Source organism: Streptomyces sp. NPDC004752 (assembly GCF_053601275.1).
Map to the genome: position 1 here is coordinate 1 of NZ_JBSGBN010000026.1, position 56475 is coordinate 56475.

General features: G+C 71.2%; 52 protein-coding genes and 2 pseudogenes (1 of these 54 only partly in view). 37 read left to right on the top strand and 17 right to left on the bottom strand.

From position 1 onward, the window contains the following. Positions 1 to 760: 760 nt before the first annotated feature. Positions 761 to 1417 carry a bifunctional DNA primase/polymerase gene (locus tag ACWEKM_RS13525; RefSeq protein WP_451621333.1) on the bottom strand — a complete coding sequence of 219 codons (657 nt, stop codon included), beginning with the start codon at positions 1415 to 1417 and terminating at the stop codon, positions 761 to 763. 458 nt (positions 1418 to 1875) lie between these two features. On the opposite strand from ACWEKM_RS13525, the gene nsdA reads away from it, so the two are divergent. From nsdA to ffh, 5 genes are all read left to right on the top strand, one after another. After that, positions 1876 to 3348 carry a transcriptional repressor NsdA gene (gene nsdA, locus ACWEKM_RS13530; protein ID WP_451621334.1) on the top strand — a complete coding sequence of 491 codons (1473 nt, stop codon included), beginning with the start codon at positions 1876 to 1878 and terminating at the stop codon, positions 3346 to 3348. Between the two features lie 321 nt (positions 3349 to 3669). Continuing rightward, positions 3670 to 5025 carry an ammonium transporter gene (locus ACWEKM_RS13535; protein ID WP_451621335.1) on the top strand — a complete coding sequence of 452 codons (1356 nt, stop codon included), beginning with the start codon at positions 3670 to 3672 and terminating at the stop codon, positions 5023 to 5025. Further along, entirely contained in the window at positions 5022 to 5360 is a 339-nt protein-coding gene (locus tag ACWEKM_RS13540; protein ID WP_003997576.1) for a P-II family nitrogen regulator, read from the top strand. Before ACWEKM_RS13535 ends, ACWEKM_RS13540 begins: the two co-directional genes overlap by 4 nt. 119 nt (positions 5361 to 5479) lie before the next feature. Further along, on the top strand, positions 5480 to 7981 hold the full coding sequence (locus tag ACWEKM_RS13545; RefSeq protein WP_451621336.1) for a [protein-PII] uridylyltransferase: 2502 nt from the start codon (positions 5480 to 5482) through the stop codon (positions 7979 to 7981). 274 nt (positions 7982 to 8255) lie between these two features. Beyond that, complete coding sequence (gene ffh / locus ACWEKM_RS13550; RefSeq protein WP_451621337.1) at positions 8256 to 9803, top strand: signal recognition particle protein; 1548 nt, start codon at positions 8256 to 8258, stop codon at positions 9801 to 9803. A 407-nt stretch (positions 9804 to 10210) separates the two neighbouring features. Here the strand turns inward: ffh and ACWEKM_RS13555 are convergent, their stop codons facing one another. Beyond that, positions 10211 to 11068 carry an SAM-dependent methyltransferase gene (locus ACWEKM_RS13555; protein ID WP_451621338.1) on the bottom strand — a complete coding sequence of 286 codons (858 nt, stop codon included), beginning with the start codon at positions 11066 to 11068 and terminating at the stop codon, positions 10211 to 10213. A 201-nt stretch (positions 11069 to 11269) separates the two neighbouring features. On the opposite strand from ACWEKM_RS13555, the gene proS reads away from it, so the two are divergent. The 18 genes and pseudogenes from proS (at position 11270) to ACWEKM_RS13645 (ending at position 26160) form a co-directional block, all read left to right on the top strand. After that, a complete protein-coding gene (gene proS, locus ACWEKM_RS13560) occupies positions 11270 to 12685 on the top strand; it encodes a proline--tRNA ligase (RefSeq protein WP_451621339.1) in 1416 nt (471 codons plus the stop codon). Positions 12686 to 12945: 260 nt separating this feature from the next. Beyond that, positions 12946 to 13542 (top strand): hypothetical protein, encoded by a 597-nt coding sequence (locus ACWEKM_RS13565; RefSeq protein WP_359298900.1) that lies wholly within the window; start codon positions 12946 to 12948, stop codon positions 13540 to 13542. Positions 13543 to 13878: 336 nt separating this feature from the next. Then, the gene (gene rpsP, locus ACWEKM_RS13570; RefSeq protein WP_451621340.1) at positions 13879 to 14301 is read left to right on the top strand and encodes a 30S ribosomal protein S16; all 423 of its coding nucleotides are present in this window, start codon (positions 13879 to 13881) and stop codon (positions 14299 to 14301) included. 5 nt (positions 14302 to 14306) lie between these two features. Beyond that, positions 14307 to 14546, top strand: coding sequence for an RNA-binding protein (locus ACWEKM_RS13575; protein WP_003973401.1), 240 nt, complete (start codon positions 14307 to 14309; stop codon positions 14544 to 14546). A 117-nt stretch (positions 14547 to 14663) separates the two neighbouring features. Further along, positions 14664 to 15233, top strand: a complete 570-nt coding sequence (gene rimM / locus ACWEKM_RS13580; protein ID WP_451621341.1) for a ribosome maturation factor RimM — start codon at positions 14664 to 14666, stop codon at positions 15231 to 15233. Next, positions 15230 to 16063 carry a tRNA (guanosine(37)-N1)-methyltransferase TrmD gene (trmD, locus tag ACWEKM_RS13585; RefSeq protein WP_451621342.1) on the top strand — a complete coding sequence of 278 codons (834 nt, stop codon included), beginning with the start codon at positions 15230 to 15232 and terminating at the stop codon, positions 16061 to 16063. The genes rimM and trmD overlap by 4 nt, the downstream gene beginning before the upstream one ends. A gap of 135 nt (positions 16064 to 16198) precedes the next feature. Further along, a complete protein-coding gene (gene rplS, locus ACWEKM_RS13590; protein WP_451621343.1) occupies positions 16199 to 16549 on the top strand; it encodes a 50S ribosomal protein L19 in 351 nt (116 codons plus the stop codon). A gap of 45 nt (positions 16550 to 16594) precedes the next feature. Then, on the top strand, positions 16595 to 17290 hold the full coding sequence (gene lepB / locus ACWEKM_RS13595) for a signal peptidase I (RefSeq protein ID WP_451621344.1): 696 nt from the start codon (positions 16595 to 16597) through the stop codon (positions 17288 to 17290). Further along, the gene (gene lepB, locus ACWEKM_RS13600; RefSeq protein ID WP_451621345.1) at positions 17283 to 18374 is read left to right on the top strand and encodes a signal peptidase I; all 1092 of its coding nucleotides are present in this window, start codon (positions 17283 to 17285) and stop codon (positions 18372 to 18374) included. The genes lepB (ACWEKM_RS13595) and lepB (ACWEKM_RS13600) overlap by 8 nt, the downstream gene beginning before the upstream one ends. Next, a pseudogene (lepB, locus tag ACWEKM_RS13605) lies at positions 18262 to 19247 on the top strand (signal peptidase I). Before lepB (ACWEKM_RS13600) ends, lepB (ACWEKM_RS13605) begins: the two are co-directional and overlap by 113 nt. Positions 19248 to 19376: 129 nt before the next feature. Further along, the gene (gene lepB / locus ACWEKM_RS13610; RefSeq protein WP_451621346.1) at positions 19377 to 20162 is read left to right on the top strand and encodes a signal peptidase I; all 786 of its coding nucleotides are present in this window, start codon (positions 19377 to 19379) and stop codon (positions 20160 to 20162) included. Next, on the top strand, positions 20152 to 20676 hold the full coding sequence (locus tag ACWEKM_RS13615) for an NUDIX hydrolase (protein ID WP_451621347.1): 525 nt from the start codon (positions 20152 to 20154) through the stop codon (positions 20674 to 20676). The genes lepB (ACWEKM_RS13610) and ACWEKM_RS13615 overlap by 11 nt, the downstream gene beginning before the upstream one ends. A 56-nt stretch (positions 20677 to 20732) precedes the next feature. Then, positions 20733 to 21041 (top strand): DUF2469 domain-containing protein, encoded by a 309-nt coding sequence (locus ACWEKM_RS13620; RefSeq protein ID WP_003993268.1) that lies wholly within the window; start codon positions 20733 to 20735, stop codon positions 21039 to 21041. Positions 21042 to 21194: 153 nt separating this feature from the next. Further along, on the top strand, positions 21195 to 21566 hold the full coding sequence (locus tag ACWEKM_RS13625) for a YraN family protein (protein WP_451621348.1): 372 nt from the start codon (positions 21195 to 21197) through the stop codon (positions 21564 to 21566). Position 21567: 1 nt separating this feature from the next. After that, positions 21568 to 23193 carry a YifB family Mg chelatase-like AAA ATPase gene (locus ACWEKM_RS13630; RefSeq protein ID WP_451621349.1) on the top strand — a complete coding sequence of 542 codons (1626 nt, stop codon included), beginning with the start codon at positions 21568 to 21570 and terminating at the stop codon, positions 23191 to 23193. Next, complete coding sequence (dprA, locus tag ACWEKM_RS13635) at positions 23190 to 24350, top strand: DNA-processing protein DprA (protein ID WP_451621350.1); 1161 nt, start codon at positions 23190 to 23192, stop codon at positions 24348 to 24350. Before ACWEKM_RS13630 ends, dprA begins: the two co-directional genes overlap by 4 nt. A gap of 291 nt (positions 24351 to 24641) precedes the next feature. After that, positions 24642 to 25484 carry an RNA polymerase sigma factor WhiG gene (whiG, locus tag ACWEKM_RS13640; protein WP_451621351.1) on the top strand — a complete coding sequence of 281 codons (843 nt, stop codon included), beginning with the start codon at positions 24642 to 24644 and terminating at the stop codon, positions 25482 to 25484. Positions 25485 to 25602: 118 nt separating this feature from the next. Beyond that, positions 25603 to 26160: a TetR/AcrR family transcriptional regulator gene (locus ACWEKM_RS13645; protein ID WP_451621396.1), complete on the top strand. Its 558-nt coding sequence runs from the start codon at positions 25603 to 25605 to the stop codon at positions 26158 to 26160. A 59-nt stretch (positions 26161 to 26219) separates the two neighbouring features. On the opposite strand, the pseudogene ACWEKM_RS13650 reads toward ACWEKM_RS13645, so the two are convergent. Next, positions 26220 to 26864, bottom strand: a pseudogene (locus tag ACWEKM_RS13650) (murein hydrolase activator EnvC family protein); the annotation flags it as partial. Between the two features lie 325 nt (positions 26865 to 27189). On the opposite strand from ACWEKM_RS13650, the gene rpsB reads away from it, so the two are divergent. The 10 genes from rpsB to ACWEKM_RS13700 all read left to right on the top strand — a co-directional run bounded on the left by rpsB (position 27190) and on the right by ACWEKM_RS13700 (position 38267). Next, positions 27190 to 28170: a 30S ribosomal protein S2 gene (gene rpsB, locus ACWEKM_RS13655; RefSeq protein WP_451621352.1), complete on the top strand. Its 981-nt coding sequence runs from the start codon at positions 27190 to 27192 to the stop codon at positions 28168 to 28170. Between the two features lie 158 nt (positions 28171 to 28328). Beyond that, the gene (tsf, locus tag ACWEKM_RS13660; RefSeq protein ID WP_451621353.1) at positions 28329 to 29165 is read left to right on the top strand and encodes a translation elongation factor Ts; all 837 of its coding nucleotides are present in this window, start codon (positions 28329 to 28331) and stop codon (positions 29163 to 29165) included. A 189-nt stretch (positions 29166 to 29354) separates the two neighbouring features. Beyond that, the gene (pyrH, locus tag ACWEKM_RS13665) at positions 29355 to 30113 is read left to right on the top strand and encodes a UMP kinase (RefSeq protein WP_451621354.1); all 759 of its coding nucleotides are present in this window, start codon (positions 29355 to 29357) and stop codon (positions 30111 to 30113) included. A 163-nt stretch (positions 30114 to 30276) separates the two neighbouring features. Continuing rightward, the gene (frr, locus tag ACWEKM_RS13670; protein ID WP_121890953.1) at positions 30277 to 30834 is read left to right on the top strand and encodes a ribosome recycling factor; all 558 of its coding nucleotides are present in this window, start codon (positions 30277 to 30279) and stop codon (positions 30832 to 30834) included. After that, positions 30834 to 32018, top strand: coding sequence for a phosphatidate cytidylyltransferase (locus ACWEKM_RS13675; protein ID WP_451621355.1), 1185 nt, complete (start codon positions 30834 to 30836; stop codon positions 32016 to 32018). The genes frr and ACWEKM_RS13675 overlap by 1 nt, the downstream gene beginning before the upstream one ends. Positions 32019 to 32176: 158 nt before the next feature. Beyond that, positions 32177 to 33283, top strand: coding sequence for a 23S rRNA (adenine(2503)-C(2))-methyltransferase RlmN (gene rlmN, locus ACWEKM_RS13680; RefSeq protein WP_451621356.1), 1107 nt, complete (start codon positions 32177 to 32179; stop codon positions 33281 to 33283). 260 nt (positions 33284 to 33543) lie between these two features. After that, the gene (locus ACWEKM_RS13685) at positions 33544 to 34617 is read left to right on the top strand and encodes a thiamine ABC transporter substrate-binding protein (protein WP_451621357.1); all 1074 of its coding nucleotides are present in this window, start codon (positions 33544 to 33546) and stop codon (positions 34615 to 34617) included. Between the two features lie 98 nt (positions 34618 to 34715). Beyond that, complete coding sequence (locus tag ACWEKM_RS13690; protein WP_451621397.1) at positions 34716 to 36353, top strand: ABC transporter permease; 1638 nt, start codon at positions 34716 to 34718, stop codon at positions 36351 to 36353. After that, a complete protein-coding gene (locus ACWEKM_RS13695) occupies positions 36353 to 37372 on the top strand; it encodes an ABC transporter ATP-binding protein (protein WP_451621358.1) in 1020 nt (339 codons plus the stop codon). Before ACWEKM_RS13690 ends, ACWEKM_RS13695 begins: the two co-directional genes overlap by 1 nt. A gap of 58 nt (positions 37373 to 37430) precedes the next feature. After that, entirely contained in the window at positions 37431 to 38267 is an 837-nt protein-coding gene (locus ACWEKM_RS13700) for a maleylpyruvate isomerase family mycothiol-dependent enzyme (protein WP_451621359.1), read from the top strand. Positions 38268 to 38328: 61 nt separating this feature from the next. On the opposite strand, the gene ACWEKM_RS13705 is transcribed toward ACWEKM_RS13700, so the two are convergent. The 6 genes from ACWEKM_RS13705 to ACWEKM_RS13730 form a co-directional block, all read right to left on the bottom strand. Continuing rightward, complete coding sequence (locus ACWEKM_RS13705) at positions 38329 to 39027, bottom strand: LAETG motif-containing sortase-dependent surface protein (RefSeq protein ID WP_451621360.1); 699 nt, start codon at positions 39025 to 39027, stop codon at positions 38329 to 38331. A gap of 222 nt (positions 39028 to 39249) precedes the next feature. Beyond that, on the bottom strand, positions 39250 to 39657 hold the full coding sequence (locus ACWEKM_RS13710) for a VOC family protein (RefSeq protein WP_451621361.1): 408 nt from the start codon (positions 39655 to 39657) through the stop codon (positions 39250 to 39252). Between the two features lie 189 nt (positions 39658 to 39846). Beyond that, positions 39847 to 41259, bottom strand: a complete 1413-nt coding sequence (locus ACWEKM_RS13715; RefSeq protein ID WP_451621362.1) for a hypothetical protein — start codon at positions 41257 to 41259, stop codon at positions 39847 to 39849. Further along, positions 41241 to 41981, bottom strand: coding sequence for an ABC transporter ATP-binding protein (locus ACWEKM_RS13720; protein ID WP_451621363.1), 741 nt, complete (start codon positions 41979 to 41981; stop codon positions 41241 to 41243). The genes ACWEKM_RS13715 and ACWEKM_RS13720 overlap by 19 nt, the downstream gene beginning before the upstream one ends. Before the next feature lie 293 nt (positions 41982 to 42274). Then, positions 42275 to 43657 carry an aspartate aminotransferase family protein gene (locus ACWEKM_RS13725; protein ID WP_451621364.1) on the bottom strand — a complete coding sequence of 461 codons (1383 nt, stop codon included), beginning with the start codon at positions 43655 to 43657 and terminating at the stop codon, positions 42275 to 42277. Continuing rightward, on the bottom strand, positions 43642 to 44160 hold the full coding sequence (locus ACWEKM_RS13730; RefSeq protein WP_451621398.1) for an Lrp/AsnC family transcriptional regulator: 519 nt from the start codon (positions 44158 to 44160) through the stop codon (positions 43642 to 43644). Before ACWEKM_RS13730 ends, ACWEKM_RS13725 begins: the two co-directional genes overlap by 16 nt. A 169-nt stretch (positions 44161 to 44329) precedes the next feature. Between ACWEKM_RS13730 and ACWEKM_RS13735 the strand changes: the two genes are divergently transcribed. Next, complete coding sequence (locus ACWEKM_RS13735; protein ID WP_451621365.1) at positions 44330 to 45778, top strand: gamma-aminobutyraldehyde dehydrogenase; 1449 nt, start codon at positions 44330 to 44332, stop codon at positions 45776 to 45778. A gap of 241 nt (positions 45779 to 46019) precedes the next feature. Continuing rightward, the gene (locus ACWEKM_RS13740; protein ID WP_451621366.1) at positions 46020 to 47213 is read left to right on the top strand and encodes an extracellular solute-binding protein; all 1194 of its coding nucleotides are present in this window, start codon (positions 46020 to 46022) and stop codon (positions 47211 to 47213) included. Positions 47214 to 47293: 80 nt separating this feature from the next. Here the strand turns inward: ACWEKM_RS13740 and ACWEKM_RS13745 are convergent, their stop codons facing one another. From ACWEKM_RS13745 to ACWEKM_RS13765, 5 genes are all read right to left on the bottom strand, one after another. Next, positions 47294 to 48163, bottom strand: a complete 870-nt coding sequence (locus tag ACWEKM_RS13745) for a carbohydrate ABC transporter permease (protein WP_451621367.1) — start codon at positions 48161 to 48163, stop codon at positions 47294 to 47296. Beyond that, positions 48160 to 49119, bottom strand: a complete 960-nt coding sequence (locus ACWEKM_RS13750; RefSeq protein WP_451621368.1) for a carbohydrate ABC transporter permease — start codon at positions 49117 to 49119, stop codon at positions 48160 to 48162. Before ACWEKM_RS13750 ends, ACWEKM_RS13745 begins: the two co-directional genes overlap by 4 nt. Further along, the gene (locus tag ACWEKM_RS13755; RefSeq protein ID WP_451621369.1) at positions 49113 to 50603 is read right to left on the bottom strand and encodes an ABC transporter substrate-binding protein; all 1491 of its coding nucleotides are present in this window, start codon (positions 50601 to 50603) and stop codon (positions 49113 to 49115) included. The genes ACWEKM_RS13750 and ACWEKM_RS13755 overlap by 7 nt, the downstream gene beginning before the upstream one ends. Beyond that, complete coding sequence (locus ACWEKM_RS13760) at positions 50600 to 51580, bottom strand: GNAT family N-acetyltransferase (RefSeq protein ID WP_451621370.1); 981 nt, start codon at positions 51578 to 51580, stop codon at positions 50600 to 50602. Before ACWEKM_RS13760 ends, ACWEKM_RS13755 begins: the two co-directional genes overlap by 4 nt. A gap of 102 nt (positions 51581 to 51682) precedes the next feature. Next, positions 51683 to 52936, bottom strand: a complete 1254-nt coding sequence (locus ACWEKM_RS13765; RefSeq protein WP_451621371.1) for an exo-beta-N-acetylmuramidase NamZ family protein — start codon at positions 52934 to 52936, stop codon at positions 51683 to 51685. Positions 52937 to 53122: 186 nt separating this feature from the next. Between ACWEKM_RS13765 and ACWEKM_RS13770 the strand changes: the two genes are divergently transcribed. After that, complete coding sequence (locus ACWEKM_RS13770; protein WP_451621372.1) at positions 53123 to 53659, top strand: hypothetical protein; 537 nt, start codon at positions 53123 to 53125, stop codon at positions 53657 to 53659. On the opposite strand, the gene ACWEKM_RS13775 is transcribed toward ACWEKM_RS13770, so the two are convergent. Beyond that, positions 53641 to 54000: a winged helix-turn-helix transcriptional regulator gene (locus ACWEKM_RS13775; RefSeq protein ID WP_451621373.1), complete on the bottom strand. Its 360-nt coding sequence runs from the start codon at positions 53998 to 54000 to the stop codon at positions 53641 to 53643. The two genes, ACWEKM_RS13770 and ACWEKM_RS13775, sit on opposite strands and share 19 nt — an antisense overlap. Before the next feature lie 72 nt (positions 54001 to 54072). On the opposite strand from ACWEKM_RS13775, the gene ACWEKM_RS13780 reads away from it, so the two are divergent. Then, positions 54073 to 54681 carry an NADPH-dependent F420 reductase gene (locus ACWEKM_RS13780; protein WP_451621374.1) on the top strand — a complete coding sequence of 203 codons (609 nt, stop codon included), beginning with the start codon at positions 54073 to 54075 and terminating at the stop codon, positions 54679 to 54681. Here ACWEKM_RS13780 and ACWEKM_RS13785 read toward each other — a convergent pair. After that, complete coding sequence (locus ACWEKM_RS13785) at positions 54678 to 55385, bottom strand: glycerophosphodiester phosphodiesterase (protein WP_451621375.1); 708 nt, start codon at positions 55383 to 55385, stop codon at positions 54678 to 54680. The genes ACWEKM_RS13780 and ACWEKM_RS13785 overlap by 4 nt on opposite strands. 36 nt (positions 55386 to 55421) lie before the next feature. Continuing rightward, on the bottom strand, positions 55422 to 56475 hold the 3' portion of the coding sequence (locus ACWEKM_RS13790; protein ID WP_451621376.1) for an adenosine deaminase. It continues 2 nt past the right edge of the window; the window shows 1054 of its 1056 coding nt (coding positions 3-1056); its start codon straddles the right edge of the window (only 1 of its three bases is visible, at position 56475); the stop codon is at positions 55422 to 55424.

Consider the following 56475-nt stretch of genomic DNA (forward strand, 5'->3'; position numbering starts at 1 on the left):
CCCCCCCCCCCGCGCCGCCCCGCCCGCCGCCGTGTGCGGGCCAGGGGAGGGAGACGGGAGGAGGCGAAGTCCACCGCCCGGTACGTGTGCGACGGGCGGGGGAGACAGCTCCACCGTCCGGTGCGCGTACGACGGCCCCCGCGTCGGGGCATTCCTTCGGGTTCGGGATTCGCCCGCCCGGCGCGCCGCTCCGGGACCGCCCGGACGGCACCGTGCGCTCGATCGCCTGGGTCGGCCCGAAGCGGGCCTGCCTGCCGACGTGGTCGCCAGGGTGCCTGCCGACATTTGTCGCCGTCGGGCGGCCGTCCGTACCGACAGGGCCTCGGGGCGCGTACGAGTCGCCGCCGCGGTACGAGAGCCGGGCACGCACGAACCCCGCCGCTCCGGCACGCGCAAACTGCCGCTCCGGCAGGTGATCGGGCACGCGCAGGCCGTTGGCGCGGCAGGTGATCGGGCACGCGCAAGCCGTTGCTCCGGCAGGTGATCGGGCGCGCGCAAGCCGTTGCTGCGGCACGCGATCGGGTACGCGAGGTGCACCGCGCGTCGCCGTCTTCCCCCGCCCGGATGTCACTCGTCCTCGCCGACGGGACGCCGCTGCCTCACCACGCCTGGATACCGGTCACCTTCGCCGCCAGGAAGCCGCGGTCACCCTCCGTCGCGGCAGCGCGCCGCTTGTCGTGGCACGGCGCCGCTCACCCGCGCTGACAAGGCGCCGATGGCATCTCGTGGTCGGGCTTCGGCGGGTGTGGCGTCGTGCGGGTCAGGCTCGTGAGCGGTGGGCCAGGTAGGCGAGGGTGCCGAGGAGCAGGCGGGCCGCCGGGGGCCTGGTCGCCGAGTCGAGGGCGGGCGGGCGGAGCCAGTGGACCGGGCCCAGGCCACCACGGTCGGAGGGCGGCGCCGTGAGATACCTGCCCGGCCCGAGTCCGCGCAGATCGAGGGAGGTCGGGTCGTCCCAGCCCAGGCGGTAGAGGAGCGTGGGAAGTTCGGTGGCGGCGCCGGGGGCGACCAGGAACTGGGCGCGGCCGTCGGGGGTCGCGATGACCGGGCCCAGGGGCAGGCCCATCCGCTCCAGGCGGGCCAGCGCCCGGCGCCCGGCGGGCTCGGCCACCTCCAGCACGTCGAACGCGCGGCCGACCGGCAGCATCACCGCGGCGCCGGGGAACTCGCCCCACGCCTTGGTGACCTCGTCGAGCGTGGCCCCGGCGGGGATCTGGGGTGCGAACTCCAGCGGATGCGCGCCCGGCGCACGGCAGTCCGCCCGGCCGCATGAACAGGCGCCCCCCGCGGTCCGCGCGCCCGGCACCACGTCCCAGCCCCACAGTCCGGTGAACTCGGCGACGGTGGTGCACTCCGACGAGCGGCCACGCCGACGCGTGCCGGAGCGGATCTCGCGCATGCCGCCGATCGTGAAGCCCATGCCCCCTCCAACGGGTCCGGCGCGCCGACGGTTACGGCGCGGAACGAGACGGAAGCGGAACGTGACCATACGGCTCCGTCTACCCCAGCCCCTACGGGAGTCGAGCGGCGCTATGAAGCGTCACCGGTGGCACGCCGGGACGTGCGCGCTCCCGAGTGCACCGCCGCATCCACTTCCGGCCGTCCTGTGTCAAGTGAATCGCGCCCGGGCTACCGGGAGTTCATTCGAAGGGGTGGCGAATGGTGGCGTTTCCTGGATCGCCATGGCTGGACCGGTGATCGTAGGATTACTTTGAGTGCACGAGGCCCGGGGCACATGCACTCATGGGTATGCCGGGGGCATGGCGGCATTCTGTTCGAAGGGTGAGAACTGTCGGACGGGCGGCCGTATTCACCGGCATGCTGATAGGGCTTGGCGCACGCGGTGACACAAGTGGTCTCAGGAATGGGGGCGTTCCAGTGGGCGGCAACGGCGGTGGCGGGACGAACGCTGACAAACGCCCCAATGAGCTGCTCGGCTCGTGGTTCGTCCGCAGCGGCTGGTCCAAGGGCGAGCTGGCCCGCCAAGTGAACCGCCGGGCCCGCCAGTTGGGGGCCGGCCATATCTCGACGGACACCTCCCGGGTGCGCCGCTGGCTGGACGGCGAGAACCCCCGCGAGCCGATCCCCAGGATCCTGTCCGAACTGTTCTCCGAGCGATTCGGCTGCGTCGTCTCCATCGAGGACCTCGGCCTGCGCGCCGCCCGCCCGTCACCCTCCGCGACCGGCGTCGACCTGCCCTGGACGGGCCCGCAGACGGTGGCCCTGCTCAGCGAGTTCTCGCGCAGCGACCTCATGCTGGCGCGGCGCGGCTTCCTCGGGACCTCGCTGGCCCTGTCCGCGGGCCCGTCCCTCATCGAACCGATGCAGCGCTGGCTCGTCCCCGCGCCGGCCGCCCTGCGGCCCGAACCCGAGTCCGTCGAGTCCCGGCGCCCCGGCCGGCTGTCCAAGCCCGAGCTGGAGCTGCTGGAGTCCACCGCGATGATGTTCCGCCAGTGGGACGCCCAGTGCGGCGGCGGCCTGCGCCGCAAGGCGGTCGTCGGCCAGCTGCACGAGGTGACCGACCTCCTCCAGGAGCCCCAGCCGGAGGCCACCACCAGGAAGCTGTTCAAGGTCGCCGCCGAACTCGCCGAACTGGCCGGCTGGATGAGCTACGACGTCGGGCTCCAGCCCACCGCGCAGAAGTACTTCGTTCTCGCCCTGCACGCCGCCAAGGAGGCGGGCGACAAGCCCCTCGGCTCGTACATCCTCTCCAGCATGAGCCGCCAGATGATCCATCTCGGCCGGCCCGACGACGCCCTGGAACTGATCCACCTCGCCCAGTACGGCAGCCGCGACTGTGCGGGCCCGCGCACCCAGTCCATGCTGTATGCGATGGAGGCACGCGCCTACGCCAACATCGGGCAGCCCGGCAGGTGCAAGCGGGCGGTGCGGATGGCCGAGGACACCTTCGCCGAGGCCGACGAATGGGACGAGCCGGACCCCGACTGGATCCGCTTCTTCTCCGAGGCCGAGCTGTACGGCGAGAACTCCCACTCCTACCGCGACCTCGCCTATGTCGCCGGCCGCAGCCCCGCCTACGCCTCCCTGGCCGAGCCGGTGATGCAGCGGGCCGTGGAACTGTTCGCCGGGGACCACGAACACCAGCGGTCGTACGCACTGAACCTGATCGGCATGGCCACCGTGCACCTGCTGCGCCGCGAGCCCGAGCAGGGCACGGCGTACGCCACACAGGCGATGAGCGTCGCCAAGAAGGTGCGCTCCGAGCGGGTGAACACACGTATCCGCAAGACCGTCGACACGGCCGTGCGCGACTTCGGCGACCTCGCCGAGGTCATCGACCTCACCGACCGGCTCGCCAGCGCCCTCCCGGAGACCGCCGAAGCGGTCTGACCCCGCAGAACCCCGGCCGCGGCCGGCCCTCCCGAACAGCCCGACTCGGCTCCCCCATGCCAGGTCATCGGAGGGCCGCCCGCGGCCGGTTCGTTTCCGGCGGAGAAGGTTGCGCCACGATAACGATGGACGGTGTCCGAATCCGGCAGTTCATCGATGCGTAACACGCACGGCGCCTTCGTCACCCCGGTGAAACAACGGGTGGCCTCGACCGAAACCGCGCTGCGTCAGTCTCAGGGCGCATAACCGGCCCATCCCGCATGACCGGACCACGCTCAGGCTTAGCCCGCACGGGCCGTACCAACCGACGAGGAGACGCCGATGGCACCAGCCATCACGCTTGCCGCGGAAGCATCCAAGCTGTCCGCCGCGGACACAGGCTTCATGCTCATCTGTTCCGCCCTGGTGATGCTCATGACTCCGGGCCTGGCCTTCTTCTACGGAGGCATGGTCCGCGTCAAGAGCACCCTGAACATGCTGATGATGAGTTTCATCAGCCTGGGCCTCATCACCATCCTGTGGGTGCTCTACGGCTTCTCCATGGCCTTCGGCGCCGACAGGGGCTCCCTGATCGGCTGGACCTCCGGCTTCGTCGGTTTCAGCGGGATCGACAAGACGGCCCTCTGGGGCAGCTACCCGATCCCGGTCTTCGTCTTCGCGGTCTTCCAGCTGATGTTCGCGATCATCACGCCCGCCCTGATCAGCGGCGCCCTCGCGGACCGCGTGAAGTTCTCGGCGTGGGCCGTCTTCCTCGTCCTGTGGGCCACGGTCGTCTACTTCCCGGTGGCGCACTGGGTGTGGGGCACCGGCGGCTGGGCCTTCGACCTCGGCGTGATCGACTTCGCCGGCGGTACGGCGGTCCATATCAACGCGGGTGCCGCGGCCCTCGGCGTGATCCTCGTCATCGGCAGACGCGTCGGCTTCAAGAAGGACCCGATGCGCCCGCACAGCCTCCCGCTGGTCATGCTCGGCGCCGGTCTGCTGTGGTTCGGCTGGTTCGGCTTCAACGCCGGATCCTGGCTCGGCAACGAGGACGGCGTCGGCGCGCTGATGTTCGTCAACACACAGGTCGCCACCGCCGCCGCCATGCTGGCCTGGCTCGTCTACGAGAAGATCCGGCACGGCGCGTTCACCACGCTGGGCGCCGCCTCCGGCGCGGTCGCCGGCCTGGTCGCGATCACCCCGTCCGGTGGCGCGGTCTCCCCGCTCGGCGCGATCGCCGTCGGCGCCATCGCCGGTGTCCTGTGCGCCATGGCCGTGGGCCTGAAGTACAGGTTCGGCTACGACGACTCCCTCGACGTGGTCGGCGTCCACATGGTCGGCGGCATCGCAGGCTCCCTGCTCGTCGGCTTCTTCGCCAGCGGCAAGGGCCAGTCCGACGTCAAGGGCCTGTTCTACGGTGGTGGCCTCGACCAGTTCTGGAAGCAGTGCGCCGGGGTCTTCGCCGTCCTCGCCTACTCCCTGATCGCCTCCGCCGTCCTCGCCTTCCTCCTCGACAAGACCATGGGCATGCGGGTCACCGAGGACGAAGAGGTCTCCGGCATCGACCAGGCCGAGCACGCCGAGACCGCATACGACTTCAGCGGAGCCGGTGGCGGAGTCATCGGTACCGTCGCGTCCGCCCTGGCCGCCACGCAGAGCAAGAAGGCCACGCAGAGCAAGAAGGTGGACGCATGAAGCTCATCACCGCCGTCGTCAAGCCGCACCGACTCGACGAGATCAAGGAAGCCCTACAGGCATTCGGGGTGCACGGTCTGACGGTCACCGAGGCGAGCGGCTACGGCCGACAGCGGGGACACACCGAGGTCTACCGCGGCGCCGAGTACACGGTCGACCTGGTACCCAAGATCCGTATCGAGGTGCTGGCCGAGGACGACGACGCCGAGCAGCTGATCGATGTCATCGTCAAGGCCGCCCGCACCGGCAAGATCGGTGACGGCAAGGTCTGGTCCCTGCCGGTCGAGACGGCCGTCCGGGTCCGCACCGGCGAGCGCGGCCCCGACGCCCTCTGACCGGACGCGTCCAGCAGCAGGCCGCCCAGCAGAAGGCCGACCGAAGGCCGTCCGACCGGAGGTCCGGCCGAAGAGGGACAGGAACCGAAGAGGGACAGGAAAGGAACAGGAGTCGCCGGGTGACGGGTACGGAAGTTCGGAACGACGCAAAAAACCTGGGGCCCAGCGGCTACGCGGCGGCCCGGCTGCGCCTCCTCACCGAGGACGCGCGGTCCGGGGCGCCGCGCCGGCGGGCCCTCGCCGAGCTGACCGACGACTGGCTGACCAGGCTGTTCACCGCGGCGGCCGAGGGCCTCGGCGGCGTCTCACTGGTCGCCGTCGGCGGCTACGGCCGCGGCGAGCTGTCCCCGCGCAGCGACCTCGATCTGCTGCTGCTGCACGACGGCGGCGACACCAAGGCGGTCGCCGACCTGGCCGACCGCATCTGGTACCCGGTCTGGGACCTCGGCCTCGCCCTCGACCACTCCGTGCGCACGCCGCCGGAGGCCCGGAAGACGGCGGGTGACGACCTCAAGGTCCAGCTCGGACTGCTCGACGCCCGCCACCTCGCGGGCGACCTGGGTCTGACCTCCGGACTGCGCACGGCCGTGCTCGCCGACTGGCGCAACCAGGCGCCGAAACGCCTGCCCGAACTTGAGGAGCTGTGCGCCGAACGCGCCGCGCGCCAGGGCGAGCTGCAGTACCTCCTGGAACCGGACCTCAAGGAGGCCCGCGGCGGCCTCAGAGACGCCACCGCCCTGCGCGCGGTCGCCGCGTCCTGGCTCGCGGACGCCCCCCGTGAGGGCCTCGCGGACGCCCGGCGGTGCCTGCTCGACGTCCGTGACGCCCTGCACCTGGCCACCGGCCGCGCCACCGACCGCCTCAGCCACCAGGAACAGGACCAGGTGGCGGCGGACCTGGGCCTGCTCGACGCCGACACGCTGCTGCGGCAGGTGTACGAGGCGGCGCGCGTCATCTCCTACGCCAGCGACGTCACCTGGCGCGAGGTGGGGCGCGTGCTGCGGTCGCGGGCCGTGCGTCCGCGGCTGCGCAAACTGGCAAGGGAGCGAAGCGACTTCCTCAGAAGGGCGGTGGCGGGCGACGGGAGGGCGCTGGGAGGCAAGCCGGTCACCGAACGGTCGCCGCTGGCCGAGGGCGTGGTGGAGCAGGACGGCGAGGTGGTGCTCGCCCGCGTCGCGCGCCCCGAACGCGACCCGGTGCTCCCGCTGCGCGCCGCGGCCGCCGCCGCGCAGGCCGGTCTTCCGCTCTCCCTGCACGCCGTACGGCGCCTGGCGGCCACCGTCCGTCCGCTGCCCATTCCCTGGCCCGCCGAGGCCCGGGAGCAATTGGTCACCCTGCTCGGCTCGGGCCGTCCGACGGTGGACGTCTGGGAGGCGCTGGAGGCCGAAGGCCTCATCACGCGGCTGCTGCCGGACTGGGAGCGGGTGCGCTGCCGCCCGCAGCGCAACGCCGTCCATGTGTGGACCGTGGACCGGCACCTGATCGAGACGGCGGTCCGCGCCTCCGCGCTGACCCGCCGGGTCGGCCGCCCCGATCTGCTGCTGGTCGCCGCCCTGCTGCACGACATCGGCAAGGGCTGGCCCGGCGACCACTCGGTGGCCGGCGAGATCATCGCCCAGGACGTGGCCACGCGCATCGGCTTCGACCGCGCCGACGCGGCCGTCCTCTCCGTTCTCGTACGGCATCACCTGCTGCTGATCGAGACCGCCACCCGGCGCGACCTGGAGGACCCGGCCACCGTCCACGCGGTCGCCGATGCGGTCGGCACGCCGAGCACGCTGGAGCTGCTGCACGCGCTGACCGAGGCGGACGCGCTGGCCACCGGCCCGGCCGCCTGGTCGTCCTGGCGTGGCGCCCTCGTCGCCGACCTGGTGCGGCGGGTCGCGGCGGTGCTGGCCGGGGACGCCCCCGACGAGCCCGAACCCGCGGCCCCCACAGCCGAGCAGGAGCGGCTCGCCATCGAGGCGTACCGCACCGGCGGGCCGGTGCTCGCGCTGCGCGCGCAGGCGGAACCGGCGGCGGACGAGGAACCCCCCGGCGCCCCCCAGCCACTGGGTGTCGAACTCCTCATCGCCATGTCCGACCAGCCGGGGGTGCTGCCCGCGGTGGCCGGCGTCCTGGCCCTGCACCGGCTCACCGTCCGCACGGCGGAGCTGCGGGCCCTGCGCCTGCCGGGCGACGTCGACGACGGCTCGGTCCTGCTGCTGAACTGGCGGGTCGCGGCCGAGTACGGCTCGCTGCCGCAGGCGGCCCGGCTCCGCGTCGACCTGGTGCGGGCGCTGGACGGCAGCCTGGACATCGCGGGCCGGCTCGCGGAACGGGACGCGGCCTATCCGCGCCGCCGCGGCCAGGTGGCCCCACCGCCCCGGGTGACGGTCGCCCCGGCCGCCTCCCGGCACGCCACGGTGATCGAGGTCCGCGCCCAGGACGCGCCCGGACTGCTGTTCCGGATCGGCCGGGCGCTGGAGGAGGCGGGGGTGCGGGTGCGGAGCATGCACGTCAGCACGCTCGGCTCCAACGCCGTCGATGCGTTCTACGTCACGACGGGGATGGGGGCGCAGTTGCTGCCGGAGGATGCGGGGTCGCTGGCTCGGGTGCTGGAGGAGACGTTGCGGGCGTGACCTTGCGGTCATGTTGTGCGTTTACCGGATGTGCTCCCCGCTGACGCGGGGGTGGTCCGATCGTGAACGACGGACTGGTCACCATCCTTGGTTGCTCCCCGCAGCTGCGGGGGTGGTCCCCTTCGCAGTAAGGGACGGTTGTGCGACGCATGCTCCCCGCCGATGCGGGGTCTCCGGCCCTGCCCGCTGAACTCAGCGGGCAGGGCCGATTTGCTTGCGGGGCCAGATACTCTGGAGGGCGACCCAGCTTCCGACTCCGAGGACCGACGCCGCCGTGTTCGATACTCTCTCCGATCGCCTTTCAGCAACCTTCAAAAACTTGCGCGGCAAGGGGCGTCTGAGTGAAGCGGACATCGACGCCACGGCGCGCGAGATCCGCATCGCGCTCCTCGAAGCCGACGTGGCTCTGCCTGTCGTTCGGACGTTCATCAAGAACGTCAAGGAGCGCGCACTCGGTGCAGACGTCTCCAAGGCGCTGAATCCCGCCCAACAGGTCCTCAAGATCGTCAACGACGAACTTGTGCAGGTTCTCGGCGGTGAGACCCGCCGTCTGCGCTTCGCCAAGCAGCCGCCCACGGTGATCATGCTGGCGGGTCTCCAGGGTGCCGGTAAGACCACCCTCGCGGGCAAGCTCGGCCGGTGGCTCAAGGAGCAGGGACACTCGCCGCTGCTCGTCGCCGCCGACCTCCAGCGCCCGAACGCCGTCAACCAGCTGAGCGTCGTCGCGGAGCGGGCCGGCGTCGCGGTCTACGCGCCCGAGCCGGGCAACGGCGTCGGCGACCCGGTCAAGGTCGCCAAGGACTCCATCGACTTCGCCAAGTCCAAGGTCCACGACATCGTGGTGGTGGACACCGCGGGCCGCCTGGGCATCGACCAGGAGATGATGCAGCAGGCCGCGGACATCCGGGACGCGGTCGGCCCGGACGAGATCCTCTTCGTCGTCGACGCGATGATCGGTCAGGACGCTGTCAACACGGCCGAGGCATTCCGCGACGGTGTCGGCTTCGACGGCGTGGTGCTCTCCAAGCTCGACGGCGACGCCCGCGGCGGTGCGGCCCTGTCGATCCGCCAGAGCACCGGCAAGCCGATCATGTTCGCGTCGAACGGCGAGAAGCTGGAGGACTTCGACGCCTTCCACCCGGACCGGATGGCCTCCCGCATCCTCGACATGGGTGACCTGCTCACCCTGATCGAGCAGGCGGAGAAGACGTTCAGCCAGGAAGAGGCCGAGAAGATGGCCTCCAAGCTGGCGTCCAAGAAGGGCCAGGACTTCACCCTGGACGACTTCCTGGCCCAGATGGAGCAGGTCAGGAAGATGGGCAGCATCAGCAAGCTGCTCGGGATGCTGCCCGGCATGGGGCAGATCAAGGACCAGATCAACAACCTCGACGAGCGGGACGTCGACCGCACCGCCGCGATCATCAAGTCGATGACCCCGGGGGAGCGTCAGGACCCCACGATCATCAACGGCTCGCGCCGGGCCCGTATCGCCAAGGGTTCGGGCGTCGAGGTCAGCGCGGTCAAGAACCTGGTCGAGCGGTTCTTCGAGGCGCGCAAGATGATGTCCCGCATGGCCCAGGGCGGCGGCATGCCCGGCATGCCGGGGATCCCGGGCATGGGCGGCGGCCCCGGCCGGACGAAGAAGCAGCCGAAGAAGGCCAAGGGCAAGCAGCGCTCCGGCAACCCGATGAAGCGCAAGCAGCAGGAGTTGGAGGCGGCCCAGCGGCGCGAGGCCGCGGCCCAGGGCGGCGCCCTCGGCCTGCCGCAGCAGGGCGGGCAGGACTTCGAACTGCCGGACGAGTTCAAGAAGTTCATGGGCTGAGGCCGCGCACGACTGCGAGGGCGTTCCCCAACCACTGCGGCGAGGGGAACGCCCTCGGCGTTTCCGCGATGCCACCGGCCGCGCCCGCGGCCTGCCGCACCGAGGGCGCCCCCGAGGACGCCGGCTCTCCGCGCTGCGCGACGACGCCCAGAGGGGTACGGGGTCGGCGCCGCGGGCCCTCGCAAGTGCCGTGAGCGCCGCGGCCGGTTGGACGCGTCGGGCCGGGGCCCATGAGGGTGCGGGAGACGCTGGAAGAGGCGCCCACCGGAGCGCGGGGACCACACGACTGACGAAGGACGAGCCCTGAGCCGATCTCACCGCGAGCCCTCGGCCGTCCCGGCGGTGTCGTCCCGGGACGTGCTCTGGTTCGGCGGTGCCGTCCCCGCGACGTGCCCCGGCCCGGCGGTCTACGGAACGTGGGCGATCAGATAGCGGAAGACGTTCGGCATCCACACCGTCCCGTCCCGCCGCCGATGCGGGTGCAGCGTCTCCCGCAACTCCTTGTCCACCTGCACCTGGTCGGTGGCCGCGATCGCCGCGTCGAACAGCCCCGTCGACAGCAGACCGCGTACCGCGCTGTCGAGGTCCGCGTACCCGAACGGGCAGGCCACCCGCCCGGAACCGGCCGGCCGCAGCCCGGCCCGCCGGGCGACCTCCTCCATGTCGTCGCGCCGGGCCGGGCGCCGACTGCCCGCGCCGCGCAGCGGATCGCCCGGCCCCGCGGCCACCCGCAGCACGGACGAGGTGGCGCAGCGCTCCGGCGGGCCCCAGCCGGTCAGCACCACGGCCGCCCCGCGCGCGGCGAGCGGTACCGCGGCGGCGAGCAGCTCGCCGAGCCCCTCCGCGTCGCCCGCCGCGCAGCCGATCGGTTCGAAGGCGGTCACCAGGGTGAACGCGGGCGTCTCCGCGTCGGCCGCGTCCCTCGGTGAGCCGTCCACGATCCGGGCGCGCGCACGCGCGCGCGTGCCCCATGCGTCCGGCAGCAGCCGCTGGCGCGCGAGGGCGAGCAGTTCGGGCCGGGCGCGGTCCACACCGGTCACCGCGGCCCCTCTGGACGCCGCCGCCAGCAGGGCGAGCCCGGAACCGCAGCGAAGCCCCAGCAGCCGGGTGGCGGCGCCCACTTCAAGACGTTCGTAGACCGACTCGTGGAGCGGGACCAGCATCCGCTCCTGGATCTCGGACCAGTCACGCGCGCGTGCGCACCGGTCCGCGCGGGGCGCGGGGCCCGCCTGGGACGGGTGCTGCCGCACGAGCGTAGGAGTCATGGACAAGCGCCCCAATCCGCCGAAGGCTGCCGGTGTGCGCGGTTGCGTGGTCCCCGTGCCGTGTGCGCTCGCACTCTCCACGTATGTCAGGTAACTCCCGGCGCGCGACGGCGTCCAGGGGTCGTGGGGCCCGCATCGCGGCTTCCCGGCGGCTGTGGCGAGAATTCACATCCCGGCAACATGGACCCGTACCATCGCGCCATGGCAAAGGCACCCGTTCTCACGCCCCGGGCGGTCGACTTCCCCCGCTGGTACCAGGATCTGATCAACAAGGCCGAGCTGGCCGACAACGGTCCGGTGCGCGGCACCATGGTGATCCGACCGTACGGGTACGGGCTGTGGGAGCGGATGCAGGCCGAGATGGATGCCCGGATCAAGGAGGCCGGTGCCTCCAACGCCTACTTCCCGTTGTTCATCCCGCAGTCGTACCTGACCCGGGAGGCGGAGCACGTCGAGGGCTTCGCGCCGGAGCTGGCCGTCGTCACCCACGGCGGCGGCAAGGAGCTGGAGGAGCCGGTCGTCGTCCGGCCCACCTCGGAGACGATCGTCAACGACTACTTCGCCAAGTGGGTGCAGAGCTACCGCGATCTGCCGCTGCTGATCAACCAGTGGGCGAACGTGGTGCGTTGGGAGCTGCGCCCGCGCGTGTTCCTGCGGACGACGGAGTTCCTCTGGCAGGAGGGCCACACCGCGCACGCCACATACGAGGACGCCCGGGACTACGCCGCGCACATCCACCGGAACGTGTACGCCGACTTCATGGAGAACGTCCTCGCCATGGACGTCCTGGCGGGCCGCAAGACGGCCAGTGAGCGCTTCGCCGGCGCCATCAACACCCTCACCCTGGAGGGCATGATGGGCGACGGCAAGGCCCTCCAGCTGGGCACCAGCCATGAACTCGGCCAGAACTTCGCGAAGGCGTTCCACACCCAGTACCTGTCGAAGGACGGCCGGCAGGAGTACGTCTGGCAGACCTCCTGGGGCTCCACCACCCGCATGATCGGCGCCCTGGTGATGATGCACGGCGACGACGCCGGCCTGCGCGTACCACCCCGCCTGGCGCAGATCCAGGTCGTCGTCCTCGCGGTCAAGGACGACGAGGCGGTCCTCGCCAAGGTCCGCGAGATCGGCGACCGGCTGAAGGCGGCCGGGATCCGGGTCCGGGTGGACGACCGCACGGACACCCCGTTCGGCCGCCGCGCCGTCGACTGGGAACTGAAGGGCGTGCCCGTCCGCATCGAGGTCGGCCCGCGCGACCTGGAGAACGGCACCGCGATGCTGGCCCGCCGGATCCCCGGAGGCAAGGCGCCGGTCGCCCTGGACGCGCTGGCCGGGCTGCTCCCGCGGATCCTCGACGAGGACCAGGCGCTGCTCCTGAGCCAGTCCCGGGAGCGCCGCGAGTCGCGCACCACCGACGTGACCACCGTGGAGGAGGCCGTCGAGGCCGTCACCGCCGGCGGCTGGGCGCGCATCCCGTGGGCCGACCTCGGTGAAGAGGGGGAGGCCAGGCTGGCCGAGCACGCCGTCACCGTACGGTGTCTGGTCGCCGCGGACGGGTCGGTGCCGGACGCCGACGACGCCCCCGGTAACGTCGCGGTCGTCGCACGCGCATACTGAAGCGACACCGATCGCCGCGAGAGCGACCGAAACACCTCTTGTGCATCAGCCGACCACAGCCGAACCGGCGCGCGGACCCGATCTGCGCGCCGGGTCCTACGTTGGACTACGTACCGGCTTGGTACGAGCTGTGAGGCTTCTCCGCAGATCAGCGCACCCGCCCTCGTCAGGACGCATCAGTGGCAACTGACGGGTACGTGCAAATTATTTGGGATGCCCCGGAATCGGAACACAGCGGCACTCCGGCTCGTTGTCATTACGTGAGCACGACACAGACACCACCTGTTCTCGCCGCAGAGCTGGCGCAGGCGTGGGCCGACATTCAGCGGTACCACCCCGAGTTGCCGGACCTTGCCGCGCCAGAATCCCTGATCGGGGAGTCGTCGTCCGCGTGCGGTCACGAACTCTCCTTCGAACGACTGCTTCATGAGGCAGTCCACGGCATCGCCGCCGCCCGCGGCGTGCGCGACACCTCCCGAGCCGGCCGCTACCACAACCGGAGATTCCTCGCCATCGCCGAGGAGCTGGGCCTGGACCACCCCGACGAGCCGCACCCGAGCAGCGGCTTCTCGCTGGTCACGCTCAACCCCGAGGCGAAGCGGCGCTACCGCCCGACGATGGAGCGGCTCCAGCGCGCCCTGAAGGCCCACCTGGCGGCCACCTCCGCCGACACCTCTCGTACCTTCCGCGGCCCGGCCGCCCGCCACGGCTCCTCCGGTGGCGGCGTCCGCGTCAAGGCCGTCTGCGACTGCGGACGCAACGTCCGGGTGGTCCCGTCGGTCCTGGCCCAGGCGCCCATCATGTGCGGCGGCTGCGGCAAGCCGTTCCGGATCCCGGAGGTCGTGGGAGCGGCGTAGCCCGCGGGCCGCAAGGTACCGGCATCTCGTGGGTGCCGGTGGGGCCGGCGATGCCGGGTGCCGCTGAGCGGCGGCACCTCGCAGCGCCGGGCGGCGCACCCGTGCACCCGGCGCACATCACCTCCGCGCCGGGTGCATGAGGTGTGCCCTGCCGCAGCTCACCGACCGTCGGCCGAAGGGGGTCACTGGGTGTGGCACAATGGCCAGCTGTACTCGACAGCCGCACAGGACCCCTCTCTCCTCCGGCTGACGCGTCCATCGGGCCACTCGGGCACCGCAACCCCACGCGGCACCTCGTTGTGCCCCACCACGTCAAATCCAGGAGAACCCACTCCCGTGGCAGTCAAGATCAAGCTGAAGCGTCTGGGCAAGATCCGTTCGCCTCACTACCGCATCGTCGTCGCCGACTCCCGTACCCGCCGTGACGGCCGGGCCATCGAGGAGATCGGCAAGTACCACCCGACCTACAACCCGTCGGTCATCGAGGTGGACGCCGACCGCGTGGCGTACTGGCTCGGTGTCGGCGCGCAGCCGACCGAGCCCGTGCTCGCCATCCTGAAGAAGACCGGCGACTGGCAGAAGTTCAAGGGCGAGCCCGCTCCGGCGCCGCTGCTCGTGGCCGCTCCGAAGGCCACGCGTCCGTCGTTCGAGGCGCTCGGCGGCGAGGACGAGGGCAAGGGTGAGGCGATCACCCAGAAGAAGAAGGCCGAGAAGAAGGACGAGGCCGCCGCCGAGTCCTCCGAGTCGACCGAGGTCTGAGCAGCATGCTCGAAGAGGCGCTTGAGCACCTCGTGAAGGGCATCGTCGACAACCCTGACGATGTGCAGGTCGCCTCGCGCAACCTGCGCCGCGGGCGCGTCCTGGAGGTCCGGGTGCACCCCGACGACCTGGGCAAGGTGATCGGCCGCAATGGCCGCACCGCGCGCGCTCTGCGCACCGTCGTGGGTGCCATCGGCGGCCGCGGGGTCCGCGTCGACCTGGTCGACGTCGATCACGTCCGCTGACGCTTTTCGCAACCGGCTCGGGCCGGGGAAGGCCACTGGGCCGTCCCCGGCCCGCAGTCGTTCTGACAGGAGATGGGCAGGAGAGATGGGCAGGAGATTGACGGGAGAAGTGGACACGTGCAGCTGGTAGTCGCACGGATCGGCCGTGCCCATGGCATCAAGGGTGAGGTCACCGTCGAGGTACGCACCGACGAGCCGGAACTCAGGCTCGCGCCCGGTGCCGTGCTCGCCACCGATCCCGCCTCCGCGGGACCGCTCACCATCGAGACGGGCCGCGTCCACAGCGGCCGACTGCTCCTGCGCTTCGTGGGCGTCCGGGACCGCAGCGGGGCCGAAGCCCTCCGCAACACCCTCCTGATCGCCGAGATCGACCCGGAGGAACTGCCCGAGGGCGAGGACGAGTACTACGACCACCAGCTGATCGACCTCGATGTGGTCACCGAGGACGGCACGGAGGTCGGCCGGATCACCGAGATCTCGCACCTGCCCTCCCAGGACCTGTTCATCGTCGAGCGGCCCGACGGCAGCGAGGTGCTGATCCCCTTCGTCGAGGAGATCGTCGCCGAGATCGACCTGGCCGAGCAGAAGGCCGTCATCACACCCCCGCCGGGTCTCATCGACGACCGCACGGCCGACGACGGCCGCGGTGCCGAGCCCGGTGCAGAGTCCGGGGACGGCCACGCATGAGGCTCGACGTCGTCACGATCTTCCCCGAGTACCTGGAGCCGCTGAACGTCTCCCTCGTCGGCAAGGCACGCGCGCGCGGGCAGCTGAACGTGCACGTGCACGACCTGCGGACCTGGACGTACGACCGCCACAGCACGGTCGACGACACCCCATACGGCGGCGGTCCGGGCATGGTCATGAAGACCGAGCCATGGGGAGACGCCCTCGACTCCGTGCTGGCCGACGGCTACGAGACCGGCTCCCGGGCCCCCGCGCTGATCGTGCCCACCCCCAGCGGCCGCCCCTTCACCCAGGAACTGGCCGTCGAACTCGCCGAACGCCCCTGGCTGATCTTCGCGCCGGCCCGCTACGAGGGCATCGACCGGCGCGTCACGGACGAGTACGCGACCCGGATGCCGGTGTACGAGGTGTCCATCGGCGACTATGTGCTGGCCGGCGGCGAGGCGGCCGTCCTCGTCGTCACCGAGGCCGTGGCGCGGCTGCTGCCCGGCGTCCTCGGCAACGCCGAGTCCCACCGGGACGACTCCTTCGCGCCCGGTGCGATGGCCGGCCTCCTGGAGGGCCCCGTCTACACCAAGCCGCCCGTGTGGCGCGGCCGTGACATCCCGGACGTACTGCTCAGCGGCCACCACGGGAAGATCGCCCGCTGGCGGCGGGACGAGGCGCTGAAGCGCACGACGGCCAACCGGCCCGACCTCATCGTGCGCTGCGACCCCAGGACCCTCGACAAGAAGGACCGCGAGATGCTCTCCGTCCTCGGCTGGGCCCCGGACCCGGACGGGGAGCCGTACGGCCGATTTTGGCGCAGGCCGGAGGGCATGGAACAATAAGCGGCCGTTGTGCGTCCGTCCGGCGTGCGCCCCTGCCACAGGGGGACACGACGCCCGCCCCGACCCGCACGGCACACCTCCCGAACATCTAGTTCCCGCTGATGACCTGTGGCATCGGCGAAGAAAGCAGACGACATGTCCCACCTGCTCGACTCCGTCGACTCCGCTTCGCTGCGCGCCGACGTCCCGGCCTTCCGCCCGGGTGACACCGTCAACGTGCACGTCCGGGTCATCGAGGGCAACCGCTCCCGTGTGCAGCAGTTCAAGGGCGTGGTGATTCGCCGCCAGGGCTCCGGTGTCCGCGAGACCTTCACGGTCCGCAAGGTCTCCTTCTCCGTAGGCGTCGAGCGCACCTTCCCGGTGCACACCCCGATCGTGGAGAAGATCGAGCTCGTCACCAGGGGTGACGTGCGCCGCGCCAAGCTGTACTACCTGCGCGAACTGCGCGGCAAGGCCGCGAAGATCAAGGAGAAGCGCGACAACTGAGCGCTCCGCGGAGTTCATGGCGGGGCCGGATAGCATCAGCCCCCGATGGACACCGAAGCACAGCCGACGCAACGCGACCGTACCTCCAGACCCGGCACGCCGGGGACGGGGGGACGGTCGCGTTTCGCGTTGGTGTCGCGGTTCCCCGACTGGCTGCCGGGCGGACGGATCACCCTCACCCTCTTCATCTGTCTGCTGTTCCTGCTGCTCCTCAACACGTTCGTGGCGCAGCCGTTCCAGATCCCGAGCGGATCCATGGAAAGCGGATTGAGGATCGGGGACCGCGTCCTCGTAAATAAGTTGGCGTACCGTTTCGGTGCCGGACCGCGGCGCGGTGACATCGTCGTGTTCGACGGAACCGGGTATTTCGGGGACGCGGACTACATCAAACGCGTTGTAGGTGTGGGCGGGGACCATGTGGTGTGCTGCGACAAGGAGGGGAGGATCGAAGTGAACGGCCGAGCGGTCGACGAGACGGCGTTCCTTCACCCCGGGGACAGCCCGTCCACCGTGCCCTTCGACGTCGTCGTGCCCGAGGGCAGGCTGTTCGTCCTCGGCGACCACCGCAGCGACTCCAGCGACTCCCGCGACCACCTGGGCTCCCCGGGCGGCGGCATGATCCCCGTCGGCGAGGTGATCGGGCGCGCCGACTGGATCGCCTGGCCCTTCGCCCACTGGACCCGCCTGCACCGCCCGGCCGCCTACGCGCGCGTGCCCGCCGCGGAGGACACCCATGGGTAACCGGGGCAGGCCGCGCGGTGTGCCCAGCGGCGCCGCCGACAACCTGCTGCCCACCGGGGTCCGGCGCGCGGCCGGCCCGAGCGGCGGCCGCACCCGCACGGAGCGGCGCAAGCTCCAGCGCAAGGTCAAGCGCAAGCGCAGACGCGGCGCGGTGCGCGAGATCCCGCTCCTGGTCGGTGTGGCCGTGCTGATAGCGCTGGTCCTGAAGACGTTCCTCGTCCAGGCATTCGTGATCCCGTCGGGCTCCATGGAACAGACCATCCGGATCGGCGACCGGGTCCTGGTCGACAAGCTCACCCCGTGGTTCGGCTCCGAGCCGCAGCGCGGGGACGTCGTCGTCTTCCACGACCCGGGCGGCTGGCTGGCCGACGAGCAGACCACCAAGAAGAACGACCCTGTCGTCATCAAGCAGTTCAAGGAAGGGCTCACCTTCATCGGTCTGCTGCCCTCCGACAACGAGAAGGACCTCATCAAGCGGGTCATCGGCGTCGGCGGTGACCGCGTCAAGTGCTGCGACACACAGGGCCGCGTGACCGTAAACGGCGTTCCCCTGTCGGAGACGGACTACCTGTACCCCGGCAACGCCCCCTCCACGACGCGGTTCGACGTCACCGTCCCCGAGGGGCGGCTGTGGGTGATGGGCGACCACCGCGACAACTCGGCGGACTCGCGCGCCCACCAGGACACCGACTACGGCGGCACGGTCTCCCTGAGCTCCGTGGTGGGCCGGGCCATGGTCATCGGCTGGCCCATCGGCCACTGGTCCGGCCTGACCGAACCTAAAACCTTCGCAAGCGTGTCGAACTCCGTGTCGGGGTCGACCGCTGCTTCCCGGCTGTCGCATAGGGTTGCCTCCGACGATCCGAACGGAATGATCCAGCTCCCGACTCCTGCGGAACTCCCGCTCGTTATGGGAGTGGTGGGCCTGCGTCGTACCCGGTGCAGGCGGCGGCACGGAGTAAGGAGTTGGCGTGGGGGATGTGGCGGTTGGCGCACGGTCCGGACACGACGGCGAGGAACACCGCGGGCGCCCCGCGGAATCCAGCGGTCCTACGGCGGACGGCCCCGTGACCTCCGGGAATGACTCAGGGGCGGCACAGCACGCCATGCCCGGCGACGGGCAGCCCCCGGTGGCCGGCGCAGCGGACGGGGGGCGGGGCGACTCGGCTCCCGGGCCGAGGCAGCCGCGCTCCTTCTGGAAGGAGCTGCCACTCCTGGTCGTCATCGCGCTGGTGCTGGCGCTGCTGATCAAGACGTTCCTGGTGCAGGCGTTCTCGATCCCCTCGGATTCGATGCAGAACACCCTGCAGCAGGGTGACCGCGTCCTGGTAGACAAGCTCACCCCGTGGTTCGGCTCCGAGCCGGAGCGCGGCGAGGTCATCGTCTTCCACGACCCGGACAACTGGCTGGCGGGGGAGCCGACACCCACCGCGAACGCCGTGCAGAAGGTCCTCAGCTGGATCGGCCTGATGCCGTCCGCGGAGGAGAAGGACCTGATCAAGCGGGTCGTCGGGGTCGGCGGCGACACGGTCGAGTGCAAGAACACCGGCCCGCTGCTGGTCAACGGCAAGGCGCTGAACGAGCCGTATGTCTACCCCGGCAACACCCCGTGCACCGTGGACGACCAGGGCGGCCAGTTCAAGGTGAAGATCCCCAAGGGCTACCTCTGGGTGATGGGCGACCACCGTCAGAACTCCCGCGACTCCCGCTACAACCAGTCCGACAAGAACCACGGCATGGTCCCGGTCGACAAGGTCGTCGGCCGCGCCATCGTCAAGGCATGGCCGATCAACCGCTGGGGCACCCTGCCGGTCCCGGACACCTTCGATCAGCCGGGCCTCGACCAGCAGTCCGCCGCCGCCTCGCTGCCGGTGGCCCCCAGGGCGTCGCGCTCGTGGGCGTCCTGCCGGTGGCCGTATGGCGCCGTCGGCGGGCCGCGGCGAGCCGGACCCGCTGAGCGACCGCCCGGCCCGCATACCAGAGCAAGGCGCCCCGTTCACCCGGGGAAGCCCGGCCCGGCCCGCTGCCGACCGAGTCGGGAGGGAGGCTGGGCCCGCTTCGGTACCGCCGGGTAGGGTGCGGGTCCATGGGTGGCGAGAGCACGACACATACGGCCCCGCGCGGCACCGGTACCGGCACTGGCACCGGCGCGGCGCGGATCGGCAGCCCGCTCGGCCAGCGGCTGTCCGGAGTGGCCGTGGCACTGGGCATGGTGCTGTTCCTCGGGGGATTCGCGTGGGGAGCGGTGGTCTACCGGCCGTACACCGTGCCCACCAGCTCGATGACCCCGACGATCGACGCCGGTGACCGCGTCCTCGCGGAGCGCGTCGACGGCAGCGCGATACGCAGGGGCGATGTCGTCGTCTTCCGCGACAGGACCTGGGTGACCAACGCCGACGTGGTCAAGCGCGTGGTCGCGGTCGGCGGCGACACCGTCGCCTGCTGCACGAACGGCAAGCTGTCGGTCAACGGCAGACGGATCGAGGAGCCCTACCTCCCCGAGGGCAGCCTCGCCGAGATCACGGACTTCCCGACCGTCAAGGTCCCCGAGGGCCGCCTCTTCCTCCTCGGCGACGAGCGGCAGGGCTCGCTGGACTCCACCGCCCACCTCACCGACGCCGCCCGCGGCACCGTCGCCACCGGCGCCGTGTCCGCCCGCGTCGACGCCGTCGCCTGGCCCATGAAGGGCATGCTCACACCCCCCACCGGCTTCGAGCCCCTCGGGGCGCTCTCCTCGCCGGGGCCACTGCGCACCATCGTCGTCCTGATCGTCGTCGGCGCCGTCCTCGTCCTCGGCGGCGCCGCCTACGGACCGGTCGCCAAACGGCTGGGCCGCTCCCGCACCCGTCCGGAGGCCGCCGGTGTCCACTGAGGCCAGGGACACGGGCGAGGACACATACACGGGTGGTCTGCGCAAGGTCGCCCGGGTGGTGCTGCTGGACCCCGACGACCGCATTCTGCTGCTGCACGGCCACGAGCCGGACGACCCGGCCGACGACTGGTGGTTCACGCCCGGCGGCGGTCTGGAGGGCGACGAGACGCGCGAGCAGGCCGCGCTGCGGGAGCTGGAGGAGGAGACCGGCATCACCGACGTCGAACTGGGCCCGGTGCTGTGGCGGCGCCGGTGCTCCTTCCCGTTCGCCGGACGCCGCTGGGACCAGGACGAGTGGTACTACCTGGCCCGTACGACGCAGACCGAGACCGAGCCCGTCGCCCTGACCGAGCTGGAACGGCGAAGCGTCGCCGGAGCGCGTTGGTGGACGTGTCGGGAACTGGCCCGGGCGCATGAGACGGTGTATCCGACCAGACTCGCCGAGCTGCTCCGTACGCTGCTCGACGAAGGTCCCCCGGCCAGGCCCATGACCCTTGACACGGAAATCGTCTAGAGGGGCGCGGGACTGGCGCACAATGGTGGGATCGCACGGCTGAAGGGGAACATGCCATGAGCGCCGAGGACCTCGAGAAGTACGAGACCGAGATGGAGCTGAAGCTCTACCGGGAGTACCGCGATGTCGTCGGTCTGTTCAAATACGTGATCGAGACCGAGCGGCGCTTCTACCTCACCAACGACTACGAGATGCAGGTGCACTCGGTCCAGGGCGAGGTGTTCTTCGAGGTGTCCATGGCGGACGCCTGGGTTTGGGACATGTACCGCCCGGCCCGTTTCGTGAAGCAGGTGCGCGTCCTGACGTTCAAGGACGTGAACATTGAGGAGCTGAACAAGAGCGATCTGGAGCTGCCGAGCGGGTGACGGTCCCCGGGCGGGTGAGGAGCAGATCCCCGGGCCGGTGAGGGGTGGGATCCCCGGACGGGTGACGTGGTTGTCCACAACCGGCGGGTAACCCACCGAGATCCACTTCTGACTGCCGGGTGCGCGACCGTGGGTGCCGGAGGTGGTGCCCACATGAACGCACAGCAGGCACGCAACGCACTCGGCAGGTACGGCGAGGAGCTGGCCGCCCGGCGGCTGACCGCGGCCGGGATGACGGTCCTGGAGCGCAACTGGCGCTCCGGCAGGTCCGGCGAGATCGACATCGTGGCCCGGGACGGGGACGCACTCGTCGTCTGCGAGGTGAAGACGCGCCGGGGCGGGTGCTACGAACATCCGATGGCCGCGGTGACCCCGAAGAAGGCGGAGCGTCTCCGTGGCCTCGCGGAACGCTGGATCCAGAGCCACGACGGCGTCCCGCCCGGTGGCGTCCGCGTCGACCTGGTCGGAGTCCTCCTCCCGGACCGCGGCGCCCCCGTGGTCGAGCATGCGCGGGGGGTGGCCTGAGATGGGATTCGCCCGTACGTGCTCCGTGGCGCTGGTGGGCGTCGAGGGCGTGGTGGTAGAGGTCCAGGCCGACCTGGAGCCGGGGGTGGCGGCGTTCACGCTGGTGGGGCTGCCGGACAAGAGCCTGACGGAGAGCCGGGAACGGGTTCGGGCGGCGGTGGTCAACTCGGGCGCCGAGTGGCCCCAGAAGAAGCTCACGGTGGGCCTCAGCCCGGCCTCGGTACCGAAGGCCGGCAGCGGCTTCGACCTCGCCGTGGCCTGCGCGGTGCTCGGTGCCGCCGAGCGGATCGATCCCAGGGTGCTCGCCGACGTCATGATGATCGGCGAGCTGGGACTCGACGGCCGGGTGCGCCCCGTCCGGGGCATCCTGCCGGCGGTGCTGGCCGCGGCCGACGCCGGATACGAGCAGGTGGTGGTGCCCGAGTGCGCCGCTGCCGAGGCAACGCTGGTGCCCGGGGTGTCGGTGCTCGGCATCCGCAGCCTGCGCCAGTTGATCGCCCTGCTGACGGACGAGCCCGTACCCGACGAGGAGCCCGACGAGCTGGGCCGCCCGGACCCGCTCCTCGCGGGCCTGCGGGTGCCGGGCACAGGTGCGGCCACCGGCGTGCACAGCATCGGCGCCGCCCAGCACGACCATGACCACGACCTCGCCGACGTGGTGGGGCAGCTCTCGGCGCGCACAGCGGTGGAGGTGGCCGCCGCGGGCGGTCACCACCTGTTCCTCGAGGGGCCGCCCGGCGCGGGCAAGACGATGCTGGCAGAGCGGCTGCCCGCCGTGCTGCCCCGGCTCGGCCGGGAGGAATCGCTGGAGGTCACGGCGGTGCACTCGGTGGCCGGGCTGCTGCCGCCGGGCAAACCGCTGATCGACGTCGCGCCCTACTGCGCCCCGCACCACTCGGCCACCATGCAGTCGCTCGTCGGCGGCGGCCTCGGCATCGCGCGCCCCGGCGCGGTGTCCCTGGCCCACCGGGGCGTGCTCTTCCTCGATGAGGCGCCGGAGTTCCGCAGCCAGGCCCTGGACGCCCTGCGGCAGCCCCTGGAGGCGGGGCACGTGGTGATCGCGCGCAGCGCCGGAGTGGTCCGGTTCCCGGCGCGGTTCCTGATGGTTCTGGCGGCCAACCCGTGTCCGTGCGGACGTTTCTCGCAGCGGGACACCCTGTGCGAGTGCCTGCCGTCGGCGATCCGCCGCTATCAGGCGCGGCTGTCCGGTCCGCTGCTCGACCGGGTCGACCTCCGCGTCGAGGTGGATCCCGTGACCCGCGCCGAACTCACCCGGCCCGGTGCCCGCGGCGAGTCCACCGCGACGGTCGCAGACCGGGTCCGGGAGGCGCGGGCGCGTGCCGCCGCGCGGTTCACGGGAAGTCCGTGGCGGACCAACAGCGAAGTGCCCGGCCGGGAGCTGCGCAGCCGCTGGCACGCCGCGAGCGGCGCGATGGACGAGGCGGAGCGGAACCTGGAGCGGGGCGTGCTGACGGCCCGCGGCCTCGACCGGGTCCTGCGTGTCGCCTGGACGGTGGCCGACCTCGCCGGTCACGACCGGCCCGACGCCACCGACGTCACGCTCGCCCTGCAACTGCGCACCGGCGTCCCACGGGGCGTGCCCTTGGCCATCGGGGCACCGGTGTGACCGCGGGCACCGACCCGGACGGCGAGCTGCTCCTTCGTGTCCTGCTCACCCGTGTGATCGAGCCCGGTGACGAGGCCGGGGGGCGGTGGTTGCGGGAGTACGGGGTGCGGGAGGTGGCCCGGCGGCTGCGGGACGGCGGAGAGCCGCTGCCGGGCGTGAGCGGGACGCGCTGGGCCGGGCTGCGGGCGCGCGCCGCGCGGGCCGAGCCGCGCCGGGACCTGGAGGTCGCGTGCGCCGCCGGGGTGCGGTTCGTCTCCCCGGGGGACGCCGAGTGGCCGGCCCAGCTCGACGACCTCGGGGACGCCCGGCCCGTGGGGCTGTGGTTGCGTGGCCGGCCCAGCCTGCGGATGTGGGCGCTCAGATCGGTCGCCGTCGTCGGCGCCCGGGCCTGCACCGAGTACGGCGCCCACATGGCGGCCACCCTCGCCGCAGGGCTCGCCGAGCGCGGCTGGGTCGTGGTGTCCGGCGGCGCCTACGGCATCGACGGCGCCGCCCACCGGGGCGCCCTCGGCGCGGGCGGCGCCACCGTCGCCGTCCTGGCCTGCGGCGTCGACCGGCCCTACCCGCGCGGACACGCCGAGTTGATCACCAGGATCGCGGAACAGGGGCTGGTGTTGGGGGAGTTGCCGCCCGGCGACCATCCCACGCCGAGCCGGTTCATCCTGCGGAACCGGGTGATCGCCGCGCTCACCCGGGGCACGGTCGTCGTGGAGGCCGCCCACCGCAGCGGATCCCTGGTCACGGCGCGCGCGGCGCAGCGCCTCGGGAGGTTCACGATGGGCGTGCCCGGGCCCGCCACCAGCGCGCTGTCCGCGGGCGTGCACGAGCTGCTGCGCGGGGAGGGCGTGCTCGTCACCGATGCCGCGGACGCCGTCGAACTCATCGGGGACATGGGCGAGCTGGCCCCGGCCCGGCGAGGCCCGGTGCTCCCGCGTGACCTGCTGGAACCCGGAGCCCGACGGGTGCTGGCCGCCCTGCCCGCGGGCCGGCCGGCGCAGCCGCGGGAGATCGCGTCGGGTGCGCAGACCACGTCGGACGAGGCGATCGCGAGGCTGTACGAACTCAGAGCACTCGGGTACGTCGAACGACACGGCGACGGCTGGAAGTTGACACGCCAGGCGGTGATATCGGTCCGGGCCGGTCGGGCGGCCCGCTGACCGAGGGTGTTCGGCCGTCCGGGGGAACCCCGATGTCCTTGGGATTTCCCGGAGTTGACTCGCGGGACCGGTCACGCACAGCGATCTGCCGGGCCCACCCGGGCATGTTCCGGAGCATGCCCGTCCACGGGTGGAGCCCCGGCGTTCGCACACCGCGACTCCTCAGTCACGCTACGCTCACGAGGGCTCGGCACAGACCGGCCCAACTCGATACCGGACCGACAGCCCACCCAGGCACCTCCCTCCACAGCACTTCACGGCACTTCACGGCAGAACGGCACAAGGCGACGAATGCCCCAGCACACCTCCGGGTCCGACCGGGCGGCCATCCCCCCAGCCGCCCGCGACGGTGGCAGCGCGCGGCCGCCCGGTCCCTCGACGCTCGACGAGCTGTGGGGGTCGTACAAGGCGACGGGGGACGAGCGGCTGCGGGAGCAGCTGATCCTGCACTATTCACCGCTGGTGAAGTACGTGGCGGGGCGGGTGAGCGTGGGACTTCCGCCGAACGTGGAGCAGGCGGACTTCGTGTCGTCGGGGGTGTTCGGGCTGATCGATGCGATCGAGAAGTTCGACATCGGGCGGGAGATCAAGTTCGAGACGTACGCGATCACGCGGATCCGGGGCGCGATGATCGACGAGCTGCGGGCACTGGACTGGATTCCGCGCTCGGTGCGGCAGAAGGCGCGGAACGTGGAGCGGGCGTACGCGACGCTGGAGGCGCGGCTGCGGCGTACGCCGTCGGAGGGCGAGGTGGCGGCGGAGCTGGGGATCGGGATCGACGAGTTGCACGCGGTCTTCGGCCAGCTGTCCCTGGCGAACGTGGTGGCGCTGGAGGAACTGCTGCATGTGGGGGGCGAGGGCGGGGACCGGCTGAGTCTGATGGACACGCTGGAGGACACCGCGGCGGACAACCCGGTGGAAGTGGCGGAGGACCGGGAGCTGCGGCGATTTCTGGCACGGGCCATCAACACGTTGCCGGATCGGGAGAAGACCGTGGTGACGCTGTACTACTACGAGGGGCTCACGCTGGCGGAGATCGGGAACGTGCTGGGGGTGACCGAGAGCCGGGTCAGCCAGATCCATACGAAGTCCGTGCTCCAACTGCGGGCGAAACTGGCCGGCTTCGGCCGATGACGGGCCACGGACGCAGTGCGGGCGGACCGGTGCGGACACCCCTGGGGCACCGGGCGACTCCCGCCCGGGCGGGGGCGTCCGTACAGTGGTGGGCGTGCCAAGGATTCGAGCGGCCTCCGTGGCCGAGCATCGGTCGATGCAGCGAGCCGCCCTGCTGGACGCGGCTCGGAGCCTGCTGTCCGAGGGCGGTACGGAGGCGCTGACCTTCCCGGCCCTCGCCGAGCGCACGGGGCTTGCGCGGTCGTCCGTCTACGAGTACTTCCGTTCGCGGGCCGCGGTCGTCGAGGAGCTGTGCGAGGTCGACTTCCCCGTGTGGGCCGCCGAGGTGTCGGCGGCGATGGAGCGGGCGGACTCGGCCGAGGGCAAGGTCGAGGCGTATGTGCGCAAGCAGCTGGCGCTGGTCGGGGACCGGCGGCACCGGGCCGTCGTGGCGATCTCGGCGAGCGAGCTGGACACCGGGGCGCGGGAGAAGATCCGCGCCGCGCACGGCGGGCTCGTCGCCATGATCGTCGAGGCGCTGGAGGAGATGGGACACGCCCAGCCGCGGCTGGCGGCGGTGCTGTTGCAGGGTGTGGTGGATGCGGCGGTTCGGCGTATTGAGTTGGGGGCGGCTGAGGATCCTGCTGACATCACCGAGGCGGCCGTGACGATGGTCCTGCGGGGTGTGCGGGGCTGAGCCCGGTCGGGGCAGGAGCGGGCTCGGCGGCAGGGCCCGGCTCCTTGTCGGGAGGGTGACACCCCCAGGACCGGCAGCAGTCTCGACGGGCCCCGGCGCAGCAGCCACGGGGGCAGCAGCAGGAGGGGGTCCAGATAGGTATCGCCCCTGAGCAGTCCCCAGTGGACGCAGATGCCGGCGGTGCAGTGCGATCCGGTCGGTGCCACCCGCCCCACCACCTCGCCCGCCGCCACCTCGTCGCCCGTGCGCACCGACGCGTCCACCGGCTCGTAGGTCGTCCGCAGATCCGTGCCCGCCAGCTCGACGGAGACCACGCCCCGCCCGGCCACCCGGCCCGCGAAGGACACCCGGCCCGCCGCCACCGCCCGTACCGGAGCACCGGGCGGCGCGCCCAGGTCGACGCCTCGGTGCCCGGGGCCGTACGCCGTCGCCGGCGGCTCCCAGCCGCGTACCACCACGGGCCGCGTCCCCACCGGCCAGACCCGGGCGAGCGCCGGGACCGGGGCCGACGGGGGCGCGGCAAGGGGCGGAGCGGAAGGAGGCGGAGCGGCAGGGGGCGGAGCGGGAGGCGGGGGCGTGGGAAACACCGGCCCCGGCGACTGTGCCCGGGCCGGGAGGGCCGAACCGCCCAGGACCGCCGCCGGCACCACTGCCGCGAGCACCACCGCCCACACCCACACCCACCCGGCCCGGACCGCCCGCATGCTCGACCCGGTCCGCATCACACGCTTCGCTGACATCGCACTCATGCGAGAACCGTCCCGCACCTCCACCGAGCATGGCCGGCGCCGGTGGACTACTCACCGGTTGTGGACAACGGCGTCACCCGGTGCTCCGTCGGTCCCGTACACTTCTGGTGGCGACTCGGGTCACCGGGTCGACTTCGCACGCCCCGGCACACACCGGCCGGCAACGGTTCGTTGGTGTCAGCGCCCCTCGGTCCTCCTGTGGCAACGGCGCATGTGGGCGTCAGGCGCGGAAGCCGTCCGGCATCCGCGGCACAACCGAGAAACCCAAGGAGATACGGCCATGGCCGTCGTCACGATGCGGGAGCTGCTGGAGAGCGGCGTCCACTTCGGTCACCAGACCCGTCGCTGGAACCCGAAGATGAAGCGCTTCATCTTCACCGAGCGCAACGGCATCTACATCATCGACCTGCTCCAGTCGCTGTCGTACATCGACCGTGCCTACGAGTTCGTCAAGGAGACCGTCGCCCACGGCGGCACGGTGATGTTCGTCGGTACCAAGAAGCAGGCGCAGGAGGCCATCGCCGAGCAGGCCACCCGCGTCGGTATGCCGTTCGTCAACCAGCGCTGGCTGGGCGGCATGCTCACCAACTTCTCGACCGTCTACAAGCGTCTGCAGCGCCTGAAGGAGCTTGAGCAGATCGACTTCGAGGACGTCGCCTCCTCCGGTCTGACCAAGAAGGAGCTTCTCGTGCTCTCGCGCGAGAAGGCCAAGCTGGAGAAGACCCTCGGCGGTATCCGCGAGATGCAGAAGGTGCCCAGCGCCGTCTGGATCGTGGACACCAAGAAGGAGCACATCGCGGTCGGCGAGGCCCGGAAGCTCAACATCCCGGTCGTCGCCATCCTCGACACCAACTGCGACCCCGACGAGGTCGACTACAAGATCCCGGGCAACGACGACGCGATCCGCTCCGTCACCCTGCTCACCCGTGTGATCGCCGACGCCGTCGCCGAGGGCCTCATCGCTCGCTCCGGCGTCGCGACCGAAGGCAAGGGCGAGAAGGCTGCGGGCGAGCCGCTCGCCGAGTGGGAGCGCGACCTGCTCGAGGGCGAGAAGAAGGCCGAGGAAGCTCCGGCCGCCGAGGCTCCCGCCACTGAGGCGTCGGCCACGGAGGCTCCCGCCACTGAGGCGTCGGCCACGGAGGCTCCCGCCACTGAGGCGTCGGCCACGGAGGCTCCCGCCGCCGAGGCTCCGGCCACGGAGGCTCCCGCCGCCGAGGTTCCCGCTGCCGAGGCGCCGGCCGCCGAGGGCGAGCAGGTCTGACCCGTCAGCGCCGATGTTGACGGCGGGAGCGGCGACATGAAGTCCGCTCCCGCCGTTCACCCGTAGGTCAGCACCGAGTCGGGGACCTGCCCCTACATGTAGATCGCAGACCGTGCAGATCTTCGATTCTCCAGACTTCGAGAAAGATTCACAGACTCATGGCGAACTACACCGCCGCCGACGTCAAGAAGCTCCGCGAGCTCACCGGCGCCGGCATGATGGACTGCAAGAAGGCGCTGGACGAGGCCGAGGGCAGCGTCGACAAGGCCGTCGAGGCGCTCCGCATCAAGGGCCAGAAGGGCGTCGCCAAGCGCGAGGGCCGCTCCGCCGAGAACGGCGCCGTGGTCGCGGTCATCGCCGAGGACAACTCCTCCGGCGTGCTCGTCGAGCTGAAGTGCGAGACGGACTTCGTCGCCAAGGGCGAGAAGTTCCAGTCCGTCGCAGGCGCCATCGCGGAGCACGTCGCGAAGACCTCCCCGGCCGACATCGAGGCGCTGCTCGCCTCCGAGATCGAGGCCGGCAAGACCGTCCAGGCGTTCGTGGACGAGGCCAACGCCAACCTCGGCGAGAAGATCGTCCTGGACCGCTTCGCGCAGTTCACCGACGGTTTCGTGACCGCGTACATGCACCGCACCATGCCCGACCTGCCGCCGCAGATCGGTGTCCTGGTCGAGCTCGACAAGCCGAACGCCGAGGTCGCCAAGGGCGTCGCCCAGCACATCGCCGCCTTCGCGCCGAAGTACCTCGCCAAGGAGGACGTCCCGGCCGAGGTCATCGAGTCCGAGCGCCGCATCGCCGAGGAGACCACCCGCGCCGAGGGCAAGCCCGAGGCCGCGATCGCCAAGATCGTCGAGGGCCGTCTGAACGGTTTCTTCAAGGACGCGACGCTGCTCGGCCAGCCGTACGCTCTCGACAACAAGAAGTCGGTCCAGAAGGTGCTGGAGGAGGCCGGTGTCACCCTGAAGCGCTTCACGCGCATCAAGGTCGGCATCTGAGTCCGTACCGCGATCGACACGCGACCCCGATAGGGTCGACAGCAGTCGTCCGCGCACACCGCCGCACCCGGGTACGTGGCGGACGGCAGCAGATCTGACGAGGAGGCCATTGCCGCGCATGGGAGCGAAGAGCGAACCCACCGGCAATGGCCTTCTTCGCATGCGCACCACGTGAAAGAGGCGGATCCCATGACCACCAAGGCCCAGAAGAGCGACGACGGCAAAGTACGCGGCCGGTTTCTGCTGAAGCTGTCCGGAGAGGCATTCTCCGGCGGCGGGGGCCTGGGCGTGGATCCCGATGTGGTGCACAAGATCGCCCGTGAGATCGCCGCCGTCGTCCGGGACGGCCCGCAGATCGCCGTCGTCATCGGCGGCGGCAACTTCTTCCGCGGCGCCGAGCTCCAGCAGCGCGGCATGGACCGGGCCCGCTCCGACTACATGGGCATGCTCGGCACGGTGATGAACTGCCTCGCCCTCCAGGACTTCCTGGAGAAGGAGGGCATCCAGTCCCGGGTGCAGACCGCCATCACCATGGGCCAGGTCGCCGAGCCGTACATCCCGCTGCGCGCCGTGCGCCATCTGGAGAAGGGCCGTGTGGTGATCTTCGGCGCCGGTATGGGCATGCCGTACTTCTCCACCGACACCACCGCGGCCCAGCGCGCCCTGGAGATCGACGCCGAGGCGCTGCTGATGGGCAAGAACGGGGTGGACGGGGTCTACGACTCCGATCCGAAGACCAACCCGGACGCCGTCAAGTTCGACTCCCTCGGCTACGGCGAGGTCATCACCCGCGACCTCAAGGTCGCCGACGCCACCGCCATCACGCTGTGCCGCGACAACAAGCTGCCCATCCTTGTCTTCGAGCTTCTCGCGGAGGGCAATATCGCCCGTGCCGTCAAGGGTGAGAAGATCGGCACACTCGTGGGTGACCAGGACGGTCGGCACTGACCGGAGAAACACCCGGCCCCTGACCGGGGGATGGACCCTGACCGGGGGATGGACAATGACCTGCCCGGGCGGGAACCGTGCAGGAAGAAGACGCGACGCAGCCGGCCGTGGGCCCCGACAAGGAACCGCGACCGGGCCTACTCAAGACACGCAGGAGCAAGTGGTGATCGAAGAGACCCTCCTCGAAGCCGAGGAGAAGATGGAGAAGGCCGTCGTGGTCGCCAAGGAGGACTTCGCCGCGATCCGCACCGGCCGTGCGCACCCGGCGATGTTCAACAAGATCGTGGCCGACTACTACGGCGCGCCGACGCCGATCAACCAGCTGGCCTCGTTCTCCGTGCCGGAGCCGCGCATGGCGGTCGTCACCCCGTTCGACAAGAGCGCGCTGCGCAACATCGAGCAGGCGATCCGCGACTCCGACCTGGGCGTCAACCCCAGCAACGACGGCAACATCATCCGTGTGGTGTTCCCCGAGCTCACCGAGGAGCGCCGTCGCGACTACATCAAGGTCGCCAAGGGCAAGGCCGAGGACGCCAAGATCTCCATCCGCTCCGTGCGGCGCAAGGCCAAGGAAGCCATCGACAAGCTGATCAAGGACGGCGAGGTCGGCGAGGACGAGGGCCGCCGTGCGGAGAAGGAGCTGGACGACACCACGGCGAAGTACGTCGCCCAGGTGGACGAGCTCCTCAAGCACAAGGAAGCGGAACTGCTCGAGGTCTGATGAACGACTCTTCCTGGGGGGCGCCGCCACAGGCCGGGTACTGGGGGCCCACCGAGCACGGGCCCGGGCAGGGGTACGGCCGAGGGGCCGCCCCGGCGGGTCCCGCGTACGATGCGCATGACACCCAGCAGACTCGCCCCATGCCCATCGTCCCCGACGACGTACCCGCGCATGGCGGAGACCAGGACGGGGGCCGGTGGGCCGCTCGGCTGAGCGGCCCACCGGCCCGAGACGAGACGTTCCAGAGCGGTGCGTATCACGCCGGTGCGTATTACGCCGAGACCCCGTCGGCGCATCCCCATGGGGCGGCGCCGCAGAATCCGGAGCCCATGCGCGACGCCCCACAACCCGCGCCCGCACCGCAGAAGAAGAGCGCGGGCCGGGACCTGGGTGCCGCGATAGGCGTCGGCGTCGGACTCGGCGTGGTCATCCTCACGTCGCTGTTCATCGTCAAGGCCGTCTTCGTCGGCGTCATAGCAGTCGCCGTCGTGGTCGGCCTGTGGGAGCTGACCAACCGGCTCCAGGAGCGCAAGGGCATCAGGGCGCCCCTGGTCCCGCTGGCGCTCGGCGGCGCCGCGATGGTCGTCGCCGGATATGTCCGGGGCGCCCAGGGTGCCTGGGTGGCCATGGCGCTGACCGCGCTGGCGGTCCTGGTGTGGCGCATGACGCAGCCACCGGAGGGCTATCTCAAGGACGTCACGGCGGGCGTCTTCGCGGCGTTCTACGTACCGTTCCTGGCCACGTTCGTGGCGATGATGCTGGACGCCGACGACGGTTCGCGCCGCGTCCTGACCTTTCTGATCCTCACGGTCGTCAGCGACACCGGCGCGTACGCGGTCGGCTGGCGCTTCGGCAGGCACAAGCTCGCCCCGCGCATCAGCCCCGGCAAGACCCGCGAGGGGCTGCTCGGCGCGGTGCTGTTCGCGATGGTCGCGGGCGCCCTGTGCATGCAGTTCCTGATCGACGGCGGCACCTGGTGGCAGGGCCTGCTCCTCGGCCTCGCGGTCGCGGGCAGCGCCACCCTCGGCGACCTCGGCGAGTCCATGATCAAGCGGGATCTGGGCATCAAGGACATGGGCACCCTGCTCCCCGGCCACGGCGGCATCATGGACCGCCTCGACTCGTTGCTGCCGACGGCGCCCGTGGCGTGGCTGCTGATGGTGCTGTTCGTCGGATCCGCGTGAACGCTGCGCTGACGGGGCCGTAACGGGTCGTTGTCTGTCTGCGGCTGTGTCGTGTCTGGTCGCGCAGTTCCCCGCGCCCCTGTCGGCGCTGGGCGCTGCGCGCCCCCCGACACCGCCCGACGTGACCGGCAGGCGGCTCGTGCGACACTGGTACGGCCATGCCTAAGCCCGGAGAACTCACCTTTGTCGCCCCGCGCGGTGCCCAGCGGCCGCCGCGGCATCTCGCTGATCTGTCGCCCGCCGAACGTAAGGAGGCCGTCGCCGCGATCGGCGAGAAGCCGTTTCGGGCGAAGCAGCTCTCGCAGCACTACTTCGCGCGGTACGCCCATGACCCCGAGCAGTGGACCGATATCCCCGCTGGGTCGCGGACCCGGCTGCGCGAGGCGCTGTTCCCCGAGCTGATGACGGTCGTACGGCATCTGTCGACCGATCAGGGCACCACCCGCAAGACGCTGTGGCGGCTGTTCGACGGGACGCTCGTCGAGTCGGTGCTCATGCGGTACCCGGACCGGGTGACGATGTGCATCAGCTCGCAGGCGGGGTGCGGGATGAACTGCCCGTTCTGCGCCACCGGTCAGGCCGGCCTCGACCGTAACCTGTCGACCGCCGAGATCGTGCACCAGATCGTGGACGGCATGCGGTCGCTCCGGGACGGCGAGGTGCCCGGCGGCCCCGCCAGGCTGTCCAACATCGTCTTCATGGGCATGGGCGAGCCGCTCGCCAACTACAAGCGGGTCGTGGGCGCGATCCGGGCGCTCACCGATCCCGAGCCGGACGGGCTCGGGCTGTCCCAGCGCGGCATCACCGTCTCCACCGTCGGACTCGTCCCGGCCATCCACCGGTTCGCCGACGAGGGCTTCAAGTGCCGCCTCGCCATCTCGCTGCACGCGCCCGACGACGAACTGCGCGACACCCTCGTCCCCGTCAACACGCGGTGGAAGGTGCGCGAGGTGCTCGACGCCGGCTTCGGGTACGCCGCGACGTCCGGGCGCCGACTGTCCATCGAGTACGCGCTGATCCGGGACATCAACGACCAGGCGTGGCGCGGCGACCGGCTCGGCCGGCTGCTCAAGGGCAGGCCCGTGCACGTCAACCTGATCCCGCTCAACCCGACACCGGGCTCCAAGTGGACCGCGTCCAGGCCCGAGGACGAGAAGGCATTCGTGGCGGCCATCGAGGCGCACGGGGTGCCGGTGACCGTCCGGGACACCCGCGGTCAGGAGATCGACGGCGCCTGCGGTCAGCTGGCTGCCACCGAGCGGTAGCCGGACGGTAGTCTGAGGGCGTCCAACACATCACACCTTCCTACGCGAAGCTCATATTCCGAATAATCCAGAATATTCCGACAGGGGAGCGCCACAGCGCTGAGAGTGCGGCACACGGGCCGCAGACCCTCCGAACCTCGCCCAGGTCATTCTGGGTAGGGAGATCGGTCCTCACTCAAGCTGTTGCGCCCTGCCCGGACGTCCCTCGTGGAGTCCGGGCAGGGCCGCGTCTCTTCCTGGTCACCCCAGGAGGAATCCAGTTGCACACCAAGACCCTTGTGGCCGTCGTGGTCGGGCTCGGACTGGTCACGCTGTCCGCGTGCGGGTCCACCGACGACGGGAACGCCGCGGACGCCAAGACCGTCACCCTCGTCAGCCACGATTCGTGGGCCGTGTCGAAGAACGTCCTCAAGACCTTCGAGAAGCAGTCCGGTTACACCGTCAAGGTCCTCAAGGACGGCGACGCCGGACAGGCCGTCAACAAGGCGATCCTGACCAAGGACAACCCGCAGGGCGACGTCTTCTTCGGCGTCGACAACACCCTGCTGTCGCGGGCCCTCGACAACGGGCTGTTCCAGCCGTACGAGGCCGAGGGCTCCGACCGGCTGCGGCCCGGGTTCCGGGCCGACACGTCCGGGCACCGGGTCACGCCCGTCGACACCGGCGACATCTGCGTCAACTACGACAAGGCGTACTTCGACCGGCACCGGCTGACCCCGCCGCAGACCTTCGACGACCTGGTCAAGCCCGAGTACAAGAACCTCCTCGTCACCGAGAACGCCGCCACCTCCTCGCCCGGCCTCGGCTTTCTGCTCGGCACCGCCGCCCGGTACGGCGACGGAGGCTGGCCGGAGTACTGGAAGAAGCTGAAGGCCAACGGCGTCAAGGTCGTGGACGGCTGGGAGCAGGCGTACGACGAGGAGTTCTCCGGTTCGGCCGGCGGCCGGAAGGCGGGCGGCGACCGGCCGCTCGTCGTGTCGTACGCCTCCTCGCCGCCCGCCGAGGTCGTCTACGCCGACCCGAAGCCGGCCACCGCGCCCACCTCAGTGGCCACCGGCACCTGCTTCCGGCAGACCGAGTACGCCGGACTGCTCACGGGCGCCCGCAACAGCGCGGGCGGCAAGGCGTTCCTGGACTTCCTGATCGGCAAGGAGTTCCAGGAGGACATGCCGCTCAACATGTTCGTCTACCCGGTGCGCGCGGACGCCAAGGTGCCGCAGGAGTTCGTGAAGTACGGTCCGCAGGCCAAGGATCCCGAGACCCTGGCGCCCGACCGGATCGCCTCCCACCGCGACCAGTGGGTCACGTCGTGGACCTCGCTCGTACTGAAGTAGCCGAAATGGCCGACGTAGCCGAAGCGGACGGGGCGGCTGGGGCGGCCGGTTCCGACTCGCGTGGGCGGCGTGCGGGGAGCGTGGCGCGGCTCGCGCTGATGGCCGGGCCGGTCGCGTTCCTCGCCGTCTTCTTCGCCTGGCCCGTGGCCGCCATCGTCGTCCGCGGGCTGAGGCCGGACGGCGCCTGGCAGTGGGGGCGGATTGCGGACGTCGTGACCCGCTCCGACATCCGGCACGTGTTGTGGTTCACCACCTGGCAGGCGCTCGCCTCCACCGCGCTCACCCTGCTGATCGCGCTGCCCGGCGCGTATGTCTTCGCGCGCCTCGACTTCCCGGGCAAGCGGATCCTGCGGGCCGTGGCCACCGTGCCGTTCGTGCTGCCGACCGTCGTGGTCGGCACGGCCTTCCTCGCCCTCGTCGGGCGCGGCGGGCTGCTCGACGAGCTGTGGGGCGTACGGCTGGACACCACCGTGTGGGCGATCCTGCTCGCGCATGTCTTCTTCAACTACGCCGTCGTCGTCCGTACCGTCGGCGGACTGTGGTCCGGGCTCGACCCGCGCCAGGAGGAGGCCGCGCGGATGCTGGGCGCCGCGCCGCTGACCGCCTGGCGCAAGGTGACGCTGCCGGCGCTGGCCCCGGCGGTGGCCGCCGCCGCGCTGATGGTGTTCCTGTTCACCTTCACCTCCTTCGGCGTGGTGCAGATCCTCGGCGGCCCCACCTTCGCCACGCTCGAAGTGGAGATCTACCGGCAGACGTCCCAGATCTTCGACCTGGCCACGGCCGCGGTCCTCACCCTCGTCCAGTTCGCCGCGGTGGGCGCGGTCCTCGCCGTGCACGCCTGGACGGTACGGCGACGGGAGACCGCGCTGCGCCTCGTCGATGCCTCACTGACAGCGCGCCGACCGCGCGGGGCGGGCCAGTGGGCGCTCCTCGCGGGCGTCCTGGCCACCGTCGTGGCGCTCGTCCTGCTGCCGCTCGGGGTGCTGGTGCAGCGCTCCCTGGACGCTCCCGGCCTGCGCTACTACCGGGCCCTGACCCACGAGGACGGCGGCACGTTCCTGGTGGCGCCGATCACGGCGGTCGGGAACTCCCTGCGATACGCGCTCGTCGCCACCGCCATCGCGGTGCTGATCGGTTCCCTCGCCGCCGCCGCGCTGTCCCGGCTCCCCCCTTCCCGGCCGCGCGCGTACGGAGGCACACCCCTCGCGGACCGGATCGTCCGGGGTTTCGACGCGCTGCTGATGCTGCCGCTCGGCGTCTCGGCCGTCACCGTCGGCTTCGGATTCCTGATCGCGCTCGACGAACCGCCGCTGGACCTGCGGCAGTCCTGGATCCTCGTCCCGCTCGCGCAGGCGCTGGTCGGCGTGCCCTTCGTGGTACGGACCATGCTGCCGGTGCTGCGGTCCGTCGACGGGCGGTTGCGGGAGGCGGCGGCCGTGCTCGGGGCGTCGCCCTGGCGGGTGTGGCGGGAGGTCGACCTGCCGCTGGTGCGGCGGGCGCTGCTGGTCGCGGCCGGGTTCGCGTTCGCCGTGTCGCTCGGGGAGTTCGGCGCGACCGTGTTCATCGCACGGCCCGACAACCCCACCCTGCCGGTCGCCGTGGCCCGGCTGCTCGGCCGCCCCGGAGACCTCAACTACGGCCAGGCGATGGCCCTTTCCACGATTCTGATGGTGGTGTGCGCGGTGGCGCTGCTGGCGCTCGAACGGCTGCGCCCCCACCGGAGCGGAGAGTTCTGATGCTGCTGAGCCTCACGTCCGCGACCGTCCGCCTCGGCGGGCGGACCGTGCTCGACGCCGTGGATCTGGAGGTGGCCGAACACGAGATCGTGTGTGTGCTCGGGCCCAGCGGCAGCGGCAAGTCGACGCTGCTGCGGGTGGTCGCCGGGTTGCAGCCACCGGACTTGGGTCAGGTCGTGCTCGACGGGCGGGACCAGGCGGGAGTGCCCGCGCACCGGCGCGAGGTCGGCCTGATGTTCCAGGACCACCAGCTGTTCCCGCAGCGGGACGTGGGCGGCAATGTGGCGTTCGGGCTGCGGATGCGCGGCGCGTCGAAGGAGCAACAGCAAGCCGATGTACGGGAGTTGATGGACCTCGTGGGGCTGCCGGGTGCCGCCCGGCGGGCCGTGGACCGGCTCTCCGGGGGCGAGCAGCAGCGGGTGGCGCTCGCCCGGGCCCTCGCTCCCCGGCCGCGGCTGCTGATGCTGGACGAACCGCTCGGCCAGCTCGACCGCTCGCTGCGGGAGCGGCTGGTGGTCGAACTGCGGGAGCTGTTCGACCGGTTGGGCACCACGGTGCTCGCCGTCACACACGACCAGGGCGAGGCATTCGCGCTCGCCGACCGGGTGGTGGTGATGCGCGACGGCCGGATCGCCCAGTCCGGTACGCCACTTGAGGTGTGGCAGCGGCCCGCGGACGAGTTCGTGGCCCGCTTCCTCGGCTTCGAGAACATCGTCGGCGCACAGGTCACCGGGGCGGTCGCGGTCACCCCATGGGGGAAGCTCCCGGTGCCCGGGCCCGCGCCCCAGGGACGGCGCACGCTGCTGGTGCGGCCCGCCGGAGTGCGGCTCGGGCCGCCCGACGAGGGGCTGCGGTGCACGGTGACCGCCCGCACCTTCAAGGGCAGCCATGTGGCCGTCCGCCTCCAGCCGGCGGACGGGCCGCGCCTGGAGGCGGCGTGCGCGCTACGGGCGGCCCCGGAGGTCGGCAGCGAGGTCGGGGTGGGGTTCGACGCGGCGGAAATCGACGTACTGGACTGACACGCGCGGACCCAAAACGACCTGCTGGACTGACACGCGCGGACCTAGGGTGAGCGCCATGACGCCCCTTGCCCATGAGCGCTACATCGACGCGATCGCCCACCAGGTCGAGCAGGTGCGGACCGTGCTGACCTCCGGCGCCGATCTGTCCATGCCCGTGCCGACCTGCCCGGACTGGTGCCTTGAGGAGTTGGTGTGCCACCTCGGTGGCGCCCTGCGCTGGGTCGCCGAGATCGTCGGCGGCCGGGCCCAGCAGGCCGTCCCGGCGGACCGGGTCCCGCAGATCGCGGGACCGGGGCCGGGCAGCGCCCCCGCCGTCCTGGACGCGTGGTTCGCGGACAGCGGCCGACTGGTGGTGGACGCGCTGCGCGAGGCCGGACCCGACACCGAGGTGTGGGCCTGGGCGGGGGACCGCTCCTCGGGTTTCTGGGCCCGCCGGATGGCGCACGAGATCACCGTGCACCGCGCGGATGCCACGCTGGCGGCCGGACTGCCCTACGAGGTCGCGCCCGACATCGCCGCCGACGCGATCGACGAGGGGCTGGACCTCGTGGCGTGGGCGCAGCGCAACGGGCAGCGCGATCTGGTGCGGGAGCTGCGCGGCCCGGACCGGAGCATCCAGCTGTACGCCACCGACACCCCGCCCGAACCGAACGGCGGGCAGGGCGAGTCGGCGGCCCCCGCCACCGAAGGGTGGGGGAGGCTGGTCCGGCTCACCGAGGACGGGGTGCAGTGGCGTCGCGGCCACGCGAGGGCGACGGTCATCCTGCGCGGCCCGCTGACCTCGGTCCTGCTCGCCTTCTACCGCCGACTGCCGCTGGACAGGCCGGAGTTGGAGGTCGTCGGCGAGCGGGAGCTGCTGGAGTTCTGGCTGGCGCGGACGGCGTTCGGCTGAACGGCCGTGACCCGCCCCCGCAGTGCGGGGACGGGCCACGGCGGTAGGCCGAACCGGGGTGTCAGCTACGGCTGTTCGCTCCGCGGCGGCGCATGCCGAAGAACACCGCGCCACCGCCGACGACGACGAAGGCGGCGGCCACACCGGCGATCAGACCGGTGCTGGAGTTCGCACCGGTCTCGGCGAGGTTGGAGTCACCGCCCGCCGGGGACGGCGCGGTGCTCGGCTTGTCCGCCGGGGCGGTGCTGGTGCTCGCCGAGGCCGACGGGGTCGGGGGCTTCGACTCGGCCGGGGTGGACTCGGACTCCGACGGCGACGGGGGGGTCTTCGACGGGGTCGGGGTCGGGGTGTCCTCGGTCTTGCAGGCCGTGGACGGGGTGGTGAGGTCGGGCTTGATGTCCTCGTCCACCAGGTTGCCGGCCTTGACGTGGACCCGGTACGTCGCGCCCGGCTTCCAGTCCTCGGTGAAGGAGACGGTGGTGCCCTCACGCGAGCCCTTGATCTCCTGGGGCTCACCGACCTGCTTCTCGTCGGCACCGTTGTTCTCCAGGAACACGGTGATGACAGCGGGCTGACCGGAGGCGTCCTTGTCGGTGACGACGATGACGCCGTTGGTGCCGTCGCACTTGGCTTCGGCGGAGAACTCACGGATGTTGCACGCGAACGCGGAGTTGGTGACGCCCAGAGCGAGCGCCACGGTCGCGGAGGCAACACCCAGGATGCGCACGGAACGACGTGCGCTACGGCGAGTTATGGACACGTTTGTCCTTTACAGAGTGCATCTGCGGGGGGCTTGCGGGGGAGACGAGGCAACGACGACGTCACGCTTCATCGCCCCCATGAGACTCACAGGTCTATAAGTGGTCCATAAGCCCTGTCAACGCGTATGCCCCCCACGGGCGTTGACTTTGCACTCTTGTTAACTACCAAGAGGTTTCAACTACTTGGGAGCCGATTCGATCCGGCCAAAGCCGCGGCGATGTCAGCCCTGCACCGCCGCCGGGTCCATCCACGTGACCTCCCAGGTGTGGCCGTCGAGGTCGTCGAAGGCGCGGCCGTACATGAAGCCGTGGTCCTGGGGGGTGCCGCTCGCCGTGCCGCCCGCCGCGATCGCCTTGTCCACCAACTCGTCGACCTTCTCGCGGCTCTCGGCGCTCAGACACAGCAGGACCTCGCTGGACCTGGCCGAGTCGACGATCTCCTTCGAGGTGAAGTCGGCGTAGCGCTGCTTGCTGAGCAGCATCGCGACGATGGTGTCGCTGATCACGACGCAGACGCTGTCGTCCGTGCTGAACTGCGGGTTGATCGTGTACCCGAGCGCGGTGAAGAACGTCTTCGACGCCTCGACGTCGTCGGTGGCCAGGTTCACGAAGATCATCTGCTGGTACATGGGGCCTCTTCCCTCGGGTTCGTGCCGTTCGAAGGTGCAGACCGGAGGCCGCCGGGAAACTCATCGGCGACCGCCGACCTGTTTCGTACCGTTGTGCGGACCTCTGTGGTATCGCCTTGCGGATCCCTCAGCGGTCCAGCGGGAACGCCACGGATCTCTCAGCGGTCCAGCAGGAACGCCACGGAATTTTCAGCGGTCCAGCGGGAACGCCACCAGGCAGGCCACCACCACGGTGAGCGGACCGAACAGGGCCAGCAGAGCACCCGCGCGCACGGCCGCGGCGCCGCGCAGCAGGGTGGCGGGGGCGCCGAGGCGCAGCAGGGCGGCGGTGGCGTCGGCGCGGCACTGCCGGGCCTCCACGGCCGCCGTCAGCAGGGTCGCCAGGGTGCAGCCGGTGACCAGGAGGACACCGAAGGCGGTGAGTGGACCGTAGGGCGGGGCGGCGGCGGAGAACGCGGTCAGGGCGAACGCGCCCGAGACCACCGCGCAGACCACGCCGAGGGGGCGGCCGATGCGGACGGCCTCCGCCATCAGCGCCCGGCCGGCGAGCAGCCGCAGCGCGCCCGGCCGGGCCGACTGCAGCAGCCGACCGCACAGATGGGTGAGGCCGGGACCGCCCAGGACCAGGCCCACGGCGGCCAGGGCCCAGCCGATCAGCACGCCGGAAACGGCCGGGTCAAAGTCGGTGGACTGGTCGACGTACGCCTCCACGGCCAGGCCGATGGCGAGGACCGCGACGCCCCAGGGCAGGCCGGCCGGGGCGCGGCGCGGTTCGACGAGGGCGTGTCGCCAACCGGCGCCCGGGGCCGGGGAGCCGGTCGGCGCGTCGTCGAGCCCGTCGGGGTGCGCGGGGTCCCGGTCGTCGTCCGCCGGGTCGGGCCGGTCGTTCATCCGGCCGGGCGGCTGTCCGGCGTCGCCGTTGTGCGGGACGGGCACCGTCCCGACGACCCGGGTCCCGGCGGCCGGACGGACGGTGCCGCCCGCCGGCTGCGCGGCGAACCCGGCGTGCGTCCCGAGGGCCTCGCGCGACCGCGCGCGCCCGTAGGAGCCGAAGCGGCCGTACGTCCATGCCGCTTGGCGCGCGGGGTGGGCGTCCGAGGGCCGCAGCACCAGGGCCACCGTGCCCGACGCGATCATCGGGACCAGCGCGAGGAGCGTGAGGGCGGCCGGCAGGGGCAGCGGCACGCCCACGGCCAGCAGTTGCTGCGCCGCCCCGTCGAAGGGCATGCCCGTGAGATCGCCGCGCAGATGGAGAAAGAGGAGGAGGGCCACCGTCGAGCCCAGCGTGCAGGACAGGGCCGTGGTCAGGACCGAGATCGCCATCAGCTGCCCCGGGCCGAGGCCGAGGGTCGAGAGCCCGGGGCGGGGCCTGGTGCCCGGGTCGGTGCGGGCGACCGCCACCGCGAAGTGGACGCTGGCGGCCAGCGGCACCACGCACCAGGCCAGGCGGTTCACCGACTCCGTCGGGTTCTCGGGGTGCCCCAGCGCATGGGCGAGGGTGCTCAGCAGCAGAAAGCCCGTGCCCGCCGCGGCCGTCGCCACCAGGAGGCGGCGCAGCTGGACCGCGGGGTGGGCGCCGCGGGTCAGACGGAGAGCGAGCACGCGGCCCGGCCTTCCGACTCTGTGACCGGGGGCAGGTGCACGGTGGTCACGCACCGCCCGTCGAGCAGCGCCATCATGTGGTCGGCGAGGGCCGCGGTCTGCGCGTCGTGGGTGGCGAGGACGACGGTGATGCCGTGCGAGCGGGCCGCCGATGTCAGCGTACGCAGCACATGGCCGTGGTCGGCGCGGTGCAGGGGGGCCGTGGGCTCGTCCGCGAACAGCACCGTGGGGGCGGGGGCGAGCGCCCGGGCGATCGCGACGCGCTGGCGTTCGGCCTGCCGCAGCTCGCGCGGATGCCGACGGGAGCTGTCACCGACGTCGAGCCGATCCAGCCACTCCAGGGCGGCGGCCTTGGCGCGACGGCGGCTGGTGCCGCGCAGCATCAGGGGCAGCGCGGTGTTCTCCCAGACGTTCAACTCCGGGACGAGGGCCGGCACCGGGTCGATCCAGCCGAACCGGTCGCGGCGCAGCCGCTCCCGGGCCGACCGGCCCAGGGTGTGCACGGGCGAGCTGTTGAACCAGACCTCGCCACGCCGGACGGGCAGTTGCCCGGACAGACAGCGCAGCAGGGTGGTCTTGCCGCTGCCGCGGGGCCCGCTGACGGCGAGGATCTCGCCCTCCCGCACACCGAGCGAGACACCGCCCAGGGCGGGTGAGCCGTCGGCGTGGGTGAAGTGCAGGGAGCGTGCCCAGAGCACGTCGTTGTCCGGCGGGGCCACCATGGGCGTACACCTCGGTTCTGATCCGTTTTCCCGGTGCCTGATCCCCCTTCCGGGGGAACGAAGGCCGGGCCGATCGGTCACTGGCACGCTAGGCAGCCGCCGCCGGGGGGCCGGACAGCACACGGCCCCGGGCCGCCGTTCTCACTCGAACGGGCGGCGCCGGGGCCGGAGTCGATCAGCTGATCAGCGGCGCGGGGCGGGCAAGGGCGCACCGCCGCGCCGGGGTTCGGGGCTCAGGGCTCGGTCCATGTCCCGTCGGGGTTCAGAACTCGGTCCATTTCCCGGTTCGGGGTTCAGAGCTTGGTCCACGCCTCGGTCAGCGTCGCGCGCAGGATCTGCTCGATCTCGTCGAAGGTCTCCTGGTTGGAGATCAGCGGCGGGGCGAGCTGGACGACCGGGTCGCCGCGGTCGTCGGCCCGGCAGTACAGGCCGTTGTCGAAGAGGGCCTTGGAGAGGAAGCCGTACAGGACGCGCTCGGTCTCCTCGTCGTTGAAGCTCTCCTTGGTGTTCTTGTCCTTGACCAGTTCGATGCCGTAGAAGAAGCCGTTGCCGCGGACGTCGCCGACGATCGGCAGGTCGTGCAGCTTCTGCAGGGTGGACAGGAACGCGGACTCGTTGTCCAGCACATGCTGGGTGAGGCCCTCGCGCTCGAACAGGTCGAGGTTGGCGAGGCCCACCGCGGCGGAGACCGGGTGGCCGCCGAAGGTGTAGCCGTGCAGGAACATATTGTCGCCCTGGTAGAACGGCTCGGCCAGGCGGTCGGAGATGATGCAGGCGCCGATCGGGGAGTAGCCCGAGGTCATGCCCTTGGCGCAGGTGATCATGTCCGGTACGTAGCCGAACTTGTCGCAGGCGAACATCGTGCCGAGCCGGCCGAAGGCGCAGATGACCTCGTCGGAGACCAGCAGCACGTCGTACTGGTCGCAGATCTCGCGCACCCGCTGGAAGTAGCCGGGCGGCGGCGGGAAGCAGCCGCCGGCGTTCTGCACCGGCTCGAGGAAGACCGCGGCGACGGTGTCCGGGCCCTCGAAGAGGATCTGCTGCTCGATCTGGTCGGCGGCCCAGCGGCCGAATGCCACCGGGTCGTCGCCGAAGAGCGGGGCGCGGTAGATGTTGGTGTTGGGCACCTTGTGCGCGCCCGGCACCAGCGGCTCGAAGGGGGCCTTCAGATCCGGCAGGCCGGTGATGGACAGGGCGCCCTGCGGGGTGCCGTGGTAGGCGACCGCGCGGGAGATGACCTTGTGCTTGGTGGGCTTGCCGGTCAGCTTGAAGTACTGCTTGGCCAGCTTCCAGGCGGTCTCGACGGCCTCGCCGCCGCCGGTGGTGAAGAAGACCTTGTTCAGGTCGCCCGGCGCGTAGTCGGCCAGCCGTTCGGCCAGCTCGACGGCCTTCGGGTGGGCGTAGGACCACACCGGGAAGAAGGCCAGTTCCTGGGCCTGCTTGGAGGCGGTCTCGGCGAGTTCCGTGCGGCCGTGCCCGGCCTGGACCACGAACAGACCCGCGAGACCGTCGAGGTAACGCTTGCCCTTGTCGTCGTAGATGTGAGTGCCCTCGCCCCGGACGATCGTCGGGACGGGGGAGTTCTCGTACGAAGACATGCGGGTGAAGTGCATCCACAGGTGGTCGTACGCGGTGCGGCTCAGGTCCTTTGTGCTCACGGTTATCGGGTTCCCCACATATAGGTCTGCTTCTTGAGCTTGAGGTAGACGAAGCTCTCGGTGGAGCGCACCCCGGGCAGGACCCGGATGCGTTTGCTGATGACGTCCAGCAGGTGGTCGTCGTCCTCGCAGACGATCTCGGCGAGGATGTCGAACGAGCCCGCGGTCATCACCACGTACTCGACCTCCGACATGGCCGTCAGCGCATCGGCCACGGACTCGGCATCGCCCTCGACGTTGATCCCGACCATCGCCTGTCGGCGGAAGCCCACGGTGAGCGGGTCCGTGACGGCGACGATCTGCATCACGCCCTGGTCGAGCAGCTTCTGGACACGCTGGCGCACGGCCGCCTCGGAGAGGCCCACGGCCTTGCCGATGGCGGCGTAGGGCCGACGGCCGTCCTCCTGGAGCTGCTCGATGATGGCGAGGGAGACGGCATCCAGATGAGGAGCGCCGATCCTGGAATCGCGGGACGAGTCCCTCTGGTCTGTGCTTCGACTGGCCACGATCACACTGTGCACGACGTCTCGATAGTTCCGCAAGGCTCCTGCGATGAAATTCGTTGTTTGCGTCATCGAGACTTGCGGATTTCGCAGCTTTGGACCGAACGGGGGTGTTGAAAACGTCGACGCCGGGACTAGGGTGGGTGTCTCAGTGACTGGACAGTTCTGACCTGACAGGAGGCCGACAGTGAGCACCGAGCTGGGACGGCTGCGTAAGCTCCGCAACTATGTCGACGGTGAGTTCCGGGACGCCGCCGACGGACGGACCACCGAGGTGGTCAACCCCGCGACGGGTGAGGCGTACGCGACCGCGCCCCTCTCCGGCCAGGCGGACGTGGACGCCGCCATGGCCGCCGCCGCCGCGGCCTTCCCCGGCTGGCGCGACACCACGCCCGCCGAGCGGCAGAGGGCCCTCCTGAAGGCCGCCGACGCGTTCGAGGAGCGCGCCGAGGAACTGATCGCGGCCGAGGTGGAGAACACGGGCAAGCCGATCGGCCTGACCCGCTCCGAGGAAATCCCGCCGATGGTCGACCAGATCCGCTTCTTCGCGGGCGCCGCGCGAATGCTGGAGGGCCGCTCGGCCGGCGAGTACATGGAGGGGATGACCTCCATCGTCCGCCGCGAGCCGGTCGGCGTCTGCGCCCAGGTCGCGCCGTGGAACTACCCGATGATGATGGCCGTGTGGAAGTTTGCCCCGGCGCTCGCCGCGGGCAACACCGTCGTCCTCAAGCCCTCGGACACCACCCCGGCCTCCACCGTGCTGATGGCCGAGATCCTCGGCTCGATCCTGCCCAAGGGCGTCTTCAACGTCATCTGCGGCGACCGCGACACCGGCCGCCTGATGGTCGAGCACCCCACCCCGGCGATGGCCTCCATCACCGGCTCCGTCCGCGCCGGCATGTCCGTCGCCGAGTCCGCGGCCAAGGACCTCAAGCGCGTCCACCTGGAGCTGGGCGGCAAGGCCCCGGTCGTCGTCTTCGAGGACACCGACATCCCGAAGGCCGTCGAGGACATCTCCGTGGCGGGCTACTTCAACGCCGGCCAGGACTGCACCGCCGCGACCCGCGTCCTCGTCCAGGAGTCCATCCACGACGAGTTCGTCGCCGCGCTGGCCAAGGCCGCCGCCGACACCAAGACCGGGCAGCCCGACGACGAGGACGTCCTCTTCGGCCCGCTGAACAACCCGAACCAGCTCAAGCAGGTGTCCGGCTTCATCGAGCGGCTGCCCGCGCACGCCAAGGTCGAGGCCGGCGGCCGACAGGTCGGCGAGAAGGGCTACTTCTACGCCCCGACCGTCGTCTCGGGTCTCAAGCAGGACGACGAGATCATCCAGAACGAGGTCTTCGGACCGGTCATCACCGTCCAGTCCTTCACCGACGAGGACCAGGCCGTGCAGTGGGCCAACGGCGTCGAGTACGCCCTTGCCTCCTCCGTCTGGACCAAGGACCACGCCCGCGCCATGCGGATGTCCAAGAAGCTGGACTTCGGCTGTGTGTGGATCAACACCCACATCCCGCTGGTCGCCGAGATGCCGCACGGCGGCTTCAAGAAGTCCGGTTACGGCAAGGACCTGTCGGCGTACGGCTTCGACGACTACACCCGCATCAAGCACGTCATGACCTCGCTGGACGGCTGACGGTCGCTCCGCCGCGAGGGCGGTGACCGCGGTCTGCCGGTCTGCCGGTCTGCGGCGCCGCCTGGCTGGTCGCGCGGTTCCGCGCGCCCCTTCGGGCGCTGCCAGGCGCCCCCGGACGGGATGTCCCGTCCGGGGGCGCCTGCGTTTCGGGGGAGCGGATCGACAACGTGTCGGGTACGCCGGGGCCCGCTCGACGCAGCGTCGATTGTTCCCGCCCGGTGCGGTTCGGCATGCTGCGCGGGTGCCACGGACTCCTGTGCAAAAGCCCCCGTTCTCCCGCCGTTCCCTGCTGCGTGCGCTGGGCGGCACCGCCGCGTTCGGCGCCCTGGCCGGCTGCGGAGTGCCCGCCGCGTATGTCGCCCCCGCCGACCGCGCCGCGCCGGACACCTCCGCCAACGACAAGAGACTGACCTGGGCGAACTGGCCGCTGTACATCGACACCGACGACGCCCACCCGAACCGTCGGCCCACGCTGGACGCCTTCGAGAAGCGCACCGGTATCTCCGTCGACTACGTCGAGGAGATCAACGACAACGACGAGTTCTTCGGCAAGATCAGCCCCGCGCTCATGAACCACCAGTCCACGGGCCGGGACCTGATCGTCATCAGCGACTGGATGTGCGCGCGGTATGTGCGCCTCGGCTGGGTCCAGGAGATGGACCGCGCCCGGCAGCCCGACGTGGCCCGGTATCTCGACCCGCTGCTGCGCTCGCCCGCCTTCGACCCGGGGCGCAGATTCTCCGTGCCGTACCAGTCGGGGATCACCGGCATCGCGTACAACCGCCGGAAGCTGGGCCGCGAGATCCGGCAGGTGAAGGATCTTTGGGCTAGCGACCTCAAGGGCCGGGTCACCCTGCTGTCCGCTCTCGACGAGGCATTCGCGCTGCTGATGCAGGGGCACGGCGTGGATGTCACCCGGTGGGACGCGGACGACTTCCACACGCTCTGCGACGAGGTGGAGCGGCAGGTCCACCGCGGTCAGATCCGCCGTTTCACCGGCAACGACTACACCAAGGATCTGGTCAGCGGCGATGTGCTGGCCTGCCAGGCATACTCCGGGGACGTCATCCAGTTGCAGGCCGACAATCCCGACATCCGCTTCGTCGTCCCCGAGGAGGGCGCGGAGCTGTGGGCGGAGTCGCTGATGATCCCCGACCGGGCGGCCCACAAGGCCAACGCCGAGCGGCTCGTCGACCACTACTACCAGCCCGAGGTCGCCGCCGAGCTGGCCGCCTGGGTCAACTATGTCTGCCCGGTCCCGGCGGCCAGAGACGTGCTCGCCGCCGCCAAGGACAAGGACACCGCGGCCCTGGCCGACAACCCGCTGATCTTCCCGGACGACACGATGCGCGAGCGGCTCGCCATCGCCCGCGACATCACGTCCGAGGAACGGGTCGGCTTCGCCAAGCGGTGGAACAAGATCGTGGGGTTGTAGGGGAACGAGGGGGGCGAAGTCCCGCCGTGCGGCGAGGACTTGTCCGGGGCGGCGGCGTGGAGTTCACATCGGCGGCGTGGTCACTTGAGGCCGCTGAGCATGACGCCGCGGATGTAGTACTTCTGCAGCAGCAGGAAGAGGACCAGGACCGGCAGGATGCTCAGGACGAGCCCGGCCATGACGATGGGCATCGTGCGGGTCGGGTCGATGTGGTCCTGCAAGAGCTGGATGCCGACGGGCAGCGTCATCACATCCGGGTTGGCGGTCGAGACGAGCAGCGCCCAGATGTACTCGTTCCAGGCATCGACGAAGGTCAGCAGCCCGAGCGTCACCATGACCGGCTTGGTCTGCGGGACCACGATCCGCCACCACACGGCGAATTCACCGGCCCCGTCGATGCGTGCGGCCTCAAGGACCTCGTCCGGGATCGAGAGCATGAACTGGCGCATCAGGAAGATCCCGAAGCCGTTGACGAGGAACGGCAGGGTGAGCGCCACGATGCTGACGGTCAGGCCCGCGCCGCCGCGCCCGAACAGGTCGTTGCCGCCCGCCAGCGGCCAGTGCACCAGGATCAGGAAGCGCGGGATGAAGAACAGGAACGGCGGGAACATCATCGTCGACAGCACGAGGCGGAAGATGAAGTCCCGGCCGGGGAAGCGGAGTTTGGCGAGCGCATAGCCGGCGAGCGACGACGTCAGCAGCACCGATCCGGTGATCACGGCGGTGGCGACGAGGCTGTTGCGGAAGAGCACCGGCAGATCGAGCTGGTCGATCGCCGCCCGGTAGGCGGACAGGTCGAACGCCTTCGGCAGAAACCGGTACGGCAGTGTGCCGGACTCGCCGGGCCCCTTGAAGGACGTCATCACCATGTCGAGGAACGGCACCACGGTGAGCACGGCGCCGGTCACGACCACCGGATACGACAGCCACGGGAATCGACGGCGGATCATGCGTCCTCCCCCGTACGCCGGAAGACCCACAACTGCACCAGGGTGACCACGAGGACCACCGCGAAGAGTACGAAGGCGGCGGCGCTCGCCGTGCCCCAGTCGCCGTACGAGAATGCCTGCTGGTACATCTCCAGCGCGGCCACGTCGGTCGCGTCGCCCGGCCCGCCCTTGGTCATCACGATGATCAGCGCGAACGACTGCAGGCCGGTGATGAACTGGGTGACGCACACAAGCAGCAGGGAAGGCCGCAGCAGCGGCAGGGTGATCTTCCAGAAGACGGTGACGGGCCCGGCCCCGTCGAGCGCGGCGGCCTCGTAGTACGACTCGGGAATGGACTTCAGCCCGGCGGTCAGGATGAGGACCGCCGTGCCGAGCGAGGCCCATGCCTGGACGACCACGACCGAGGGCAGCGCGGTGTCCGGGTTCTGGAGGAAGGCGACCGAGCCGAGCCCGAGGGCGTTGAGGACACCGTTGACCAGGCCGCCCGGCTCGTACATGTACTTCCACACATTGCCGACGGCGACGACGGTCGTGACGATCGGCAGGAAGTACAGGGTGCGCCACAGCCCCTGGAACCGCAGCTTGTCGATGCAGGTGGCGACGAGCACGGAGCCGGTGAGCGCGAGGGCCACGGCGCCCACGGCGAACAGCAGCGTATTGGTGAGGATCGGCGCGAGGAACGTCGATCCGTCCGCGAAGAGGCCGGTGAAGCTGTCCGGGCCGACCGGATCGATGTCGCCGAGGTCGAACCCGGTCCAGCGGGACATCGACAGCAGCAGCGCGAAGCCCAGCGGCAGGATCAGGAAGACGGCGAAGAACAGCAGCGTCGGCGCCAGGAAGAGATAGGCGACGACGACCTGGCGGCGCCGGGCCCGGCCGCGGCCGTCGACGGCCGACCGCGCGGACCGGGTGCCGTGCGCCCGCCCGGCCGTCCGGGGCACCAGGGCGTTCACCATGACCGTGATACCGCCTGGTCGATCTGGCGGCGGGTGGTGCGCAGCGCCTCGTCGACCGATCGCTGACCGCTCCAGAGCGCCTCGATGTTCTTGCGGAGCAGCGACTTGGCCTGCTGTGCGCCCGGCACGTTCGGCTCCGGCACCGCGTACGCGAGCGCGTCCAGGAACGGCCGCAGGTTCCGATCCCCGCCCTTGCCGTCCTCGCGGCCCTGGCCGTTCTTGCCGTCCTTGTTGCTCTCGCCGTCCTCGCCGTCTCCGCCGCCCGCGCCCCTTCCGCCGTCTCCGGTGCCGTCGCCGCCTGCGCCCAGCAGCGTCCGCATGTCGTCGGCGCGGCCGGTCAGCGAGCCGACCGACACCTGGAGCAGGCTCATCCGGGTCGCCGTCGTGCCCTTCTCGGCGCCCTTCACCCGCACCCTCTCGGCGTTGAGCCAGCGCAGGAACTCCCATGCCTCGCGCGGGTGTTCACTGGCCGCGTCGACCCCCAGCATGAAGCCGGTGGAGAGCGTGGCGCGCTCGTCGTCCGCTTCGGGGACGGGCACGGGTGCGACGCCCACATCACGGTAGTCCCGGCCCATCAGGGCCTTCAGGCTCCCGGTCCACCAGCCGGCCCCGACCACCATGGCCACCTGCCCGGACGGGAACGCCTTGTAGACGTTGACGCCGGGGGCGCTCGCGCCGTGCACGACGAGGCGGCGCTCCAGGTCGAACACGGCCCGGCCGGTCGGCGAGTCGATGGCGGTGCTCCGGCCGTCCGCGGAGACGAACGTTCCGCCGGCGGCGCTCAGCAGGGCGAGGGTCTGGCCGACGGTGGTGGAGTCGTCGTAGGCAGACAGCCCGAACCCCTGGACCAGCGTGTTGCCGTACCCGTCCCGCCTGGTGGTGCGGTGGGCCGTCTCCTCCAACTCCCGCCAGGTGCGCGGCGGGCCGTCGACGCCGGCCTCGCGCAGCAGCCGCTTGTTGTAGTAGAGGGCGTACGTCTGCACCTCGGTGGGGTAGCCGTAGACCTCACCCCCCACCGACGAGGCACCGACCGCGGCCGCGCTGTAGCCGCGCCTGATCTCCGCGGCGTGTTCGGACGGAGCGGGCCGCAGGACACCGGCCCGGACGAGCTGGCCGTTCCACAGGCAGTACGGGTGGAGGATGTCGGCGCCCTGGCCCGCGGCCTGCCGGACCATGAACGTGGTCAGCAGGTCCGTGAACTCGACCGCCGTCGTCCGCACCTTGACCCGGTCGTGGGTGGCGTTCCACTCGTCGACCGGGCCCTGTAGGGCCTTCCTGAGCGCCCCGCTCGCGTAGTGGGAGAGCAGGGTGAGGACGATCGGATCCCCGGGGCGCCCGGTGCCCCGGTGCGGTGCGGCGCACCCGGAGGCGAGCAGTGCCGAGGGGAGCGCGAGCGCGAAATGACGGCGACTCAGGCTGCCAGTGCGGCGACTCAGGCCGCCGGTGCGGTGGTTCAGGCCGCCGGTGCGGTGGCTCGGCGTCATCGGGCGGCCTCCCGGCGCAGCACACGGAACACCCGGGTCGTGCGGAAACCGGCCCCGCGGTACAGCTGACCCGCCGGGGATTGCTCGCCGGTCCACAGAAACCACGCCGAGTGCGCACCGCGGGCCCGCATCCGCTCCAGGACCAGATGCAGCAGGACCTTGCCGAGACCGGTGCCGCGCCTCTCCGTCAGCACACCGAACGGGCCGAACCGCTCGTCCACCGACTCGTACGCGCCGTGCATCGCCCAGCCGACCAGGCGGCCCGCCGGGTCCCGGACGACGACGATCCGGTCGAGCGGCGTACCCGCGGCCACACACTCGCGGATCGCGCGCGCCCAGTCCGGGCCGAAGTGGTTCCGGGCGAGCGCCACCAGCTCCACCAGGTCGTCGTCGGACGGGGTGGTGAACCGGTGGCCCAGCGCGGTCAGTTCGGCCAGCAGACGGGCGGCATCCGCCGGGAAGCGGTAGCCGACCAGGGCGCGGTCCATCGCCGCCGCCTCGTACAGCGCGCGAAAGCCCAGGGATTCGAGGAGCCGGGCCGCTTCCGGATAGGTCTCGGCGTCCAGGCCGGGAAGGAGGTAGTTCGGGGTGTACGAGGAGAAGTCCACCCGGGTGCGGCCGTGGCCGTGCAGCCAGTCCAGGGCATCGGTCAGCAGCCGGCGGCCGAGGCCGCGCCCGCGGGCTGCCGGGTCGACGAAGAAGAACGGGATCCAGCCCTGCTCCGGTTCCAGGTCGGTGCCGGTCAGCGGCGTCAGCCGGCGCACCGCGTAGGCCGCGCCGACGACCCGGTCGCCGTCGACCGCGACCCGAAGGCCCGCCGGATCGAAGTTGGCGTCGAGCAGCACCAGGGAGCGGAAGCGGTCCGGGGTGATCGGGTCGGCCGGCGCACCGCGGCGCCACGACTCCACCAGCTGCGGGCCGTCGCCCGCGCGAAAGCCGCGGATCTGGGCCCGGGAGTTCGTCGTGCGATCGGTCATCGACGGGGTTGTCCTTCCCTGTGCGGGCCCGCTCCGGGTACGGCCGCGGTCCGGACGGCGTCCGCGGCATCGGGGCTGTGCGCGATGTCGGGGCGGGAGGTCTCACGGGTACAGCAGCGCGTCGTCGCCGGCCCACCGGCCGGGCGGCGCCGGCGGATCACACAGCGGCAGCGGGTCGTCGCCCGCGTCGACGGCGCGCCGCAAGCGGTCGGAGCCCCACAGCAGGTCGATGAAGTGACGCCGGCCGGTCCCGTCCGCGGCGGCGTGCGTGCCGTTGTCGGTGGCGTTGTACGCGCCGTCGTCAGTGGCGCGCCACGCGAAGTCGTCCGGGTAGAGACGGCGCAGCGTGGCGAGCATCGCGACGGCGGTGCGCACCGGAGCGAACGTCTCACGATCGGTGAGGTGCAGCTGGACCCCGCGCAGCGGCCGTCCGGCGTGTTTGTGACAGGTCGGTACGTACCGTAGATCACGGAAGTGCACTCCGGGCAGGGCGAGTTCGGTGAGCGAGGGCGCGAACCGCGCGTCGATGTACGGGGCCCCGACGAGCTCGAAGGGCTGCGTGGTGCCCCGGCCCTCCGAGAGGTTCGTCCCCTCGAACAGGCAGGTGCCGGGGTAGACGGCGGCAGTGGCGGGTGTCGGGATGTTCGGCGAGGGCGCCACCCAGGGCAGGCCGGTGGCCGCCGCGTCCATCGCGCGCCGCCAGCCGACGATCTCGATCACCGTCAGATCGGCCGCGCGGCCCGCCGCCTGGGGCACGGCCGAGGAGTTGAGCCACCGGGCGAGTTCGCCGCAGGTGAGGCCGTGCCGGACGGGTGTCGGGGCGCGCCCGACGAAGCTGGCCCACGCCGGATCGAGCAGCGGGCCCTCGCTGACCAGCCCACCGAGGGGATTCGGCCGGTCGGCGACCACGAACCGCACGCCCGTACGGGCCGCCGACACCATCAGGTCGAACATGGTCCACACATAGGTGTAGAACCTGGCCCCGATGTCCTGGAGGTCGTACACCAGGGCGTCGACGCCGCTGTCGAGCAGGGTTGCGTCGAGGCGCTCGCCGTCGCACCGGTAGGTGTCGTGGACCGGCAGTCCGGTGTCGGGGTCCGGCAGTCCGGTGTCGGGGTCCGGCCGAGCGGCCTCGCTCTGGCCGGCCTGGCCGGTCCCGTGCAGCCCGTGCTCGGGACCGAACAGGGCGACCAGCCGCGCGCCGGCCGCGAGCAGCGCGGGCGCGGCCGGGCGCAGATCGGGGAGGACGCCGGTGTGGTTGGTCACCAGTCCGAGCCGGCCGGGTCCGGCGAGTTCGGGCGACGCGTGCAGGCGCGCGATCCCGGTCGTCACCGCGACGCGGTCGTCCGTGCTCATCCTCTGCCCCCGTCTGCCGGTGACACCTCGAAACGGCGGCTGGAAATTTACTGGTATGTCTAGGAATTCCGCAATTACTGACCAAAGGTTCCCTGTGAGTGAGCTCCGAGTGAGGTCGGCCGGACGGTCCTGCGGGCGGCCGAGAAGTTTTTTGAACGTGTTCAATTCTGTGCGTAGGCTGTCGTCATGAGCGACAGAGTCGCCCTGCTCAAGGGCGCTCGTGTCTGGTTGGCCTGCTTCGTCGTGTGTCTCGCGCTCAGCGGGGCCACCGCATTTCCGCCCGTGCATGAACTCCGTTGGACGGAGGAGGTGTTGCGGGCCCTGTCCGTGCCGGAGCAGCTGCCGGCGCTCGCCGACTGGATCACCCGGGTGCGGCAGGGGCTGGACGAGGCCGACGCCTCGTATCCGTTCCTGCTGTACGGCACGGACTGGCTGGCCTTCGCCCACCTCGTCATCGCCGTCGCCTTCTACGGCCCCTACCGGGACCCCGTACGCAATGTCTGGGTCGTGGAGTTCGGGATGATCGCCTGCGCCGGGATCATCCCGCTCGCCCTCGTCTGCGGACCGATCCGCGGCATCCCGTTCTGGTGGAGCGTGATCGACATGTGCTTCGGTGTGTTCGGTGTCGTCCCGCTGTACGTCGTACGGAAGAAGATCAAGCAACTGGAGCGGCTGACCGGCGGATTCGCGCCCGCGCCGGTCGTTCAGGGTTCGCGCGCGTAGCGCTCCCGGGCCGCCATCACCTCGTCGCCGTGCGTGAAGGCCCAGGTCCCGAAGGTGTCGATCGGAGCGAGCAACGACCGCCCCAGACCGGTGAGTTCGTACTCGACCCGGGGCGGTGAGCCGCCGTACGCGCGGCGCGCGACCAGCCGGTTGAACTCCAGCCGCCGCAGGGTCTCGGTCAGCACCTTCTGGCTGATCCCGCCGATCCGTGCGCGCAGCACGCCGGGGCGTCCGGGCCCGTCCTTGAGCGCCCACAGCACCACGCAGTGCCAGGTGTTGGCGAGCAGGTCGAAGGCGAGCCGGGCACGGCAGTCGGCGAGGAAGGGCTGGTCGTCGGTCACGCACCGAATGGTGCCCGAGCGGCCTCCTACTGTTCGACGTGGCCTGGAACACCCGGACAGTGGGAGGGACTTGTGCGGATCGGAATACTCGGCACCGGCGGCATGTCGGACGCGCTCGGCACGCGCTGGCGACAGGCGGGACATGAGGTGGTCGCGGGCAGCCGCTCGCGCGGTGGCCTCGGCGCGGCGGTCGCGTCCGGCACCGACGCGGTGCTGCTGGCCGTCCCCTACGCGGCCGCCGTCGAGGTGGTCACGGGGCTGGCGGAGGCGCTGCGCGGACGGGTGCTGATCGACTGCACCAACCCGGTCGGCCCCGGCTTCGGCCTGCTCACGGCGGGCGGCCCCGCGGCGGCCGAGCGGATCGCCGCGGCGGCCCCCGGCGCCCGCGTGGTCAAGGCGTTCAACCTCTGCCACGAGGACGTCTGGCGGCTCGCCCCGCCGGTCTTCGCCGGCCGTCCGCTCGCGGTGCCGCTGTGCGGCGACGACACGGAGGCACTGACCGTCGTACGCCGCCTCGTGCGCGACCTCGGCTGTACGCCCCTGAACGCCGGGGGACTGGACCGCGCCGGGCTGCTGGAGGCGACGGCCGCGCTGCTCATCGGGCTGTGGCTGGGCGAGGGGGCGGACGCGCAGGCGATCGCGCCGCCCCTGGAGTTCTCCGGGCTGCGGGAGAATCCCTAGCCCTGGCGGAGGGGGCGGAGAGCGCGGGGGGCGCGCAGGGTACGGAGGGTGTCGATGCGGTTCGTGGTGATCGAGTCGACGCTCAGGTCGAGGAGGCGGCGCATGGCGCGGCGGGTGTCCGGGGTCCAGACGGACAGCAGATGACCGCCGTGGTGGACGCGGGCGGCCAGATCCCTGCTGACCAGACTGAAGCGGTAGTTGAGCCAGCGCGGGCCCACCGCCGCCAGCAGGGCCGGCCGCGGCGGCGCGAGCGTCGTCCAGGTCAGGGCGATCTCGGCGGCCGGGTCGGCGGCGCGCACGGCCAGCATCGCCTCCGCGCCCGCGCAGTAGTAGACGCGGTCCCGCGCCCCGGACGCATGGACGACCTCCACGATCCGCCGCGCGGTCCGGCGCTCGATCCCCGGCAGATCGACCATCACCCGGCTGCCGTCCGTCGCGGCCAGCGCCTCCTCCAGCGTCGGTACGCCGCCCGCGGTGAGCTCGCGCAGCTCGGCGGCGGACAGCGCGCCGAGCGGCCGGTCCTGTTCCCACAGCCGCTTCAGCGTCGCGTCGTGCAGCAGCACGGGCACGCCGTCACGGGTGAGCCGTACGTCGATCTCGACCACGTCCGCGCCCCGTCGGAGCGCGGAACGCAGCGAGTCGATCGTGTTCTCGCGGAAGCGATAGGGGTCGCCGCGGTGTGCGACGGCGGTCACGGTCTGCATGGACCCCATTTTGCGGGTGGACACCGAGCGACGGGCTCAGGGGGCGAGCCACTGCGCCGTGTACGTGTCGATCTCGGCGGCGATCCGGGCCTTGCCCGCCGGGTCCAGGAAGGACGCCTCGACCGCGTTCTTGGCGAGGTCGGCGAGGCCGCGCTCGTCGAGGCCGAGCAGCCGGGCGGCCACCGCGTACTCGTTGTTGAGGTCGGTGCCGAACATCGGCGGGTCGTCCGAGTTGACCGTGACCACGACGCCGGCGTCGACAAGCTCCTTGATCGGGTGCTCGTCCAGGGTGCGGACCGCGCGGGTGGCGATGTTGGAGGTCGGGCAGACCTCCAGCGGGATGCGGCGGTCGGCGAGGTGGGCGAGCAGCTTGGGGTCGTCGGCCGAGCTGATGCCGTGCCCGATCCGCTCGGCGCGCAAATCGGTCAGCGCGTCCCAGACCGTCTCGGGGCCGGTCGTCTCGCCGGCGTGCGGCACGGAGTGCAGCCCGGCGGCGATGGCACGGTCGAAGTACGGCTTGAACTGCGGCCGGGGCACGCCGATCTCGGGTCCGCCGAGCCCGAAGGAGACCAGGCCCTCCGGGCGCACCCGGTCGTCGGTGGCGAGCCGGACCGTCTCCTCCGCGGCCTCAAGGCCCGCCTCGCCGGGGATGTCGAAGCACCAGCGCAGTACGGTCCCGAACTCGGCCTCGGCCGTCTTGCGGGCGTCCTCGATCGCGTCCATGAAGGCATGCGCGTCGATGCCGCGGCGGGTCGAGGAGAACGGCGTGATGGTCAGCTCGGCGTACCGCACCTGCTGCCGGGCCAGGTCGCGGGCCACCTCGTAGGTGAGGAGCCGGACGTCCTCCGGGGTGCGGATGAGATCGACGACGGACAGGTACACCTCGATGAAGTGGGCGAAGTCCGTGAAGGTGAAGTACTCGGCCAGCGCCTCCTGGCCGGTGGGGACCTTGGAGTCGGCGTGGCGGGCGGCGAGTTCCGAGACGATGCGCGGGGAGGCGGAGCCGACGTGGTGGACGTGCAGTTCGGCCTTGGGCAGTCCGGCGATGAAGGCCAGCGGGTCGCGGGTGGCGGGTGCGGCGCTGTCGGTC

Excerpts from the sequence above, each read along its gene's own strand:
- proS (WP_451621339.1), top strand. The coding sequence starts at position 11,270 with ATGGCAAAGGCACCCGTTCTCACGCCCCGGGCGGTCGACTTCCCCCGC.
- ACWEKM_RS13770 (WP_451621372.1), top strand. The coding sequence starts at position 53,123 with ATGAGCGACAGAGTCGCCCTGCTCAAGGGCGCTCGTGTCTGGTTGGCC.
- ACWEKM_RS13540 (WP_003997576.1), top strand. The coding sequence starts at position 5,022 with ATGAAGCTCATCACCGCCGTCGTCAAGCCGCACCGACTCGACGAGATC.
- ACWEKM_RS13625 (WP_451621348.1), top strand. The coding sequence starts at position 21,195 with ATGAACGCACAGCAGGCACGCAACGCACTCGGCAGGTACGGCGAGGAG.
- ACWEKM_RS13745 (WP_451621367.1), bottom strand. The coding sequence starts at position 48,163 with ATGATCCGCCGTCGATTCCCGTGGCTGTCGTATCCGGTGGTCGTGACC.
- pyrH (WP_451621354.1), top strand. The coding sequence starts at position 29,355 with ATGACCACCAAGGCCCAGAAGAGCGACGACGGCAAAGTACGCGGCCGG.
- rlmN (WP_451621356.1), top strand. The coding sequence starts at position 32,177 with ATGCCTAAGCCCGGAGAACTCACCTTTGTCGCCCCGCGCGGTGCCCAG.
- rpsB (WP_451621352.1), top strand. The coding sequence starts at position 27,190 with ATGGCCGTCGTCACGATGCGGGAGCTGCTGGAGAGCGGCGTCCACTTC.
- ACWEKM_RS13525 (WP_451621333.1), bottom strand. The coding sequence starts at position 1,417 with ATGGGCTTCACGATCGGCGGCATGCGCGAGATCCGCTCCGGCACGCGT.
- whiG (WP_451621351.1), top strand. The coding sequence starts at position 24,642 with ATGCCCCAGCACACCTCCGGGTCCGACCGGGCGGCCATCCCCCCAGCC.
- ACWEKM_RS13785 (WP_451621375.1), bottom strand. The coding sequence starts at position 55,385 with ATGCAGACCGTGACCGCCGTCGCACACCGCGGCGACCCCTATCGCTTC.
- ACWEKM_RS13690 (WP_451621397.1), top strand. The coding sequence starts at position 34,716 with ATGGCCGGGCCGGTCGCGTTCCTCGCCGTCTTCTTCGCCTGGCCCGTG.
- ACWEKM_RS13700 (WP_451621359.1), top strand. The coding sequence starts at position 37,431 with ATGACGCCCCTTGCCCATGAGCGCTACATCGACGCGATCGCCCACCAG.
- ACWEKM_RS13750 (WP_451621368.1), bottom strand. The coding sequence starts at position 49,119 with ATGGTGAACGCCCTGGTGCCCCGGACGGCCGGGCGGGCGCACGGCACC.
- lepB (WP_451621344.1), top strand. The coding sequence starts at position 16,595 with ATGGACACCGAAGCACAGCCGACGCAACGCGACCGTACCTCCAGACCC.
- ACWEKM_RS13575 (WP_003973401.1), top strand. The coding sequence starts at position 14,307 with ATGCTCGAAGAGGCGCTTGAGCACCTCGTGAAGGGCATCGTCGACAAC.
- rplS (WP_451621343.1), top strand. The coding sequence starts at position 16,199 with ATGTCCCACCTGCTCGACTCCGTCGACTCCGCTTCGCTGCGCGCCGAC.
- ACWEKM_RS13710 (WP_451621361.1), bottom strand. The coding sequence starts at position 39,657 with ATGTACCAGCAGATGATCTTCGTGAACCTGGCCACCGACGACGTCGAG.
- ACWEKM_RS13630 (WP_451621349.1), top strand. The coding sequence starts at position 21,568 with ATGGGATTCGCCCGTACGTGCTCCGTGGCGCTGGTGGGCGTCGAGGGC.
- ACWEKM_RS13535 (WP_451621335.1), top strand. The coding sequence starts at position 3,670 with ATGGCACCAGCCATCACGCTTGCCGCGGAAGCATCCAAGCTGTCCGCC.
- ACWEKM_RS13695 (WP_451621358.1), top strand. The coding sequence starts at position 36,353 with ATGCTGCTGAGCCTCACGTCCGCGACCGTCCGCCTCGGCGGGCGGACC.
- ACWEKM_RS13755 (WP_451621369.1), bottom strand. The coding sequence starts at position 50,603 with ATGACGCCGAGCCACCGCACCGGCGGCCTGAACCACCGCACCGGCGGC.
- tsf (WP_451621353.1), top strand. The coding sequence starts at position 28,329 with ATGGCGAACTACACCGCCGCCGACGTCAAGAAGCTCCGCGAGCTCACC.
- ACWEKM_RS13555 (WP_451621338.1), bottom strand. The coding sequence starts at position 11,068 with ATGACTCCTACGCTCGTGCGGCAGCACCCGTCCCAGGCGGGCCCCGCG.
- lepB (WP_451621346.1), top strand. The coding sequence starts at position 19,377 with ATGGGTGGCGAGAGCACGACACATACGGCCCCGCGCGGCACCGGTACC.
- trmD (WP_451621342.1), top strand. The coding sequence starts at position 15,230 with ATGAGGCTCGACGTCGTCACGATCTTCCCCGAGTACCTGGAGCCGCTG.
- ACWEKM_RS13720 (WP_451621363.1), bottom strand. The coding sequence starts at position 41,981 with ATGGTGGCCCCGCCGGACAACGACGTGCTCTGGGCACGCTCCCTGCAC.
- ACWEKM_RS13765 (WP_451621371.1), bottom strand. The coding sequence starts at position 52,936 with ATGAGCACGGACGACCGCGTCGCGGTGACGACCGGGATCGCGCGCCTG.
- ACWEKM_RS13675 (WP_451621355.1), top strand. The coding sequence starts at position 30,834 with ATGAACGACTCTTCCTGGGGGGCGCCGCCACAGGCCGGGTACTGGGGG.
- ACWEKM_RS13760 (WP_451621370.1), bottom strand. The coding sequence starts at position 51,580 with ATGACCGATCGCACGACGAACTCCCGGGCCCAGATCCGCGGCTTTCGC.
- ACWEKM_RS13620 (WP_003993268.1), top strand. The coding sequence starts at position 20,733 with ATGAGCGCCGAGGACCTCGAGAAGTACGAGACCGAGATGGAGCTGAAG.
- lepB (WP_451621345.1), top strand. The coding sequence starts at position 17,283 with ATGGGTAACCGGGGCAGGCCGCGCGGTGTGCCCAGCGGCGCCGCCGAC.